The organism is uncultured Phocaeicola sp., from assembly GCF_948499155.1.
Taxonomy (GTDB): Bacteria; Bacteroidota; Bacteroidia; order Bacteroidales; family Bacteroidaceae; genus Phocaeicola; species Phocaeicola faecalis.
Genome location: NZ_CAOOSE010000028.1, coordinates 1 through 51,002 on the forward strand (window position 1 = coordinate 1; position 51,002 = coordinate 51,002).

A 51,002-nucleotide genomic window follows, 5' to 3' on the forward strand; every position below is an offset into this window, starting at 1 on the left:
GGCGAACCCTGCCCCTACAACTGACGATGGGATAGCCCGGTTTAGTTTTGACACATTCACTCCCATGCTGCAAAAAAAGACCTTGGTGTTTTCCAAAAAGACCTTGATGTTTTAAAAAAAACTCAAAGTCTTTTTAATAAAGCTCGGTATGTTTTTCATGTAGGGGCAGATGGAATCATCCCCTCACTAAGCCGGTCATTCCTTCTTTTCCGGCCATCCTTTTTTCCGTTCATCCTTACATTTTAATTAAAGCGCCCAGATAATCAATCGGTTAAGAATGACAGAACATCCCCTCATCCTCGTTTCAGCGGTGCTTACCAAGTTTTACCAATCTGCCTTCAGCATTTGCGCCATCAAAAAAAGTCTTACAGATGAAAGGAGGCTGAAAAGACAACACGGGATGTCCATTCACTATCGGAATCCCCACCAACAAGATGTTTCAGCAGCTAATGAAAGGAAGAACGGAATTTTCGGGTCAAGTCAAAAAGTATGTGGGTATAATATTTGAGAAACATTTAAAGTTTGCAATGCTAAAAACATACATCCTTCCAAAGTATTATAAATCAAGTACATCACACGAACACCTGATTGGACGTCAGCATTGTAATTCAGAGTTCATGCTTATCACCCACAGGGCTTTCAGATTGACCCGGAATTTTCGGACAGTCCCCTGATTGGGGGCTTATGGTCGGTGTTATAAAGAAAAAAAGCGTCATATCTCAACGAATATGACACTTTCCTTATTTTTTTGTACACCCTCAGGGATTCGAACCCTGGACCCACTGATTAAGAGTCAGTTGCTCTACCAACTGAGCTAAGAGTGCATTTGCAAACCATTTTTTATTTTGTACACCCTCAGGGATTCGAACCCTGGACCCACTGATTAAGAGTCAGTTGCTCTACCAACTGAGCTAAGAGTGCATTCATTTCTGATTTGCGGTTGCAAAGGTAGATGTTTTATTTTAAACTACCAAACATTTTGCTTCATTTTTTCACCTTTTTATCGAAAATTATTCAAACTCATAAAGCTCGGAAGGTGTATTTCGCTTTAAGGCAATGAGTTGCACATCTTTACCCACAAGCACTCCTTTGCTTCTCAACAGAAGTTCCACCGTTTTGTAAGCCAGTTCCGGATGATTGTTATCTTTACTCAGATGGCAAAGCCAGATATATTTTAGCCTTTCAGTGATATTCTCGGCCAAAAATTCTGCTGTCTCACGGTTGCTCATGTGACCGTTCGGACCGGCGATACGTTCCTTAAGATACTGAGGATATGGCCCCATCTTCAACATTTCTTCGTCGTAGTTAGCTTCCAAGATAAGATAATTGGCTCTGCAGATATATTCGGCTGCAGTAGATGTAATATGTCCTAAGTCGGTTAAAAAAGAAAAAATTTTGCCGTCTGCTTCTATGCAATAGCCCACATTGTCTGTTCCGTCATGGGGTACTTCAAAAGCTGTTATGCTGAGATCTTCAATCTGAATTTGCGTTCCTTTATTCAGATAGCGGACAGAGGTCGAAAGTTTTTCTGTTACACAATAACTTTTGTTGATGCCTATATGAACTTCGGGAGTGGAATAAACAGGAATACCGAATTTTTCTCCCAGATGCCCTACCGCTTTAATGTGATCGGCATGGTCATGGGTAATAAGAACAGCTCGAATTGTATCGAGTCCGATACCCAAATCTTTTAAATGTTTCTTAATAGTGCGGATTCCAATGCCGGCATCCACTAATATGCCATATGCGTCTGTTCCGATGAAATAGCAGTTGCCACTGCTGCCACTGGCCAGACTTATAAATTTAATTTTCATTGTGTTTCGTTTTCTGGTTATAGTATTGTCGCAACCATTGCGCCAAAAGAGTCGCAAATATACATAAAAAAGGTGGAAGTGCATCCCACCTTTTTCAAAATAAGCCTGTCGGATTTTGAATTTTCTTTTATTTTTTATCCTTTTGAACGGGGACTAAAACGGTTTGGGCACCTTCCACTGCCGGAGTCAGAATATCAAATATCACCTGCTTATATTCAGACAGGGCAATACTCAGCAAGAGTTCCTCTTTTCTTATTTTATCGGCCATTGCATAATTGTCTTTCAGATAAGCCTTATCCTTCATATAAAGGCGGTAAGTTGCATAATTTTCGTAAAATGCAGATACAGAACGAAATAGCCTTGTGTAGTTCTCTTCAAGATTCTGGCGGTCTTCTTGACTCAGATAATCTCCGGGAGCGGCTACAAACATGGTATCGCGGGCAGAAACTACCGGTTGCGAAACAATAGGAAGCATATCTGTACCTTCTGTCTTATCGATATAACCCAATACGGCTTTTATCGAATCCTCATTAACCAAATTTTTCAGCACTTTCAGCGAGGTATCATAATACTTCATCACTTCGTTTGCACTTTCCACGCTCATGCTGTTGCCAGCCATTTCTCTATTCTTTGTATTGCCCGAACAGGAGGACAATGAAAGGGCACCCAAAAAAATACCATATAATAATAAATTCTTTTTCATACTGCCTGCATTAAAAACTTTTAATGCATTAAACAAATATGAAGAGTGTTTTGCTCACGCGTTTCCTTTGTTTTCCTCTAAATTTTTCTTAATATTTTCCAATAGCAGAAGGCAACCTTGCATCTTCGGGTTGTTATAACAGATATATGCCTGTTCAAACAGCATGGCTACTGTATCTTTCAAATCAGGTGAATAAGCGGATGAGTTTATTTGCATGGATTGCGGGAGTGTTTGAGCATCAAACCATCTCTTCAATTCATCCACGTCCTCTATTGTATATACCTTTTTCTCTGTTTTTTTCATAAGCTATAAAATTATATGTCTAATTAAAACGGATAACCTACTGCAAAGTGGAAAGCAAAATCTCGGCTGAATCGCGGACGGGTTATCGGATAACGTCCTTTACCGGTTTCCATCGGGTTGACAGCCTTCATACCACCATCAAAACGCAGAATGAGATAGTCTAAATCAAAACGGATACCCAACCCATAGGCCACGGCAATCTGTTTATAGAATTTATTGAATTTGAACACACCGTCTTTCTGCTCTGAGTCTGAGCGTATCGTCCAAATATTACCGGCATCGATAAAAGCGGCTCCGTTTAACTTCCAAAACAGATGGGTGCGATATTCCACATTTAAGTCTAACTTGATATCTCCCGACTGTTTGATAAAGTCCATTTGTCCGTCCGAATTTCCTTTATATCCTCCGGGGCCCAGCGAACGTACCGACCAGCCGCGCACACTGTTGGCGCCGCCCGAAAAATAGCGCTTTTCAAAAGGAAGTGCCTGTGAGTTTCCATAAGGACAAGCCACTCCTACTCCCACATGGAATACGAAAGAGTTGCGTGGGTCAATCATGAAATTCTTGGCAAAGTCGAAATCTCCTTTTATATATTGGGCAAACGGAATATTGGCCAGTACGAATCCTTTGTCTCCTTTCGGGGTAGAGTGTGTCAATTTGGATGCAGCATACATCAGATTACCGGCTTCCTCCACGTTTACCCGCAAGGAATATGAACTCTTTGTCGGCGTGCGCATCATGCTATTACCTGCACTGTTGTACGTGAAACTGTATCCCATGCGTACTATCAATACGTTTTCATAACTGGCGCGCAATAGTGAGTTGTTGGCTGTCATCTTATCCAGATACTCTTGAAAATCAGGTGATTTGCTCGGCATATATACATAGTTGATATCTGCCAGGTCAAGACGGTGCTGTATACGTTTTCTATCACTCCACCGATAACTCCATGAAGCCGATGCAAGCATACGGGAGAATTCCGGACGTACTTGCGAAGTAAATTTCAGCCCCACTTCAGAGGTAGCCCTAATTTTCCTTTTAAAATCCGAAGAAAGAAAGGGAAACATAAATTCCGGAAAGTTCAGGCTGCTTTCCACACCGTATTCCGTATAGTTATCATTGACATAATCTTGTCCCAATCCGGTGATTGCTTCATAAGCACCGCGCACTTTTATGGTGAATGCTTCCGACCCCTTGAACACGTTCCTATGCTGGAAAGAAATGGAAGCAGCCGCACCCAAGTCACCTGCAGAGTTCGTGCCTTCTATCTCAAAAGATACTGATTTATTCTGTCCTTTTGACATTACTATATATGCGTCCAACTTGGTGCTGTCATTTACATTCACCTCGTTAAAACGAATATTGGAGTATTTCAGCATGCGCAAACGCCCCAATGAACTATAAGTATTCTGTACATCACGCTCACTATAAAACTCTCCGGGACGGATACGGTTGAAATCTATCAACAGTTTCGGACGTAAGAACATTTTGTCCTTATAATACATATTGTATCCTTTATAGCTCAATGAATCGAAACCGGCAAATGAGCCTTTACGGATGGGGGTCATTTCGCTGTCAGCTATAAAGTTGACACTGTTGACTAAATACTGCTTGTGTTTCTGTGGTGGATCTTCCTTTTTGCGTTGATAAGGAAGTAGTTTCAAGGTGAGGTCTACCAGATAAGTATTGCGGGTGGTATCTGCCTGATATACCAGAAAATCCTTATTGAATTTATAATATCCTTTATTCTGGAGCAGTCTGGTGATACGTTGGCGTTCGGAGTCAAGTACATTTACATCGAACGGCATTCCGGGAAAAAGCATACTTTGGGCCGAATCCTGCTGAAGATAATCACTAATGTTCAAATCGTCAATATTGTAAGCGATATGGCGTATCATATAGGGGCGCCCTGCTTCGATATGATAGAACAGTTTCAATTTGTTCTTCTTTATTTCGGTGTGCATGGCCACTTTAGCTCCCATATAGCCCATGTTGCGTACAGCCTTTTCTATCTCTTCCTGAGATTTTATGGCAACATCGGCATTGTAAATGACCGGGGCGTCTCCAATCTTTCTGAAGAAGCGGTTTACACGTTTGGTAGAATCCATACCTGATGCACCATAGATATACATGGGGATTTTAACCATGTTAAACCATTTGGCATTAGGGTTTTGGCGGAGATAAGAATTAAAAAGCGATGGCTTTACCTCTTTCGTGTCTGACACAATTTTTACCTCATCCAATAAATACTGGTTTTCAGGAATAAATTTATTGACCGAACACGAGGTGCATAGTGCTAAAATGAGTGTATATATATATGGGTGTGCGCTTTTCTTCATACAAATCCGTAACCTTCGCAAATTTACTCGCAAAGATAGATATTAATTGAAAATATCTTCTTAGCTTTGCCTCTAATATTTGTTATTTAATGGAAATAATCATGCTGAGCAAGAATAAAATTAAATATATCCGTTCGTTGGAGCTAAAAAAGAATCGTAAGGAAGAAAAAGTATTTGTTGCAGAAGGGCATAAATTAGTAGGTGATTTGATGGGGCATTTTCCCTGTCGGCTGCTGGCGGGTACTGCCGGATGGTTTTCTTCTCACCCTGATTGTCATGCCGACGAGATGATAGAGGTCGAGCAAGAAGAACTCTCACGAGCCAGTTTGCAAAAGACGCCACAAGAAGTGCTGGCTATATTTGAGCAACCGGTGTATGAATCGGATAGCAAGGTTATTTCAGAATCATTGTGTCTGGCTTTGGACAATGTACAAGATCCGGGCAATTTGGGAACCATTGTCCGCTTGGCAGATTGGTTCGGCATAGAGGATATTTTTTGCTCTGCCGGAACGGTAGACATTTTTAATCCTAAAACGGTGCAGGCTACCATGGGGGCAATAGCACGGGTAAGGGTACATTATTGTGATTTGCCGGAATTGATTTCTTCACTTAAGGGAATTCCGGTGTATGGAACATTCCTGAATGGAAACGTAATCTATTCTGAAACTCTTTCAGCCAATGGATTGATTGTAATGGGAAATGAAGGAAATGGAGTAAGCACAGAGGTGGAAGCACTTATCAATAAGCGATTGTATATTCCCAATTATCCACACGAAAGAGAGACCTCAGAGTCTTTGAATGTAGCTATTGCCACAGCTGTGGTGTGTGCTGAGTTTAGAAGAAGACTGCTTTAAAGTCGGGTAATACGGCTTTGAGAGACAAATTCTTCTCGGACAATATCAAAATCGGTAATATGCCACGCATAGCATTCCTGAATTTTGGTGTTTGTCCGGGTAACTTGAGCAAGGAAAGTTTTGAAGCTTTCATTTGGCATAATCGGTTCGGGCTCTTCTTTTGCAGAAAGTACAATCACTCCGCCTATCCATTGGGTGGCGTATATTTCTTCTTCCAAAGGATAATAACGCTGCATCTTTCCGTCATCTCCTAATTCTACCACATAACGAACAAAACATGTATCGGAAGAAAGATACAGACGGTGACAGGCAAATCGTCTCATTTTCTTTGCGGGCGAATACGTTGTGGACGGACACTTTCCTTTTCTTTCATATCGCGTGGATTCAGGCGTACGGGAGTTGCAGCTTCTTTCATCTGAACAGAATCCGTTCTCAACGAATCCGTATCTTGGCCAATAACAGACATCGGCTTTTCGGGTACACTGTCTTTTGCCACAATAGATAGGGTGTCTGTCGGTTCATGGTAGCGAGTCAATGATATTTTATCTACTATGACACCCGGAGTTTTGACAGAATCTCCCGTGAGATAGATAAAACCGTTGATGCTTTTGATTTTATAAGCAGAATCCGGCTTGATATATAATGATTGTATGCCTGATGCTGTCACTTCGGTTACTTTACCCGACACAGAATCATTATCAAACAGAATATTGAAACCCATCGTCACCTGTTGCTGCCGGTTTGAGAGGAAAATATAATCTGCCGACCACAAGAAAGCATCCTTTACCTTGAAGTTGGAGTCGGTGGGAATTTCGAAAGTAATTTTATTGGAAAGCGGTGCATCCGTCAGCCAATATAGTGTTTTATTATACCACACGTCTATTGTATCTCCCGGTTGTGACATGGAAGGTTTGTTTTCGCGCATTGCCAACAAACGTTTTATATCCTTCTTTTCTTCACGGAAGCGTTTTCCCAAATTGGTATATATCTTGGCAAGATCTTCCGTGTGACGGGTGTACCATACCATAGATGAGTCAAACTCTGCTTTGGTAATGTGATGTTTTTCATACACATACTTGCGGAGAGCTTCTTTTTTGTAGTTCTCATTATAAGAGATATTGCCGGACATGGCCGTAGTCAAATGGTAGTCATACAGAATGTTCTCCATCTTATCCGGGCGGATGACATCTTTCGGAATTTGTTTTCCGCATCCTGCCAACAAAGCCGCACTAAGCAGCAACGTCCAACTAATCTTCTTATTACGCATCTTTTTCCTGAGCTTTTTCTTCCGGGTGAATACCTTTGTTCAGATATTTACCATAAAACAACAACAATGCAATGATACCGCAACTGATAGCAGCATCAGCAAAATTAAATATCGGGCTGAAGAAAATAAAATGTTCTCCACCTATTCCCGGAATCCATTCCGGCCAGTTGGTTTCGATGATTGGAAAATAAAACATATCCACTACTTTGCCGTGAAACCATTCGGAATAACCTTCGCCTATGGGAACAAAATGTGCCACCTGACTATAAGTACTTTCATTAAAGATTACGCCATAAAGCACGCTGTCAATAATGTTACCTATAGCGCCTGCCAATATCAATGAAAGGCAGATTATAAATCCGGTTTGATAATTTCGTTTTATGAATTTCCTGAGATACCAGATTATCAGTCCCACAGCTGCGATGCGGAAAGTGGTAAGAAATAGCTTTCCGAACAATTCCATGCCGAAAGCCATACCATTATTTTCTGTAAAATAAATATAAAACCAATCTGTAATGCGGATACTTTCATGCCAGAACATATTGGTCTTTACCAATATCTTTATTATCTGGTCAATAATCAATACTCCAAAAACAATCAGAACAGAAAGTTGCCCTTTGGTGAGTAGTTTATTCATTATAATAGGTGATAATTAATAGTTGACAGGCAGCAGCCTTTTTGTCCTGCCTTCCTGTCAACTATAAAAATTCTATTTCTTTCCTTCGTTTTTAGCCTCGATGCTCAAAGTGGCATGAGGAACAGCGCGAAGTCTTTCTTTTGGAATCAGTTTACCTGTTTCACGACAAATGCCGTATGTTTTGTTTTCGATACGAATTAAGGCAGCTTGTAGCCCCTGAATGAATTTCAACTGACGTGCAGCCAGTCTTGTCGTTTCTTCCTTGGACAGTGTATTGGCTCCTTCTTCCAGCACTTTGTAGGTGGGAGAAGTATCATCCGTATCATTGCCGTCCTTGTTCATGATACTACTTTTCAAGCGGTCGTAATCACGCTCGGCCAATTCTAGTTTTTCCATGATAATGGCGCGGAACTCTTCGAGTTCCGCATCAGAGTATCTTGTCTTTTCAGCCATATTATTTAGTTTTAAAAGGTTAATGTTATTCTTTTATGACACTCACAAAGAGAGAGAAGTCATCAAAGCTTAATTCTATGCCATCCTTCACTTCATCCACTAAATTGAGGGAGTTAGCGAGAACTTGGTTACAAATATAAGTATTATATTCTTTTACCGCACCATCGGTTTGCTCATTTTTAGATAAAGATACCTTTATTTTATCGGTTATTTCAAAACCGCTGCTCTTGCGAATATTCTGAATCTTACTCACAAGTTCGCGGGCAATACCTTCACGGCGCAATTCTTCGGTTACGACAGTGTCCAGAGCTACTGTCAGTACGCCTTCGTTGGCAACCACCCATCCGGGGATATCTTCGCTGAAGATTTCCACTTCAGAGGTTTCTATTTCGGCTGGAGTACCATTTAAGTCGAGGACAATTTTTCCTTCGTTTTCGAGAATGCTGATTTGTTCCTGATTCATGGCAGTTACAGCAGCAGCCACTTGTTTCATCAATGGGCCGAACTTCTTTCCCAGAATCTTGAAGTTGCACTTCACCTTCTTTACAAGCAAATTGGACGTACCTTCTACGAAGTCTATTTCTTTGACGTTCACTTCGTTCATAATCAGTGATTTTACAGACTCCAAACGTTCTTTCATCAGTGTATCTACCGGAATCATCAACTTCTGTAACGGTTGCTTGACGATGATATTTATTTTCTTGCGCAGCGCCAATCCCATAGAAGATACTTTCTGAGCTAACTCCATGCGGGTTTCCAGTTCTTTGTCGATAATGGCCTCGTTGCAAACCGGGAAGTCGGCAAGGTGGACAGAAGCTACATGGTCGCGTCCGGTTGTCGCAATCAAGTCCATATACAACTTGTCTGCGTAGAAAGGAGCAATCGGTGCCATTAATTTAGCTACTGTTTCCAGGCACACATATAATGTCTGGTAAGCGGCCAACTTATCCTCTGTGTAGCCTGTACCCCAAAAACGTTTTCTGCACAGACGCACATACCAGTTGGACAGATTGTCATTTACGAAATCGTTAATCAGTCGTCCGGCTTTAGTCGGTTCATAGTCCGCATAGCACATATCCACATTCTTCACTAATGAGTTTAGTTCCGAAAGAATCCAACGGTCAATTTCCGGGCGTTTGCTTATAGGAACATCGGCTTCCTGATAGGTGAAACCGTCAAGGTTAGCGTATGGAGCAAAGAACTTATATGTGTTGTGCAACGTTCCGAAGAACTTGCGGGTTACTTCCATTACACCATCGGTATCAAATTTCAAGTTATCCCACGGAGAAGAATTGGTAATCATATACCAGCGCAAGGGGTCAGAGCCATATTGCTCAATGGCACCGAACGGGTCAACGGCATTACCCAAGCGCTTGGACATCTTATTTCCATTCTTGTCAAGCACCAGTCCGTTAGAGATAACATTTTTATAAGCCACGCTATCGAATACCATGGTTGCAATAGCGTGCAACGTAAAGAACCAGCCACGAGTTTGGTCTACTCCTTCTGCAATGAAGTCGGCCGGATAATAAGACCGGTTGTCTACAATATCCTTATTCTCAAACGGATAGTGCAACTGTGCGTATGGCATGGCGCCTGAGTCAAACCATACGTCAATCAGGTCGGCCTCACGTTTCATCGGTTTTCCGCTTTCAGATACGAGGATAATATCATCTACATAAGGACGGTGGAGGTCGATTTTATCATAATTGTCTCCGGTATATTCACCCGGAACAAACCCTTTTTCTTTATAAGGGTTGACAGTCATGAAACCGGCAGCAATAGATTTTTCTATCTCGTTATAGAGTTCTTCTACTGAACCGATACACAATTCCTCACCTTCTTCACTACGCCAGATAGGAAGTGGAGTACCCCAATAACGTGAACGGCTCAAGTTCCAGTCATTCAGATTTTCCAGCCATTTGCCGAAACGTCCGGTTCCGGTAGATTCTGGTTTCCAGTTAATGGTCTTGTTGAGTTCCATCATACGTTCTTTGGCAGCGGTAGATCGGATAAACCAACTGTCTAGCGGATAATAGAGTACCGGCTTGTCGGTACGCCAGCAATGTGGATAATTGTGTACGTGTTTTTCTATCTTGAATGCTTTGTTGGAAGCCTTCATTTTCATACAGATATAAATATCCAGAGTTTCGGCAGAGGCAGCAGCTTTCTCATCGTATTTACCATTGACAGTAAACTGAGGGTCGTATGCATTTTTCACCCAGCGTCCCTGATATTCTTGATATTGCTCTACGTTCACACATTCTTTTACGAATTCTTCATCCAGTTCGTCCAACAAGAAGAATTTACCTGTTAAGTCGACCATCGGGCGAGGTTCACCTTTTTTGTTGATCATAAACAATGAAGGTATGCCTGCCGCACGTGCTACAAAAGCATCGTCCGCACCGAATGTTGGAGCAATATGTACGATACCTGTACCGTCTTCCGTAGTCACATAGTCACCAAGAATTACGCGGAATGCTTGATCGGCAGCTTCTTTCCAGTTACCGTTTTCGTCTACGCTTACCGGTTTTACCCATGGGATAAGCTGTTCATATTCCATACCTACCAAATCCGGACCTTTGTACTCACCTACTACTTTAAAAGGAATCAGCTTGTCTCCCGGTTTGTAGTCTTCTAAAGGCAACCCTTCCGCTTTTTGGTTGAAATGGGTGTAAAGTAATGCTTTGGCCAGCACTACTGTCATTTTCTCACCGGTGTAACCGTTGTAGGTTTGCACAGCTACATACTCGATTTTGGGACCGACGCATAATGCAGTGTTTGAGGGCAGAGTCCATGGTGTGGTAGTCCATGCCAAGAAATAAGGAGTCCCCCATTCCGCCATTTCAGGTTTCGGGTTCTTCATCTTGAATTGTCCCACTACAGTAGTATCTTTTACATCTCGGTAACATCCCGGTTGGTTTAGTTCGTGAGAACTTAATCCTGTTCCGGCTGCCGGAGAATAAGGTTGAATGGTATATCCTTTGTATAGTAAATTCTTGCTGTAGAGTTGTTTCAGAAGCCACCATAAAGTTTCGATATAGCGGTTGTCGTAAGTGATGTATGGATTATCCAAGTCTACCCAATAACCCATTTTATGAGTAAGGTCTGTCCATTCTTTTGTAAATTTCATCACATCCTTACGACAAGCTGCGTTATATTCAGCCACAGAAATCGTTTTGCCGATGTCTTCCTTGGTAATTCCGAGTGCTTTTTCCACACCCAGTTCTACGGGCAGCCCGTGAGTATCCCATCCGGCCTTACGTTTAACAAGGAAACCTTTCATGGTTTTGTAGCGACAAAAAGTATCTTTTATAGTACGTGCCATTACGTGGTGAATACCCGGCATACCGTTGGCTGAGGGAGGTCCTTCATAAAAGACAAAAGAAGGACATCCTTCACGTTCTGTCATACTCTTGGCGAAAACATCGTTTTCATCCCACTTTTTCAGCACATCTTTATTGACCTGTGATAGGTTGAGTTGCGAGTGTTCAGCAAATTTCTTACTCATAATCTATATCGTTTTTCTTGTATTCTCTAAATCGCTAAGTTGGGTAAAGGCATAGCCTCCCGAAAATTAAGGTGCAAATTTACAAGAAAATTAATTAGATAGAAAGTTTTATAGTCTGTTTTTTTAAGAAAGTGATTCCATTCAGCTTCCTTAAATTGCAAAAACGTAATCTTCATGTAGCATTTGTTTGATTCGTTATGGCATATAGGCTGATTTGAAAGGGTTGAAAAAAAACGAATAAAAAAGAAAATCGACCAATAACTATAACAATTAGAACTTGCATCCTCCGAAAGATTAAACCATCTTTGCACAGTTTTTGTTTTTCATATAAAAGAGCTTCTAAATGCAAAAAATAAACATCAAACGATTCAATCGTTTTTCACTGACAGCAATGGCAGTGTGTCTACTCCTTCTCCCTGCTCTTCTTAAAGCACAGCCTCGGCCTGTCCACCGTAAAAAAGTGGGTGTGGTGCTGAGTGGCGGTGGTGCTAAAGGCATGGCGCACATCGGTGCTCTGAAGGTAATAGAAAAAGCCGGTATCCCTATTGATTATGTAGTGGGTACCAGCATGGGGTCTATCATCGGTGGTCTTTACTCTATCGGTTATTCTCCTGAACAACTCGACAGCATGGTGCGCCGTCAGGATTGGACTTTCCTTTTGAGCGATAAGATACCGAGAAGTGAGCAAAACCTGTCTGAACGCGATGCCTCGCAAAAGTATGTATTTTCTATTCCGTTCGGTAAAGGGGTAAAAGCCGAGGTTTTCGGGGGACTGATAAAAGGGCAGAATCTTGCTAACTTGTTCAGTGAGCTTACTATCGGTTATCACGATTCCATCAATTTTGATAAATTGCCTATTCCTTTTGCCTGTGTTTCCGAAAATATTGTCAATGGTAATGAGGTCAATTTCCATGGAGGTGTATTGGCTACTGCCATGCGTGCTAGTATGGCTATCCCCGGAGTATTCACTCCTGTCAGACTGGACAGCATGGTGTTGGTAGACGGGGGTGTGGTAAATAACTATCCTGTAAATGTGGCACGTGCTATGGGGGCAGACTTAATTATCGGCGTGGATGTTCAAAGTGAGCTTAAACCTGCCGGAGAATTAAATAGTGCCGGTGCCATATTGGGACAATTGGTGAATCTCATGGGACAGGATTTATATAAGAAGAATCTGAAAGAGACGACTGCTTATATTAAGGTAAACGTAGAAGGTTATTCTGCCGCCAGCTTCACTCCTTCTGCCATCGATACTCTGATAATGCGTGGAGAAGAAGCTGCCATGGCACAGGATAGCGCACTGATGGCTCTGAAAAGTCAACTGGGACTGGACAGTACTTATATGCCCCAACCGATTCCTTCTTATCCTTACTCGCCTGAACGAAAGGTATATGTGAAAGAAATCACTTTTGACGGCCTCGATGAGAAAGATAAAAAATGGTTGTTGAAACGATGCGACCTTAAAGAGGATTCCGAGATAAGTATCCGTCGGATAGAGGAAGCTACTGCTATCCTGTCGGCCAATCTGGGCTATTCGGGAGCGACTTATAATTTGCCTGAAGCTCCGGGAGGTGGTTATAACCTGAATTATACATTGAGCAAAAAGTATGAAAATAAGTTGAATGTCGGTATTCGTTTTGACTCGGAAGAAATAGCCAGTTTATTAATAAACGTAACTAGTAATTTCAAGGGAAAGCTGCCTAGTACTTTGTCACTCACGGGGCGTTTGGGTAAACGCTATGCAGCCGGAATCAATTATGCGTGGGAACCGGCTCCGCTGAAACGTGTCGGGCTCTCCTACCTGTTTCAATACAATGATGTCAATTTCTATCATTATGGCGACCGTACCCACAATTCTACTTTTCGTTATCATCAGGCAGAGTTTGCTTTCTCGGATGTGTGGTATAAGAACGTGCGTTTCGGGATTGGCCTTCGTTATGAATATTATGATTATGATAAATTTCTGTATCAGGAAGGAAGTACCACTCAGCAGTACTCGACGGATAATGAGCATTTCTTTGGTTATTTTGCCCAGATGGAATATGAAACATTTGACAAGGCTTATTTCCCTTCGCGGGGTATATCGGCACGCGCTTCCTATTCGCTCTATACGGACAATTTTACGCAATATAATGACCACGCTCCTTTCTCTGCCATCAAAGGTTATTGTGAAGGAGTGATGCGGCTGACCAACCGTTTCTCCATTCTTCCGTCTGTATATGGACGTTTTCTTATCGGTAGGGAAATTCCCTATTCTAAACTGAATGCCATGGGTGGAGATGTTCCGTCACGCTTCTTGCAACAGCAGTTGCCTTTCGTGGGAATAAACAATGTGGAACTGATGGATAATGCATTATTGATAGGTATGATGAAGTTCCGGCAGCGAATGGGAAGTGTGCATTATGTTACCCTGACCGCCAATTATGCGCTGAGCAGTCATAAAGTGAGCGGGTTATTGAAAGAGAAAACCATGTTCGGCTGTGGAATCGGCTATGGTTTGGATAGTATGTTTGGCCCGTTGGAAGCGTCTATCAACTATGCAAACCATGCCGATAAAGTGAGCATGTATGTCAACTTAGGATTCAAGTTTTGATTCGTCGTTGACGACTGCCATCATCCCTTCTATCTGGGCCAATGCCATCATGCGGCCGTGGAATGAATATCCCGGGTTGTATCCCTTGTCGGCATCATCGAGCATCATGCGTCCATGGTCTACACGCATGGGAACACCCGGACGTTCTTTCTCGAAGATACGAATAAGCTCGATGATATGGGCACGGCCTCCCAAATGGGATGCCTCGATGAAGTTTCCGTTGGGAAAGGCATTTGTACTGCGCAGGTGTACAAAGTGAGTGCGGCGGGCAAACATTCGTGCTAAAGCAGGTACATTGTTGTGTAGCCCTGCGCTGAGCGAACCGGCGCAAAAAGTGAGTCCGTTATGCGGATTGTCTACCGCATGCAGTATCCAGGCAATATCCTCTTCACAAGTTACGATGCGTGGCAAACCGAGGACCGGGAAAGGAGGGTCGTCGGGATGGATGCACATATTGATGCCATATTCATCGCATACAGGCATAATGGCTTGAAGAAAGTAACGTAGGTTTTCACGAAGGGCGTTACGGTCCACTCCTTTATAGAGTGCCAGCAGACGACGGAATATGTCAATAGGATTCTTGTCTCCGTCCTTGATATTCCCATTTACAAAGCCTTGAGTCTTAACAATGATGGTATCTACAAGTTCGTCTTTTTCTGCTTCGGTGATGACTTTGTGCAGTTCGTACATTTGTTTTAACTCATTTGCAGTGTAGTCTTTTTCCGCTTCCGTGCGTTGTAAAATCAGGCAGTCGAAGTATGCGAAACGTATCTTGTCAAAATAGAGTGACGACGTCCCGTCTTCCCAAAGATGTTTTAAGTCGGTACGAATCCAGTCGATGACGGGCATGAAGTTGTAGCAAATCGTTTTTACTCCTGCTTTGCCCAAATTGGCAAGGCTTTTCTTGTAATTTTCTATCAGTTCGTCACGTTCATCACCACCATATTTTATGGCTTCACTCACCGGCAGACTTTCCACCACCGACCAGCGTAGGCCGTGAGCTTCAATATATGCCTTTTGGCTGAGGATGGCCTCCAAGGGCCAAACCTCACCGTTGGGGATTTCGTGAAGGGCAGTCACAATACCTTCTACTCCTATTTGTCTCAACATGGGAAGAGTAATTTTATCATTCTTTCCAAACCATCTCCATGTCTTTTCCATTTTTCTGTTGTCGCTTTGTTCTGATTCTGTCAATGAGTAAAGAATATGCTTTATTGATGGATAATCATTGCGGAGCGTGCCGGTACAATAATTTCATCACCTGAGACTTGTCCTATTCCCGACTGCTTGATTTTTCCATCTTTACAAACTATTGTGTAACGACCGGCCGGAATGGATAATTTGGCAGGTTCTTTACGGCTGTTGAACGCCACGATAATATTCTTCCACGAGTCGCCGTTGGCATTGTCTTTCAGGATAAAAGCCATCAAATTACTGCCTTCTACAGGCAAGAACTCCATGTATTGGCGTACTTTGTCAGCATCGCCCATTCGGAAGGCCGGATGGTCTTTTCGCAATGCTATCAATTCTTTCATATAATCAAAAACATCACGATATATGGTCTTGTTTTTCCAGTTAATTGTGTTGATGCTATCGGGACTATTGTAAGAATTATGTATTCCTTTCTTGTCTCGCATCATTTCGTCTCCGGCAAAGATAAAGGGTACACCTTGTGAAGTGAAGACAAAAGTCTCGGCCAGTTTGTGCAGGGAGGCACGTTCTTCGTCCGTTGCTTCTGGCATTGTAGCTTTTAGTCTGTCGGCCAAACACATGTCGTCATGGCAACTTACATAACTTATCATTTGGGTCGGTTGTAGTGCCCACGGCTCTTTACTGTAATTCACCGAATCATTTATTACTTGTGGATGCTTGATTGCTCCTACCAAACCAAACTTGATGCTCATTTCGTGTCCCGGCAGGCCAATCAGGAAAGCACCTTTCCGGTCATCATCCCAGCCACCGCGCAGAGCGTCGCGCATTTCGTCAGAGAAGGCGGCAATGCGTGGCATCTTGTATATATTGGCTTTCATGGCAAGTTCTTCCTGATTAAGTTGGGGAGCACTGGCCGCCCATCCTTCACCATAAATAAAGATGGATGGATCTATCTTGTCTACGGCAGCACGGATTTCGTTCATCGTCTCGATGTCGTGGATGCCCATCAAGTCAAAGCGGAAGCCATCAATGTGATATTCGTTTATCCAGTAGAGTATGGACTCCACCATGTATTTACGCATCATGGCACGGTCGCTGGCTGTCTCGTTTCCGCAACCGGACCCGTTTGCCAGTTCGCCGTCCTTTGTCTGGCGGTAGAAGTAGCCGGGCACCGTACGCTCAAAGTTGCTTTCTTCGGTGTTGAAAGTATGATTATAAACCACATCGAGTACCACGCGGATACCTGCTTTGTGGAGAGCCTGTACCATCTGCTTGAATTCCTTGATTCTTACATCGGGCTTATAAGGATCGGTGGAATAAGAGCCGTCAGGCACATTGTAGTTCTGAGGATCATAGCCCCAGTTATATTGTGCCTTGTCGAGTTTGCTTTCGTCCACAGATGCATAATCGTATGAAGGCAGAATATGCACATGTGTGACACCCAGCTCTTTCAGGTGGTCGATACCGGTTTTTTCACCCAGCGAAGTAGTGGTTCCCAATTCGGTTAATGCAAGGAATTTTCCTTTATTATGAATACCCGAAACGGAGTCCAATGAGAAATCGCGGTGGTGCATTTCATATACTATGATGTCGGAATAGTCTTTTAAAGGCGGACGTGCATCATTCACCCAACCTTCAGGATCGGTAGAACGCAAGTCAATGACAGCGGCACGCTTTCCGTTTACTCCCACAGCTTTTGCCATAATGCCCGGTGTGTCTCCCAGCCATTTACCATTTACTTTTACATTAAAAGTATAGAACTTTCCTTTCAAATCTTCTTTGACGGAGATATTCCAAGTACCATCTTCTCCCATTTCGAGTGGCAGAGTGTGATAAGCAGAACCTTCGTTGCCCGAATCATATAATAATACGCGCACTTCTTCGGCTGTAGGTGCCCAAAGTGTGAACTTCGTTTCAATCGGCGAGTATTCCATTTCCGCTAATTTTCCTTCGGGAATGGGATATTCATTAAAAGATGTATACTCTTTCTTTACAGACTGACAACTGATGGTGGTTGACATTATCGATGCCCAAATAACATGTTTGACATTCATAAATTTATAGATTGTTACTTACAAATTCTTTTCTTGTTTATTTCCTTATTTTATCAGGATTCTTGCTGATAAAATCTTTCCATCCTGAATACTCTTTGGCAAGAGTAGGTCTTCCGGCTTGCAAATAATGACAATAGGCTGCGGCGAGCCCATCGGTAGCATCCATAAAAGGTAACATTTCGCTATCGGGAATATGGAGCATGCGTTTTAGCATATCTGCCACCTGTTCTTTACTGGCTTGTCCATTGCCGGTGATAGCCATTTTTATCTTTAATGGAGCATATTCAGTGATGGGAATGTCGCGGCTCAATGCGGCAGCCATTGCTACACCTTGTGCACGCCCTAATTTTAACATGGACTGTACATTTTTTCCGAAAAAGGGTGCTTCAATGGCCAGTTCATCGGGCAGGTATGCCTCAATAATGCCGATGACACGCTCAAAGATTCGACGAAGTTTAAGATAATGGTTGTCGTATTTGCGCAAATCTATCACTCCCATGGTAATGACTTGCGGTTTGGCGCCTGTTATTTTCAGCAATCCGTAGCCCATGATGGTAGTTCCGGGGTCAATACCCAGGATGATTTTTTCTTTAACCGGCTGAATCACTTGATAACCTCCATTAAGGTGGGAAATCCTATTACTTTGTCTTTGAATACTTTCATCATTTCTTCATTGAGTTTCATACCTTGCAGGGTATGCCAGTGGTGCAAAGCTGCACTGTCTTCTACTTCCCATTGCAGGGAAAAACATTCGCTGTCTTCTTCTTTATGACTGAGGATGTGAGTAAGACGTGGGGTTTGAAGCAATCCTTGCTTTTCTACTTCGGGAATATAGTATTCATTGAGCCAGATGACAAAATTGCGTGCGTCATCAATTGCTACTTGATAAGTGGTATTATATATCAGCATATTAATTTTCTATATTTACATTAATCTTTACCTCAAATAGATATGTTTTTGCAAATGTAATAAAAATACCCCGACTTCTCGCAAGCCAGGGCATCTATTATGAACAAAAAATTAAATTAATCAGATAAGTGCCACTTGTAAATAGCCCTATCTGATGAACTTCATAAACAGAATGGATGATTCTTTGTTCGTTTACGGAGAGAAAATAATATTATATGAAGGGAATCAGAAGAAAAAAAAGAGACTTTTATTTTGTATTTTGAATTTTCTATGTATCTTTGCACCACAAAACCGGGGCATTAGCTCATCTGGCTAGAGCGTTAGACTGGCAGTCTAAAGGTGGCGAGTTCGAGTCTCGCATGCTCCACAATACTCCCCCCTCCCCTTGATTCATAGACTTCTTATAAGGCAAGGGACTAAATCAGGAATTTGTGAAACTTTACCAAACGGCAATTAGGATGTATGTTGAGTGTGTCCTAATTTTCTTATATCCGTCAATACATATTCCACAAAATAATCCGGCATTTGTTATTCTTGGGGACTTAACATATCATATCACCAACAAAGGGAAGAGTAAGCCGTTTCATAGGGTCGGCTAAGGTCTTTTAAACGGAAGATTATTACAGACTCCGGCAGCGGACTGTACAATCCACTATAATAGACTATACAGTCTCCAGTAACGGACTATACAGTCCATTGCTGGAGTCTGTAGTAATCTGACTAATAGACAGGCATAATCGAAAGGACGAAAACACTTAGGCCGGCTAATGAAACGACCTAGGGAGTTCAAGACGTATGCAGAGGTTGAAAACCGGAGGAAACAACATCCGGTGACAGGTGTTAAATAATGAAGTTCAGCTTAAAGGGTGAAATTACGTGCTTTCCTTCCTATATTATTAATGAGGGTATGTCGAAACTCTCATAAACTAAAAATCACCCTCGCCACAGGTAGTTGTAGCAAGGGTGATTTCGATAAAAAGGGAGTTTTGACACCTCTCTATCTTCTTTTTCAATTATTTGCTGTTCTCAACAGTTTTCCATACGCCTGCCGCCAAAGCAGCTCCTATAAATGGAGCTACGATAAATATCCATAGCTGAGATAGTGCTTCACCCCCTTGGAAGAGTGCCGGAGCAATACTGCGGGCAGGATTGACAGAGGTTCCTGTGATGGGGATACAAACAATATGGACTAAAATAAGTGATAATCCGATAGCTAGACCGGCAAAATTACCGGCCCCCTTCTTTGCATCTGTGGTTCCTAATACAACCAACACAAATACAAAAGAAAAGATGACTTCGGCAATCAAACCACCGGCGAGACTCACTCCCGGAGCACAAGCATTAGCTCCTGTGGTTGTAGCATAATTCATGTCAATGTTGGAAGTCAGTATCCAGATAATTGTAGAGCCTATTAATGCTCCTATCACCTGAAATACCATATACATGATGCCTTCTTTAGCTTTCATACGCCCGGACAACATACACCCCAACGTAATTGCGGGATTAATATGGCAACCCGAAATCCCACCGATAGTGTAAGCCATCGCCACTACCGAAAGGCCAAATGCCATCGCTACCATTAATACTTGGGCGGGAGTTCCGCAACCGCCATTAAACACTGCACTTCCACATCCCATCAGTACAAGAATCATTGTACCAATTGTTTCTGCCATGTACTTCTTCATAATAAAAGATTTTAATTAGAAAATAAGGATTATGTTCTTATAAGCCTGAAAGCTACTTAATCATAAGTTAGCTCTACAAAGATAACTATTATTATTAAAAATTCCCATTATTTACTACTAATTTGTTACATATCCGACACATAATTTGGCAATCAGCTAATTTTGCTCTATCTTAGTCCGACAATTATGTTATAGGGCATGTTGCCCAAGATAAACCTTTAAACACATTTCACTTACATGAAAAAACTTTTTACTACGGTGTGTGTAGCCGCTACTCTCGGCTTACTTACATCATGCGGTACACAGACCGCACCGGAAAGAAGTTACAATGAAGGGATAAACATCATCCCAATGCCGGCTTCTTTGCAACAACAGGAAGGTCGCTTCCTGCTTTCTTCCAACACTTCTTTCTATGCTCCTACACCGGAGGCCAAAACTATTGCAGAGTTCTTCGCTGCCAAATTGAAAAATTCCACAGGATTTAATCTTGCAGTGGCTGATGCTGAAAAGGATGGCGGAATCTCTCTCCTCATCGATCCTGCTATGGAGATAAATGAGGAAGGCTACCGACTGGATGTTACCCCAAAAGGTGTCAAAATCCAAGCTAAGACTCCAAAAGGTGTCTTTTATGGTATGCAAAGTCTTTTGCAATTGCTGCCTGCTGAGGTGGAAAGCCCTTCAGTTGTCAAGAACATCGAATGGAGTGCACCTTGTGTAAGTATCGATGATGCTCCACGTTTTGCTTATCGTGGTATGATGCTTGATCCGTGTCGTCATTTTATTCCGGTAGAAAATGTGAAAAAACAGCTTGATGTATTGTCTTTGTTCAAAATCAATACGTTCCATTGGCATCTTACTGATGACCAGGGATGGAGAATCGAAATCAAGAAATATCCAAAGTTGACCGAAATAGGCTCTAAGCGTATTGATGGAGAGGGCACTGAATATGGCGGTTTCTACACACAAGAGGAGATAAAGGATATAGTGGCTTACGCTGCCGAACGTTTTATTACAGTTATTCCTGAGTTGGAAACTCCGGGACATGAACTGGCTGCTATCTCGGCCTATCCCGAACTTTCTTGTAAAGGTCAGCCCACCACTCCACGTATTATTTGGGGTGTGGAAGATATTGTAATGTGTCCGGGAAAAGAAGACATGTTCAAATTCCTGGAAGATGTTGTTGAGGAAATGGTTCCATTGTTCCCCGGCACTTATTTCCATATTGGCGGTGATGAATGTCCTAAAAGCAGCTGGAAGAATTGTCCGGCTTGCCAGGCACGCATCAAGGCTGAAGGCTTGAAAGCTGATAAAAATCACACGGCCGAAGAGCGTTTGCAGAGCTACGTTATCCAGCGTATGGAGAAAATGCTTGCTAAACACGGCAAAAAGATTATCGGATGGGATGAGATTTTGGAAGGTGGTTTGAGTCCTGAGGCCACTGTAATGTCATGGCGCGGAGAGTCTGGAGGTATTGCTTCTGCTTTGCAGGATCATGATGCCATTATGACTCCGGGCGGAAACGGTATGTATCTTGATACATTCCAAGGAGATTCAAAGATTGAGCCGGTAAGTATCGGTGGTTATACCTTGTTGGAAAAGGTATACAGCTACAATCCGGTGCCCGATACATTGGTTACCTTGGGTAAGGAAAAATACATAAAAGGTGTACAAGCCAACCATTGGTCGGAATATATGTATAATACCGACATTATGGAATATCGTATGTATCCGCGTATGTTGGCAGTTTCTGAAATTGCATGGACTCCATTGGATAAAAAGGACTACAAGGACTTTGAACGTCGTATCAACAATGCTTACGTCCGTTTGGATGGTCATGATGTCAATTACCATATTCCACAGCCCGAACAACCGAACGGTTCTTGTAACTTTGTGGCCTTTGTTGATTCCACTTCATTGACATTCAAGACTACACGTCCCGAAACAATGGTTTATACGCTGGATGGTACTGACCCTACACCTTCGTCTACTCAATACACAGAACCGATTAAAGTGACAGAAACCACTACATTGAAGATTCGTACCGTTCTTCCTTCCGGAAAAATGAGTCCGGTTCGTAACATCACTGTAGAAAAACAGACATTGGCTCCTGCCAAAATGGTTGAAAAAACGACTCCGGGTCTGAAGATGAAGATGGCTGACGGCACATTCTTTAAAGCAAGTGAATTGGATAAGGCTACAGACTGGAAGGAAATGACTGTGAAGTCTCTTCGTGATATACGCAGTCAGGTGCAATCTACTGAAAGTATGCGTGGCGTAAAACAATACGGTGCTGTCGCGACCGGATATGTAGACATTCCTGAAGATGGTGTGTACTACTTCACCACAAACAATGACGAGGTATGGATTGACGGTAAACTTCTTATCAGCAATGAGGGTGAAGTGAAACGTTTCTCGCGCAATGACAAGTCAGTAGCATTAGCTAAAGGTTTACACGAATTGAAAGTAGTGTTCCTTGGACACATCATCGGTGGATGGCCTTCATTGTGGGATGATGCTTCCATCTCAATTCGCAAGGCGGATCAAGAGAGATTCACTCCTATCAAACCAGAACAATTATTCTATTAATATAGATAGCACAGTTAGGCACGGATACCCACGGATTCTCTTTATTCTTTTCAATGAGATTCGTGTATTCCGTGCCTAAAATATATTCTCAATTCTTTGGAATCGGCTTAGACCACACTTCCTCTTTAGTCAATTTATCTATAACTGAAATAATTCCTCCCGGGAAGTCCTTCACATAGCCTTTTCTTTCTGCCAACATATCTTCCGCCATCCGAATGGCTTTCTCTTTGTTTTTCAAATTAAAGCCTTTATAGGCTGAGTCTTGTTCGTCTCTGAAATAAATATCGTATGTCTCCATTATTTGTTCATAGTTTTAAATTGGGGTGCAAAGATATAATTTCTAATGGATATAGAGCTGAATAAAATTATATTTTAGTTCCCCATAAACAAAAAAAGAATATCCGCTGTTCTATCCATTGTATTTGACAACTATCGTATTATGATAAAAATAAGATATTATATCCTGATAATCATTTGTTTGGCATCGCAAATAGGTGTTGCTGCGACACCTTCCGCCTTTTATTCAGCGTTAAAAAAGATATATCCTTTGGCTACCGATGTCGAGTGGTCACAACAGGGGAACTACCATACGGCTGAGTTTGTACAAAATGGGTTCGACACAAAAGTGTGGATGAATACCAATGCTCAATGGGTAATGACTAACACCGATTTGCAAACTGCCGATCAACTGCCCCCCGGTGCTTACAATGCTTTTACATTCAGTTCCTTTTCACAGTGGACGGTACAGAATGTCTTTTTTATCGAGTTTCCCAAACGCCCCGCTGTCTATGCCATACAGGTAAATATGGATAACTCTGATGCTACTTATCAGCTATTCCTAACGCCCGACGGACGAGTGTTGCAAACAAAGGACGCAAGCTATAACAATACTGCTATCACCCCTTCTGTTTTCGATTTTATGTAGAGAAAGACGAAACATGACTGAACAGATAACTAATATCCCCGACTGGGGAAATAAAAAAAAATGTAAGCAACTGATTGGGTCTTTATAGATTGGATATGGAGCTATTTCACTTATGCTCCTTCATTGCGGCTTATTATTAAGCCCCACCCTTTGACAGAGGATGAAGAAAAGAGCGAAGTTGAGTGAACGACGTTAAATTAATGTAAAAAGCTATTGTCTATTCCTATCTCATAGGCTCATTTTACTACTTTTGCGCACACTTGCCTCTAAATTGTGCAAAAGTTATCATGAAATTAGAACAAAGTTTTATCGCTCTTATAGAGCAAAGCATAAAGGCAAATTGGTATTTGAACGCTCTGACTGACTACAAAGGTGCTACGCTTCAATACCGGGATGTCGCCCGAAAGATAGAGAAGATTCACATTATGCTGGAGAATGCCGGCATCGTGCAAGGAGATAAAATAGCCATTTGCGGACGTAATAGTGCCCATTGGACTGTTACTTTCCTTGCTGTTATGACGTATGGTGGTGTGGTAGTACCCATTTTACATGAATTCAAGCCCGATCAAGTGCATAATATCGTCAACCATTCAGAAGCGCGGCTTCTTTTTGCTGGTGACCAAGTGTGGGAAAATCTGAATGAAATGGTAATGCCCCATTTAGAAGGTATCATTGAATTGAAGGATTTCGGTCTGGTAGTCTCCCGTTCGGAGAAGTTGACTTATGCCCGCGAACACCTTAACGAAATGTTCGGTCGCAAATTTCCATGCCGTTTCCGCCCCGAGAATGTGTCATACCGCAAAGAAACTTCGCCTGAAGAACTTTCAATAATCAATTATACATCTGGCACCACCGGATATTCCAAAGGAGTGATGCTCCCCTATCGCAGCATTCTTTCAAATGTATTGTATTGTACAGAAAAGATTGGAATCAAAGCAGGTGACAATGTCGTGTCCATGCTCCCATTGGGACACGTATTCGGCATGGTTTTTGATTTTCTTTACGGTTTCACTGTCGGTGCACATCTGTGGTTTCTTACTCGTATGCCGTCGCCCAAAATCATTGCAGAATCTTTTGCTGAAATTCGTCCAAGGGTCATTTCATGCGTACCGTTGATTGTAGAGAAGATATTCAAGAAAAACATTTTGCCCAAGGTGGATAATAAATTAGGCAAGCTCTTGCTTCATGTCCCCATTATCAGTGACAAAATAAAAGAGCTGATACGCCAAAAGGCAATGGAGGTATTCGGTGGAAACTTTATAGAGATAATCATTGGAGGAGCACCATTTAATGCAGAAGTCGAAGCATTTGTCCGCAGTATTAATTTTCCTTATACCATTGCATACGGCATGACAGAATGTGGCCCTATTATCTGTCATAATCATTGGACGGAATTAAAACAGGCTTCTTGTGGTACGGTGGCAGCACGTATGGAGGCTAAAGTTTTATCTCCCAACCCGACAGAGGTGCCGGGTGAACTGGTTTGCCGAGGGGCTAATGTGATGTTAGGTTATTATAAGAATGAAGAAGCCACCGGTCAGGTGATTGATAAAGACGGTTGGCTGCACACGGGAGACATGGCAGTGATTGATTCTGAAGGACACATTTATATCAAAGGTCGTTGTAAGAATCTGTTGCTCACAGCTTCCGGACAGAACATTTATCCTGAGGAGATAGAGTCAAGACTCAACAATATGCCATACGTATCGGAATCTTTGGTTATTTTACAGCAAGACAAATTAGTGGCATTGGTTTATCCTGATAATGATGATGCTTTTGCACATGGACTTAAACATGCCGACATCGAAAGAGCCATGGAGGAGAACCGCATTGAACTAAACAAGCAACTGCCTGTTTACTCACAAATTGCGCGTTGTAAGCTCTATCCGGAGGAATTTGAAAAAACAGCGAAAAAAAGTATTAAAAGATTCTTGTATCAGGATATCAAAGAATAGTTTTTCTTTCATTTTCCTTATCCGATAGAATGGGGAATATTTTCATTAGGAAGTATACGGAATTAAATGGCGGAAGAAATTGCATACTTCACTGCTTTATATTTTCTTTGCAGCAACTAAAAAAAGCAATATGAAGAATTCCCCTGAATTATTGGTCTATAAAGCCTCTGCAGGTTCGGGTAAAACCTTTACACTGGCAGTGGAATATATAAAATTATTAATACTGAATCCTCGGGCTTACCGTAATATCTTGGCAGTAACCTTCACGAATAAAGCTACTACTGAGATGAAAGAACGCATTCTGAGTCAACTGTATGGAATCTGGATAAATGATAAAAACTCCAGAGCTTATTTGGAAAAGATAACGGAAGAACTCGGTATGCCTGAAGAGCAGATTCGCACAGCAGCTGCTAAAGCTCTTCATCTGATGATACACGATTATAGTCGCTTTAGGGTAGAGACCATCGATTCATTCTTTCAATCGGTAATGCGCAATCTGGCACGCGAATTGGAGCTGGGGGCCAACCTGACTATTGAATTGAACAATATGGAGATATTGAGTGATGCGGTGGACTCGATGATTGAAAAGCTCAACCGTCAATCTCCTGTCCTTTATTGGCTATTGGAGTATATCGAAGAGCGCATTGCTGACGATAAACGTTGGAATGTATCAGGAGAAATCAAGAACTTCGGACGGAATATCTTTGATGAAGGATATATAGAAAAAGGTGACGGACTGCGCCGGAAGTTGCAAGACAAGGACTGTATCAAAAACTATCGCCGTACGCTGCAGGCAATCGAAACGGAGGCACTGGAACAGATGAAAGGTTTTGCCGACCAGTTTTTCGGGATATTGGAAAGTAATGGTCTGACTATAGACAGTTTGGCCAATAAAAGTAAAGGAATATCCGGTTATTTTAGCAAATTGCAGATGGGAAAGTTGGACGATAGTCTTCGCAATGCGACGGTGGAGAAACATCTTGCCTCTCCTGAAAACTGGTCTTCAAAAAGCTCGCCTAGCCGTAATGCTATTACCGAGCTGGCAGCTGCGGAACTTATCCCCTTATTGCAGACGGCGGAAGAGTTCCGAAGTAAGAATAATATGTTGGTCAACTCCTGCCAGCTTTCTCTACGCTATGTGAACAATGTACGATTATTGACAAATATCGATGAGGAAGTGCGCCGTTTGAATTACGAGAACAATCGCTTTCTGCTTTCGGATACCAATGCATTACTCCATAATCTGGTGCACGACGGTGACTCTTCTTTTGTGTTCGAAAAGATAGGAACTACGATTCGTAATGTAATGATTGATGAGTTTCAGGATACATCCCGAATGCAATGGGATAATTTCCGTTTATTACTGTTGGAAGGACTTTCGCAAGGAGAAAACAGCTTGATTGTAGGAGATGTGAAGCAATCTATTTACCGTTGGCGTAATGGAGATTGGGGTATCTTGAACGGACTAAAAGACCATATTGAGGCATTTCCCATTAATGTGAAGACATTGACTACCAATCGCCGGAGTGCAGGAAACATTATTGAATTCAACAATAAGGTATTTACTGCTGCCTGCCACACTTTGAACGATATTTATAAATCTGAACAAGGAGAAGAGTGTGAAGATTTGAAAGAAGCATATATTGATGTGTGCCAGGAAAAAGATAAAGACCCGGAGGGGGGATATGTCAAAGTAACTTTCCTGACGGAAAAAGAAGATGTAACTTATGCTGAGGATACTTTACAGCAGTTAGCAAATGAGGCTCAACGATTGGTGGCAACAGGTGTACGACTGAAGGATATCGCCATTTTGGTGCGAAAGAATAAAACCATTCCGTTGGTGGCTGATTATTTTGATAAAAACACACCTTACAAGATTGTATCGGATGAAGCTTTCCAGTTGAATGCGTCATTGGCCATCTGCATGATAATAGATGGGTTACGTTATCTGTCCGACCCTGAAAACCGCATTGCAAAAGCACAACTTGCTGCAGCTTATCAAAATGAAATACTGAAGAACAACATAGATTTGAACACGCTGTTGCTAAATGATATAGATGAGTATTTACCGATTTCCTTCATCAAGCAGCAGGAGAAATTGAGATTAATGCCATTGTATGAACTGATGGAAAAGTTGTTCGGTCTGTTTGAAATGTCACGCATCAAGCAACAAGATGCCTATCTTTGTGCATTCTTTGATGCCGTTGTGGAATATTTACAGAATAATTCTTCGGAGATGTCCGCCTTTATCGCTTTCTGGGAGGAGACACTCTTTCAAAAAACGATACCTTCAGGCGAAGTGGAAGGTATTCGGATTATTTCCATTCATAAGTCGAAGGGGTTGGAATATCACACAGTACTTCTCCCCTTCTGTGACTGGAACATGGAAAAGGAGCGCAGCTTGACGCACCTGATGTGGTGTGCACCCAAAGCGGCACCGTTTAACGAGCTCGATATCGTTCCTGTCAATTACTCCACAGCCATGCAGCAGTCTATTTACAGGGAAGAGTATTTGAATGAGCGATTGCAGTTGTGGGTGGATAATCTGAATTTGCTTTATGTAGCGTTTACCCGTGCCAAGAAGAATCTTATTGTTTGGGGTAGAGACGGATTGAAAGGTACTGTTTCGGAACTGCTGCAACAAGCTATGGAGCAGATGGATGTTCCGCAACAAGAACATGACAGTATCCATCAGGAAGAATCTGAAGGCGATGCCAACACTGATACTCCCGATAATGTTGTGTATGAAATGGGTGCGCTCTGTTTATCAGAAGCAAGGAGAGCGGATGACATTACCAAAAATAAGTTACTGGTAAACCCTGAGAAGATTTCCCTCCATTTGGAATCGTTGGAGAGTAACATTGAGTTTAAACAGTCCAATCGTTCTGCTGAGTTTATCCGCGGAGAAGAAGAAACCGGAGAGAAATATATTCGGCAGGGACAGTTACTGCATAATCTGTTTTCAGTGATTCGTACACAGGATGATATTCCCTCTGCCATCGAGCGGCTTCGTTTTGAAGGAATCATTGAGTCGGCTGAGCAAGAGAAGCAAATCAAGAAATTGACCGAATGGGCTTTGAATCATCCGCTAGTGAAAGAGTGGTATTCGGGCCATTGGGAACTTTATAATGAATGTGCTATTATATATAAGGAGAATGGCGAATTGCAGATGCGTCGTCCCGACCGTGTGATGATGAAAGACGGCAAGGTGGTAGTAGTGGATTTTAAGTTCGGAAAAAAGCGCACCGATTATCATAAGCAGGTACGCGACTATATGAGCTTGTTGTCTGATATGGGATATGAGAATATTCGTGGATATCTGTGGTATGTATTTGAAAATGAATTAGTGGAGGTAAAATAATCATGGAAAGCTTTTTAAAACTCGTAGCAACAGACTTATATAATCGTACTCAAGGTGACTTGGCGCATACTGCTGTGGTGTTCCCTAACAAACGTGCCGGCTTGTTTTTTAATGAACATTTGGCGGAACAGTCAGACGCACCAATTTGGTCACCGGCTTATGTGAGTATTAGTGAACTTTTCCGTAGCCTTTCTACATGGGAAGTGGGAGATTCGGTCAAGTTGGTGTGCGAACTCTATAAAGTATTCCTTCACGAAACTCAGAGCAAAGAAACTTTGGATGATTTCTATTTTTGGGGGGAGATGCTTATCAGTGATTTTGATGATGCTGATAAGAATATGGTGGACACTGATAATTTGTTCACTAACCTGCAAGACCTGAAAAACATCATGGATGATTATACCTTTCTCAATGATGAACAGGAAGAAGCTATCCAACAGTTTTTTCAGAATTTTTCTATTGAGCGCCGTACGGTATTGAAGGAGCGGTTTATCTCCATGTGGGATGCTTTGGGGAATATTTACAAAGGATTTCGTGAAGTGCTTTCATCTCAGGGAGTTGCATACGAAGGGATGCTTTACCGCCATGTAATAGAGCATCTGGATGTAGAGGCGTTGCCTTATGAAAGATATGTATTCATAGGCTTCAATGTACTGAATAAAGTAGAGCAGACCTTGTTTAAGAAGTTGCAGGAAGCGGGTAAAGCCATTTTTTATTGGGACTATGATGAGTTTTATATGAACTCCCATCCTCATGGGAATCCTGACGAACTACATCCTCATGAAGCCGGAGAATTCATTCGCCGCAATTTGCGTGATTTTCCTTCTCCCCTGCCCGCTGAGTTATTCAACACGCTGGTCCGGCCCAAAGAAATCCGTTATATTGCCGCACCTACCGAAAATGCACAAGCCCGTTATCTTCCGACATGGATACGTGAAAACCTGACAAGGCAAGAGAAAGAAACTGCTGTTGTCCTTTGTAACGAAGCGTTACTCCAACCTGTGTTACATTCGTTGCCTGATGAAGTGAAGCATGTCAATATCACGATGGGATTTCCTTTATCGCAAACCCCTGTATATAGCTTTCTTACATCATTGCTGGAGTTGCATACTCACGGATATAACCGGCATAGCGGGCGTTATACATACTTGGCGGTTGTTACTCTGCTGAAACACCCTTATACACGCCAATTGAGTTCCAATTCTGAACTGTTGGAAAAAGAACTGACCAAGCATAATCGTTTTTATCCGTTACCCAGTGAATTGCAGAAGGATGAATTTCTTACTCAATTATTTGCTCCGCTATCCGGCAGTAACCTAAGTTTGTGTCTCCGTATATCTGAAATATTGCAGCAAATAGCCAGCATTTATCAGAATAAAACAGGAGAAGATCTTTATCGTGAGTCACTTTTTAAAGCATATACCACAATCAGCAGATTCCGTACTCTGATAGAAGAAGGAGAACTGACGGTTCAGCCGGAGACATTACGGCGTTTGTTGGTTAAAGTATTGTCGGCTACCAATATACCTTTTCATGGAGAGCCGGCCATCGGAATGCAAGTAATGGGAGTACTCGAAACACGTAACTTGGATTTTCGCCATTTGGTCATGTTATCGGTTAACGAAGGTCAGCTACCCAAATTGGGAGGAGATTCTTCTTTTATCCCTTATAATTTACGTAAAGCTTTTGGCATGACTACCATTGAGCACAAGATAGCCGTTTATGCTTACTATTTCTATCGGCTTCTGCAACGTGCCGAAAAAGTTACTTTGTTATACAATACCAGTTCCGATGGACTCAATCGTGGAGAATGGAGCCGTTTTATGTTACAATTCCTGATTGAATGGCCTCACCCCATTATACGTCAATATTTGGAAACAGGACAATCACCGCAAGGTACACTTTCTATTACCATTCCCAAAACACCGGAAGTAATGAGAAAAATGCAAAGCGTGTTTGATGTCCGTGTTAACAAAAAGGCCAAATTCTCTCCTTCGGCACTTAATTATTATTTGGATTGTCCGCTGAAATTCTATTATATTTATGTAGCAGGCCTTTCAGCTCCCGAGCAAGTCAGTGCAGAAATAGACTCTGCCACTTTCGGAAGTATTTTCCATTTGGCAGCCGAGAATATTTATAAGGATTTGACGGCACATAACAATGTTATTAATAAAGAGACATTGGAGGCGCTTCTTCATAATGAGGTAAAACTGCAGGATTATGTAGATGCTGCTTTTAAAGAACTGTTCTTTAATGTACCCCAAAATGAAAAGCCTGAATACAATGGTGTACAGTTAATAAATTCTGCTGTTATCACAAGGTATTTGAAACAATTGCTGGAAAATGATTTGCGCTATACGCCCTTCACTTTCGTGGGTTCCGAGCAACCAGTGCAGGAGGATGTCGAAATTAGGACTCCGAAAGGTATTATAAAATCGCGTATTGGAGGTATTATCGACCGTTTGGACAGTAAAAACGGTACATTGCGAATTGTAGACTACAAAACCGGTGGTGATGCGGACACTCCTCCTAATGTGAAATCTCTCTTCACACCAGACAAAAAGCGCTCTAATTATGTGTTCCAAACATTTCTTTATGCTGCTATTATGTGTCGAAAACAGTCATTAAAGGTTGCTCCTTCCTTGCTTTATATTCATCGGGCAGCAACAGAAACTTATTCTCCGGTCATCCAAATGGGAGAACCTAGGAAACCAAAAGAACCTGTGGAGGATTTCAGCATATATGAAACAGAGTTCAGAGAGCGATTGCAGGTGCTGCTGGAGGATATATTTAACCCGGAAATACCTTTTACCCAAACGGAGGTCGTAGAAAAATGCACTTATTGTGATTTTAAGGCATTGTGCAAACGATAATATTAGTGATGATTGTTGGTTTGGGGGCAAAACATGGATAATGCTCTTTTAGTTTGTAGGGGCGAGGTTCGCTCGCCCGAAAACAGTTTGCTTTGTGTCTTCGGGCAGGCAAACCCTGCCCCTACAGCTGACGATTGGATAGGCCATTTTGTTTTGACACATTCCCAAACTTGAGATTAGTGTATCCGACCTGATTAGGGGGCCACATAAAGTTTTAGTGATTCATCCCAGGAAATCATTCCTGGTTTGCCCCACCAATAGAAATCATCCAGATTACAGAAATCATTGTTCTTTTTCATTTCTTCTTTTAGTAATCGTTTATATGCATTCTTTAAGAATGCATAAGCCGGCATCTCAGCAAGATTTACCATTTCCCATGGGTCTTCATTTAAGTTGAAAAGCTGTTCTTTCTTCTCTCCCTTTATATTATAAATGATATATTTCCAACCGTCTTTCACAAGACCGCGCTGAATACTGTTGTAGGCAAGAAAGAGATGGTCACGATGTGTATTTTCTTCTTTTTTCATCACCGGTAGCAATGACTTTCCTGTTACGGAAGATGATGGGCGGATGCCTATCAAATCACACAGGGTGGGATATACATCCGATAGATAACAATATACATTCCGTTGGGTCCCTTTTTCTATTCCAGGTGCGGAAATAATCAAAGGAATACGGACACTGTGATCATATAAATTCTGCTTGCCTAACAAACCGTGTTGGCCTACCGCCAAACCATTGTCGGAAGCAAATACTAGAATTGTATTGTCAAGTTGTCCGCTTTCTTGTAGTGCCTGTAATACACGGCCTATCTGAGTATCTACTTCACTAATCATGCCGTAATAATCTGCTATCTCCTTTTTTATGGCTTCTTCAGTGCGCGGAACAGGTATTAATACTTCATCCCTCACATTCATGTCTCCCGTATCAAAAGGATGGCGCGGCAGAAAGTTGATAGGCAATGCAATAGTATCTGCTTCATAATGTTTACCGTAGACAGGATGTTTCAATCGGGGGTCGTGGGGAGAAGTAAAGGCCACGTAAGCAAAAAAAGGTTGTTTGCCGTTCTTCTGTTTCTTTAGGAAATTAACGGCTGCATCGGCAAACATCTCGGAGGAAAATTTATCACCGGTAAACTTTTCCCGATATTGTCCACTTGGGTCGTAATGATTCAGACGAGGTTCTACATGGCCATTTGTTTCATAAGTGTGCATCCCTCCGAAGAATATATTTTCTCCGTCAGAAAAAGAGCGGTTGAAGGATGCGAAATCTGAGTGCCATTTTCCGGTTTCGAAAGTAGTATATCCATGTTGGCGCAGCAGTTCGGGTAATGTGATGTGTTGCTCAGGAATCACCTGACCATCCTTTACTATCTGAAAAACTCCCCTGCCAGTCATAATCATGGCACGACTGGGCATAGAGAGCGCACCTCCCAGCGAGCCGTTGGTATAGGCAGACTGGAACGAGATGCCATTTTGGTAAATGCGGTCTATATTGGGTGTACTTACTTGCTCACAACCATTGTGATGAATGCAAGTACGTTGCATATCATCCACTAAAAGAAATAAAATGTTGGGCAACTCCTTTTTCGATGCTCCCATACAGGTAACGGTATATAATAATGCTCCTACGGAAAACAGTAACTTTCTCATAGATAATAGATTTTATTTCATGTTTTAAGATTATATCAGTTAAGCAAAGATTTCTTTCTGATGATTATACTAACGAATGGGAACGGCAGGATGATAGTCTTGAATAGCATTTAAAATGGCGTTGACATCAACAGTATGCCCTTTAATTTCAAAAAAGTTGTGATGCATTTTACCGTCGGAATATCTTACTATAATAGATCTTATCTCCGCATTCTTTGCCATTTTTCTCTCTATCTCTGTGATATTGGTCAAGGGGAATTTTCTTGTTTTTCCTAATCCGGGCTTGTAGATAAAACTGTTCGGTGTAATGGTGTAAGTGAAGTGCCCGGCCAAGAATGTAATGATAGCATAAATCAGCCACATAATTCCTAATTCATATTTCTTTGTCATGCCGACATATACTGTTGCAAATATGAGGATGAACGATATCGGTATCCATACCCATAAAGGTTGCTTGGTTCTGAATTCGTATTTTTCCATTTTATTTCGTATTTGATTTATACAAAAATAGGGAGATTAGGTTAAATAACCAAACCTCCCCATAGGAATTTATGAACGATTTCTAACAATTAATCAAATTAGAGAATGGCTTTTACAGTTTCCAGCATACCTTTTTCTTGGATTGAATCAAGATTGGCTTTGACAGCCTTTGTAAGTCCCGGAATCTTATTCAGGTTTTCACCCCAAATGGAAGTTGCTTCCAATACACCTTCGGCAACCTTTCCTGTGTCACCGGTAGCCCAGAGCTCTTTTAAGAGTTTCATAATTTCAGGAGCATCATTGGGAGTGATTTCTGCACCGTCCATACGAACGCCACCCTTATAATAAGTGATGATGGCGGCTAATCCCAAAACTAAACCTTGCGGCAATTCACCTTTGCGGTCAAGGTATACTTTCAATCCAGGCAAATCGCGAGTTTGATATTTAGGGAATGAATTTAGCATAATAGAAGTTACCTGATGATCAACGAACGGATTATTAAAGCGCTCCAACACATCTTCGGCAAACTTTTTCAGTTCTTCTTTCGGTAAATTTAATGTTTCCATTAACTCATCAAACATAACCTTGTGAATATATTTGCCGATTATTTCATGCTGGCAAGCGTCACGCACAATGTTGATGCCTGACAAATATGCTACGGGAGATAACACTGTATGCGGGCCGTTGAGCAAAGTCACTTTTCTTTCATGGTAAGGAGCTTCGGAAGGAACGAACAACACATTTAATCCGGCCTTATCAGCTGGGAATTCTTTTGCGACTTCTTGAGGGGCTTCAATCACCCACAAATGGAAAATCTCTGCTTGAACAACCAGATTGTCATCATATTGCAGTTTTTCTTTGATGGCGGCGATGTCTTTACGAGGGAATCCCGGAACGATGCGGTCTACCAAAGTGGCATATACCCCACACGCTTCTTCAAACCATTTCTTAAAGTCTTCACCCAAATTCCACAATTCAATGTATTGGTAGATGGTCTCTTTCAGTTTATGACCATTCAGAAAAATCAGTTCACAGGGGAATATAATCAGCCCTTTACTCTTGTCACCGTTAAATGTCTTATAACGATGATATAATAATTGTGTCAGTTTGCCGGGATAAGAAGAAGCAGGAGCATCTTCCAATTTACAAGCCGGATCGAAAGCAATACCGGCTTCTGTCGTATTCGAGATAACGAAACGCATTTCCGGTTGCTCTGCCAATTTCATGAATTCATTATTCTGAGCATAAGGGTTTAATGCCCGGCTGATTACATCAATCTTTGTAAGGCTGTTCACTACTTGCCCTTTATCCAAACCTTGTAGGTTGACATGATAGAGACAGTCTTGTGCATTTAGCATATCAACCATGCCCTTGTCTATGGGTTGCACCACTACTACACTACTATTAAAGTCTGCTTTTTCGTTCATATTGTAGATAATCCAATCTACGAATGCACGAAGAAAATTACCTTCACCAAATTGAATAATTCTTTCGGGGCGTTGTGCCTTGACGGATGTTTCCTTGTTTAATGCTTTCATACGATACTAATTATTAGATGTGTTTATTTATACCCTGTGGAGATTATAGAGATTTATGGTATACTCATAGTATTATAGAATAGCATCAAATGGTAATATTTATTTAATTTATCATTTGCCATTCGGAAAGTAAGCATTTAAAATCTTTAAATCTTCGCTGCAAATATACGAATTATTTTGTTATTCCAAATAAAATTTCTACTTTCGTGTTCGATAACGGTTAATAAATCTAAATGAACGTTTTTGGATACTCTTTCAAAAGCCGGGCTTAGATATAGGTTAAAATAGACAACAATTATATAGACATTAAAAAGACTGCTTATGAAAAACTTTATGGATGAAAACTTCTTGCTTCAGACAGAGACAGCACAGAAGTTATATCACGAACATGCGGCAAAAATGCCCATTATTGACTATCACTGTCATCTTATTCCTCAGATGGTAGCCGATGATTATCAGTTTAAGTCACTGACTGAAATTTGGCTGGGAGGCGACCATTATAAATGGCGTGCCATGCGCACCAACGGAGTGGACGAACGTTATTGTACCGGTAAGGATACCTCTGATTGGGAGAAGTTTGAGAAATGGGCCGAAACAGTTCCATATACTTTCCGTAACCCGCTGTATCATTGGACTCATTTGGAATTAAAAACAGCTTTCGGCATTGATAAAGTATTAAACCCGAAAACTGCACGCGAAATTTATGAGGAATGTAATGAGAAGCTGCAACAGCCGGAATATTCAGCGCGTGGCATGATGCGCCGTTATCACGTAGAGACGGTTTGTACAACTGATGACCCTATCGACTCTTTGGAATATCATATTAAGACACGTGAAAGCGGTTTTGAAATAAAAATGCTTCCTACATGGCGTCCCGACAAAGCTATGGCTGTAGAGCTTCCTGCCGATTTTCGTACATATATGGAAAAACTATCAGCTGTGAGTGGTATTAGCATTTCTTCTTATGATGATATGGTATCGGCTTTACACAAACGCCATGACTTTTTTGCAGAACAAGGTTGCAAATTATCAGACCATGGTATTGAAGAATTCTATGCAGAGGATTATACTGATGCTGAAATCAAAGCTATCTTTAATAAAGTTTATGGCGGAACTGCGTTGACGAAAGAAGAAATATTGAAATTCAAATCGGCTATGCTGGTTGTGTTTGGCGAAATGGATTGGGAGAAAGGTTGGACTCAGCAGTTTCACTATGGTGCTATCCGTAACAATAACACCAAGATGTTCAAACTTCTTGGCCCTGATACCGGTTTCGACTCTATCGGTGAATTTACTACAGCTAAAGCAATGGCAAAATTCCTTGACCGCTTGAATACGGAAGGAAAACTAACTAAGACCATTCTTTATAATTTGAATCCTTGCGCTAACGAAGTTATTGCCACTATGTTGGGGAATTTCCAAGATGGAACTATTCCAGGCAAGATTCAGTTTGGTTCTGGCTGGTGGTTTCTAGATCAGAAAGATGGTATGGAAAAGCAAATGAACGCATTATCATTATTAGGACTATTAAGTCGTTTTGTAGGTATGCTGACTGATTCACGTTCTTTCCTGTCCTACCCGCGTCATGAATATTTCCGTCGGACTTTATGCAACTTGTTAGGCAATGATGTAGAAAACGGTGAAATTCCTGTATGTGAAATGGAACGCGTCAATCAGATGGTAGAAGACATTGCGTATAATAACGCAAAGAAATTCTTCCAATTTTGATAAAGAAAGAAATCTTTGAGGAGTCACTGATATTTTCTGTTGCCATCAGTGGCTCTTTTGTTTATGAGAGACTCACTCTACACTTGGTATATGTGGAATTATTCTACAGTTTTGTAGAGTTGCAAACCATCTTTCTACACTTTCTTCAAATCTTCATTGTCCTATTAACTATTTTATTATCAGTATTTTCCTAATTATTCCGCGATTTTGGCACGTAACTTGCTTATACATCGGAAACAAATTAATTTAAAAACGAGAAATGATGAAAAAGGTATTAGTTTTATTAGCAGTGATATTAGGGTTAGGTACTTCAGTTGTATGTGCAGAAGGTGTAAAAGATGCAAAGAAGGAACAAACAGTAAAGACAAAGAAATCTCCCGATTTTATTGAAATCTATATGAATGATGTTCCCGAAACGATAATGGATACTTTGGCATGCGAAGGATCCATGATAAAACAAGCATTTTTATCCTATGATGTCAATGGAAGCAGAATCTATAAAGTGATTGTTTTAACCAGTAGTTTGGAAGAAACTACTAAATATTTCAGTGAAGATGGAAAAGTGATAAGATAATTTTTTAGTTAGTATGTAGAATGATGATGGTTTCGGCTTGTGATAAGCCGGAACCTTTTTTATGATATATACCAAATTAGTTATATAGTATGATATATCCATTCAGATACGTAGCAAGCAGTAGCCATAACGTATAAGGAATAAACAACAAAGAACTAATCTTCTTTACAGGATAACTTTCTATCATATAATATATTATAAATATATCAAGAAGTAGTATATCTATAAATCCCAGTAACGGACTTTGGAAATAGAAAAAACAAATACTCCAAGTAAAATTGAGTAATAGTTGGCAGCTAAAAAGCCACCTCAAGGTTTTTCTTTTTGTATGTTGAGTGTTCCATATTAGTCCTATCGATATCCCCATACAGAGATAAAGGAGACTCCATACAATAGGAAATATAAAATTGGGAGGAGTTAATGATGGTTTATTTAAGAACGGATACCACGTTTGAATGGCATCAGCCTGAAAGTATGCGGCGGTGAATCCCACACTAAAACAAATTATTACTGCCACACATATTGATATGATTTTATTCATTATTGATTATTTTGTTAATGTTCATCTTATGTAGTAACAAAAGATATTCTGTTTTGCTTAATAAAGATGGATGAAATTTTGATATGATGACTCATTCTCTCTATAAATAATATCATAAAACGAACAATGATGAAATGTAAAAGAAACGAATGTTAAATTACAACGTTATTTAAAGGAAGTTTATATATAAAATTAGCTTCTAATATGATAAAATGCTATTTTTACAGCAAATAACTAAGCATTCTATTATTAACCTCTTTAATAAAAGTTCAAATGGATAAGAATCAAATAGGCTTAAATGCCGGAAAAGTTTGGAAGCTTCTGAATAATAATCAACGATGGAGTTATTGTGAGCTAAAGGAAGCAGTCGGGCTGTCTGATAGAGATTTAAATGCTGCTATTGGTTGGTTGGCTCGTGAAGATAAAATTGATTTTGAAACCGAAGATGGAAATGACCGATTGTTTTTATGTGTGAACGTGTATATCGGATGATAAAGTAAAGAGGATGGATACTGCAATGATGGTACCATCCTCTTTTAATTTCAATTTAATTTCTTAATGACTTTGGCCGGATTACCTACAGCTGTAGAATCATCCGGAATATCTTTTGTAACAACACTACCGGCTCCGATGATGCATCGGTTTCCAATAGTTACTCCCGGACAGATAATAGCTCCTCCTCCTATCCAACAGTCTTCACCGATTGTTATAGGATAGGCATATTCCTTAGTTCCTCTTCTTGCAATATAATCAATAGGATGGTGGGGAGTATATAGTTGTACATTGGGGCCGATAAGTGTATGGGCACCGACAGTTATATATCCTCCATCCAGAAAAGTACAATTGGCATTGACAAATACATGCTCCCCTAATTTGATACCGGTACCATGATCACAATAAAAAGGTGGACAAATGATAGAAGTGGCAGGGATATTCGGCACCAAATCTTCTAATGTCTGGCGAAAATCTTCATCATAAGTACTCATTGTTCTCATCTTGGCCAATAATTTCTTGGCGTGGGCGAAACTAGCCTGTATTTCCGGTTTTTCCATATCAGCCAATTCGCAATTACGCATTTTATCTATTTCATTCATATACTTTGGTTTTTGTGCTAAATGTAAAAGATATTTTTCTTTCTGCCAAATATACGCCACATAATATAAGAAAACAGCCGGATAATGCTATTACAGTAATCTTTTCGTCTATAATTATGGCTGAGGTAAGTAATGTTACCAATGGAACTATATAGATGTAGTTGGTACTTTGCACGGCACCCAGTTCTTTGACGCAAGCATTCCAAGAGATGAAACAAAGCATGGAAGCAATGATACCCAAGAATAATAGATTCCCCCAAACGACAGGTTGTAGCATCAAGGAAGTATCCCAGTGTAACGGACGAAATAGAAAGACAGGTAATGTGGTCATTATTCCATAAAAGAAGACTTTTCGAGTAATAAAGACTGTAGAATACCGGCTGTCTAACTGTTTGAGAATAAGACAGTAAAAAGCCCACATTAGAGCTGCTGTTAAAGAAAGAAAGTCTCCCAATGGATTTATCTTGAGGATAAAACTGCCATTAAATACCACTAGTCCTACTCCTATTAATGCCATAAATGATCCATAAAGCAAATGTCGTGTAAAGGGTTCCTTTCTTTTAAAAAGGTATGACAAGAAAGTTGTCAGAATGGGTGACGTGCAAACAATTAATGATACATTGGAGGCAAGCGTGATACCCAATGCTGTATTTTCAGTTAGAAAATAAATTGTTCCTCCACACAGCCCGGCAAGAAATAATAGAAGTTCATCCTTAATTCTATTGGCAAAAAGCTTCTTGCGGGAAATGCTCCACATACAGATATAAGCCAAAACAAAACGGTAAAAGAATATCTCTGAAGGAGTCAAACCGTGTTGGATGAGAATCTTGGTGGAAACAAAAGTCGTTCCCCAAATAGCTACGGTTGCAATAGCTATAAGATGAAAAATCAGTTTCGATTTAGTTGCATTCATGTTTCATATCATATTTTAATCACGCAAAGATACAGATAAAAAGAATTCGTTTTAATGTATATTGCATTAAAAAAATATTCTTATTACTTATCTGTTCAGAAAGAGCCATGTTAATAAAAGAATTAACGTTTTGGTATCCAGGAGTCTACTAAACTTTGATGTTCTTTTACCCACTTTTCTGCCCCTTCTTTCTCATTGTATTCATTCTGCGAGACATCATTCAGCAAACTGCTGATTTCATCTGTGGTCATGTGCATATTGCCTATTAACTCTGCCACAAACGGATGTTGTTTGCCGAAGCCTTTCCGGGCAATGGCAGTAATTATCTCCGCCTTTCCGAAAATGCCTTTCGGATCTTCCAGAAATTTGAGTTTAAAGCGGGTAAACATCCAGTGGGGAGTCCATCCGGTCACTACGATCCATTGGTGCTCGTCGATGGCACGCTTCAGGACAGCAGTCATGGCAGGGCCGCTTGATTCTAACAATTTATAGTCGAGCTTATACTTCTCTATCGCCAAATCGGTGGCATGCATAATGCCTGCCCCTGCATCAATGCCGATAATCTCCCCTTTGAATTTCTCACGGTTGGCATTCAATTGTTCAATGGAATTTACAGGTACATAATCCGGCACTACCAACCCGATGCGTGCATCAGGATAAATCCCGCCGAGGATTTCCAGATTCTTGCCATACTGTTTCATATAATCCGCTTGCGTGGCAGGCAGCCATGCATCCATCAGCAAATCCACTTTGCCACGCGCCATGGTAGCATAGATAGGTGCAGGATCGGCGTTTTTCAGTATCACCCGGTAACCCTGTTGCTCCAAAATCACTTCTACCAAGTGGGTTAAAGCGATGCCGTCATCCCAGTTTATATATCCTATGCTGATTGTTTTATTGTCTTTCTTTCCGCTACACGATGTGAGCAGCAAGAGGAAAGATAAAAAATAAAGTATTCTTTTCATGCTTATTTCCCTTTCTTTTGTTTTCCAAGCCCTTGCGTGATGCGATCCAAAATAATTGCAAGGATAACTACTGCGATACCTCCTTCAAAGCCTAAACCGATTTTCATTTGCGTGATACCTTTTAATACGATTTCCCCTAAACCACCGGCAGCAATCATCGCTGCGATTACTACCATTGAAAGCGACATCAAGATGGTTTGGTTAATGCCTGTCATGATGGTGGGTAATGCCAAAGGCAATTGTACTTTGAATAATAGCTGTGTGGGGGTTGCTCCGAAAGAACGGGATGCTTCTACCACATTTTTAGGAACCTGCTTAATGCCCAGACTGGTTAAACGTACCACCGGAGGCATGGCGAAGATGATGGTTGCAAATGCACCGGGCACACTTCCCAACCCGAAAAAGAGAACGGCCGGTATCAGATAGACAAAAGCAGGCATCGTCTGCATCAAGTCGAGGATGGGATGCAGAATTTTATCACACCGCTTGCTGTTGGCGCTCCATATTCCAAGGGGAAGCCCGATCATCAGGGCAATTATGGTAGACGACAGCACCAGAGCCAATGTCTGCATCGTCTCATTCCAAAATCCCATTCCCCAAATGAGTAATAAACCCAAGGCGGTGAATACCCCTACCCCTTTTCCTGATTTATACCAGGCGAGAAGGGTCAGCAGGGCAATAGTCACATAAAAAGGAATCCACATCAATACATTTTGGAATCCGTCTATGAAGCCCCCTATTCCGACATTAACCGCATCAAAAAAAGGTGCGAAGTTTTCTGTCAGCCAATTGATGGCTATTTCTATATATTTTCCGATATTTATCATAATTCGATTGCGTTTTGAATAAGTTCGTTAATTTCGTTTTTATCTTTTCCGGTCATCTCTACTACAATGGATGAAAGGGGAATCAATCCTTTTAATTCACGTTCCTCATCAACCACATAGATGGGTGAATTGGTCTTGGTAATCAATGGAAGCAAATCTTCTATTTTAGTATCCTCCGTAACAGAATGCACTTCACTCAGTATGGCGGTCTTGATAGACTTAATCCCTTTGTGGCGGAGAATGGCAGCATCTTCCAGTGTGATTTCTCCAATCAATTTATCATTTTCGTCTATCACGGGAAGTACGGTAATATCTCTTTCTTTCATTTTTCTAATTAGCACCTCAGGGCCTTCTTTACGCAAACGGGCGACTGCCGGATGGGTAATCATAATGCTACCAGCCGTGACAATCTTGCTTCGGTCTACATTCTCGACAAAACGTGCCACGTAATCATTGGCAGGTTCGGTCAGGATTTCTTCGGAAGTTCCCACTTGTACGATTTCCCCATCCCTCATGATGGCGATGCGGTCACCCAATTTGATGGCTTCATTCAAATCGTGGGTAATGAAAATAATCGTTTTCTTCATTTTGGACTGTATAGCCAGCATTTCATCCTGCATCTGGACACGTATTAACGGATCGAGTGCAGAAAAGGCTTCATCCATTAATAACACCTCGGGATTGTTTGCCAAGGCGCGGGCCAGTCCCACCCGTTGTTGCATACCTCCGGACAATTGGCTCACCATTTGATTCTGATAACCTTTCAGTCCGACGATTTCCATGCTTTTCATGGCCTTCTTTTCGCGTTCCTGTTTGGGAACGCCTTGCAACTCCAATCCGAAGGCAATGTTGCTCAACACACTACGGTGAGGAAGCAAACCAAAATTTTGAAACACCATCGAAATCTCGTGGCGGCGCATATCCAGCAATTCCTTATCGGATGCGGTAGTGATATCCTTGCCATTGATTAAGATTTGTCCTTTTGTGGGTTTTATCAACCGGTTGATGCAGCGGAGCAAGGTTGATTTTCCACTGCCCGATAATCCCATGATGACGAAAAACTCACCTTCGTGGATATCCAGATTCGCATCTTTCACGGCGACGGTGCAACCGGTGGCTTTTAATATTTCATTTTTGCTTTTTCCTTCTTTCAGCATTCGGAGAGCCTTTTGTTTCTCCGAACCGAAAATAAGATATAGGTCTTTAATTTCTATTTTATTCATCGTTTATATAGGGTTTAAATTAATAAGAATAGGGGAAGTGAAGGGGCATGAAGAAGCTGCTTCCGTTTTATTTAACGAAAGAAAATATAAAATGGTTCATCGGACAAATCTTTTAATTATCCGAAAAAATATTGATTTAACAGTATTCTGCCATTTACTCCCGTAGGGAGTGGAGAGAAAGATATGGGCGGTGATTATTTCTCATAAAATTCGATGGGCAAATCATCCGGGTCTTTAAAGAATATGAATTTCTTTCCGGTATATTCATCTATTCTGACCATTTCGTGAGGAATGTTTTTTGCATCCAGTTCTTGAAGGGCAGTTTCTATATTGTCTACTTCAAAAGCGATATGCCGTAATCCGGTAGCTTCGGGATAGGATAACCGATGGGGAGGATTGGGAAAAGAGAATAACTCGATGGTATAAGTCCCGTTTAAAGACAGATCCGTTTTATAGGAATTTCTTTCACTTCTGAAATATTCATTCTTTACTTCAAATCCTAAATTCTGATAAAAAGCTTTAGACTTTTCATAGTCGGAGCAAATAATGGCAATATGATGTACGGCATTCAGTTTCATAAACTTATCTGATTAAAAGAAGTCTTGTTTTGTAATGGCAAAGATAATAAGAATTCGTTTTTTAGAAAATAGAAGGCGGCTAATCTTTTGTGGAATGCTATTTTGTTCTATCTTTGTGAAACAAATAAGATGAATATGGATAGCATTTTGATAATTGATGACGAACCGCAGATACGCAAACTTCTTTCGCGTATGATGGAACTGGAAGGCTACGAGGTTTTCCAAGCGACTGATTGCCAATCTACTTTAAAACAATTAAAACAGCACACTCCCCAGGTGGCATTGTGCGATGTCTTTCTGCCCGATGGCAATGGAGTCGATTTGGTTGTCACCATGAAAAAGCTCTATCCCGAACTCGAAATTATTTTATTGACGGCTCACGGCAACATCCCCGACGGGGTACAGGCTATTAAGAACGGGGCTTTCGACTATATCACCAAAGGAGACGATAACAACAAGATTATCCCTGTCATTAGCCGCGCCATGGAGCAAGCTAAAAAGAATATAGGAGAAAAAGCAAAACCGGAAGAAGCACATACCTATTCTTTTGAAACCATCAAAGGCAAGTCGGCCTGCATGCAACAAACGGTCGCTTTGGCCCGGAAAGTGGCAGCAACCGATGTCACAGTGTTGCTTACCGGCGAAACAGGAACAGGAAAAGAAGTCTTCGCACAAGCCATCCATCGTAACAGTCTTCGTAAAGAGAACGCTTTTGTAGCGGTAAACTGTTCCGCCTTTAGTAAAGATTTGCTTGAAAGCGAGATATTCGGTCATAAAGCCGGTTCGTTTACCGGAGCGATGAAAGACAAGAAGGGCTTGTTCGAGGTGGCCGACAACGGAACGATCTTTCTGGATGAAATCGGTGAGATGGCATTCGAACTGCAAGCCAAATTGCTCCGTGTGCTCGAAGCCGGAGAATATATAAAGATAGGCGACACGAAACCGACGAAAGTGAATGTCCGCATCATCTCGGCCACCAACCGTGATTTGAAAAAAGAAATAGAACAGGGTCATTTCCGCGAAGACCTTTATTATCGCCTATCCGTTTTCCAGATACACCTCCCTCCTCTTCGCGAGCGTAAAGAAGACATCGAGCTTTTAGCGGAAACCTTTATCCGGCTCTTTTCAAAGAAACTAGGGAAACAAGTGGAAGGAATGACACCGGAGTTTCTGACCGCTTTGAAAGCTGCCGATTGGAGAGGAAATATCCGTGAATTGCGTAATGTGATAGAACGCAGCATGATTGTCTGCGACAGACAGCTCACCTTGCAGGACCTTCCTATCGAAATACAGAACGCCCGGCTGGAAGACAATGCCGGCAGTAATTATTCGGAATTTGAACTGGCCGCTATGGAGAAACGTCATATTGCTAAAGTGCTGCAATACACCAAAGGAAATAAGACCGAAGCCTCACGTTTATTGAAAATAGGTTTGACTACACTTTATCGTAAAATAGAAGAATATGGGATAACCCTTTAATGAAAAACACTTAAAATTATTATGATATGAAGTTATTCAGTTACACTTTAGGCCTGATGGCAAGCGCATCTTTGCCAACAGTTGCAATGGCTGCCAACTTGCAACCCCAACAAGAACAGAAAGATAAACAGCCCAATGTTATTTTGATCGTTGCCGACGATTTGGGATATGGTGATTTAAGCTGCTATGGAGCTCACCGCATTCAGACTCCCGGAATGGATCGCATTGCCAATGAAGGCATTCGCTTCACACAAGGATTTTGTACAGCGGCAACTTCTACTCCCAGCCGTTATTCGGTTATGACCGGTAAATATCCCTGGAGTAATGTCGATGCCAAAATCCTTCCCGGAAATGCCGCTTTAATTATTGACACCCAAAAAATAACGCTTCCCAAACTGATGAAGCAAGCTGGTTATGCTACGGGGTCGGTAGGTAAATGGCATATCGGATTGGGAGATGGAAATGTAGATTGGAATAAAGAGGTCAATCCTGGTGCAGCAGAGATAGGATATGACTATTCCTTTATTCAAGCAGCGACTAATGATCGCGTACCCTGTGTTTTCCTTGAAAATGGGAAAGTCGTGGGATTAGACCCTAACGATCCTCTTTATGTCGATTATCGGAAGAATTTTCCCGGTGAACCTACCGGAAAGAATAATCCTGAGTTGCTCCGTATGCATCCCAGCGTAGGTCATGCGGGCTCTATCGTCAATGGAGTGCCTCGCATCGGCTTTCAAAAAGGGGGAAAAGCTGCTCAGTGGAAAGATGAAGAGATGGCGGAACTGTTCTTGAACAAAGCCAAGCAATTTGTGGATGATAATAAAGATAAACCTTTCTTTTTATATTATGGTCTTCACCAACCGCACGTGCCTCGTGTTCCCAACGAACGTTTTGCAGGGAAATCGGGCATGGGCCCTCGCGGAGATGTTATTCTGGAGGCTGACTGGTGTGTAAGTGAGTTTTTGAAAGAATTGGATAAGCTGGGATTGACGGAAAATACGATTGTGATTTTTACCAGCGATAATGGTCCGGTACTTGATGACGGATACAAAGATCAGGCAGAAGAATTGGTAGGCGATCACAAGATTGCAGGCCCATTACGTGGCGGTAAAACCAGTATGTTTGACGGTGGAACACGAATACCGTTTATGTTGCGTTGGCCGGCTCAGGTAAAACCGCAAGTTTCCGATGCTTTTGTTTGCCAAATGGACCTGTTGGCTTCGTTTGCAGCGTTGCTGGGACAGACTTATCCCGACCAGGTGGATAGTGAGAACACATTAGATGCTTTCTTGGGCAAAAGCAAGGAAGGACGCAAGGAACTGGTTATTGAAGGGATGTTTAATTATGCATACCGCCAAGGCGATTGGGCATTGATTCCTCCTTATTATAATCCGTACAGCAAGGAAGATGGTGAATTTATCGGTTTGGGATACGGATATAAATTGTATAATCTGAAAGAGGATATCGGTCAGCAAAATAATTTGGCCGAGAAATATCCGGAATTATTGGGCAAGTTAATCAATCGTTTTGAGTATTTGAAAGGACATACGGATAAAGTAACACGTTATTAAATCCCTTCCCTTTGCATTAAAATATAGTTTTTGCCCTGATGTGTTTATCATCCCATTACTGTGAGGGGATAAATATCATTGGGGCAAAAACTTTTCTTCATCCTTCTATTCCTTCACTTCATCCCCTGAATTTGTTATTCCGTCAGAGTCAAATTGTAAGACACGTGTATTTTTACAAAAAATACAGGGCCAGTTATTATTCTTGGGGATTTAATATATCAAGCATACACTTGTCACCGGATGTTATCTCTTCCGTTTTCTTTACTCTGCATACGTCTTGAACTCCCTAGGTCGTTTCATTAGCCGGCCTAAGCGTTTTCGTCCTTTCGATTATGCCTGTCTATTAGTCGAATTACTACAGTCTCCCACAATGGACTGTATAGTCCGTTGCCGTAGACTGTATAGTCTATTACAGTGGACTGTACAGTCCACTGCCGGAGTCTGTAATAATCTTCCGTTTAAAAGACCTTGGTTGACCCTAAGAAACGGCTTACTCTTCCCTTTATTGCCTGAAATCAGGAGCACCTATCTTTCGATACACTTCGGCATCCTTTTCCGAGAAACAACACACCGTCACCTCACCCTCATAGCCGTGTGCCATCTCTTCCCCGATAACGTTCAATGCGATACGTGCCGCCTCTTCCTTGGGATAACGGTACACCCCGGTACTGATACAGGGAAAGGCAATGCTCTGGATGCCGTTCTCCTTGGCCAACGCAAAACTGGTGCGATAGCATGAGGCTAGCTTCTCGGCTTCTCCATGAGTTCCCCCATACCATACGGGCCCTACGGTGTGAATTACTTTCTTACAAGGCAGGTTGTATGCATCGGTTATCTTGCTCTCACCGGTGGGGCAACCGCCCAATGTCCTGCATTCCGCCAGCAATGCAGGTCCGGCAGCCCGGTGGATAGCTCCGTCCACACCGCCGCCACCCAGTAGCGAACTGTTGGCCGCATTCACAATGGCATCCACTTTTAACGTAGTGATGTCGGCTACGATAACATTTATTTTCTTCATGTCTTCTTCCTGTTTTTTCTGTATTAAATCCTTCGTACAAAGCTATACAATTAATTAAAAAACGAAGGCATTCCGCTGCAAATAAATCCTTCATTCTCCTGTTTTGATATTCTTCCCTTTTCATTTTGAAAAGGTCTTCCTCTCCCCTCTTTTCCCCCTTGTTGCTATATGTTCATATAAATCAACCACTTACATTCTTGTTCTCGATAATGGCATACTATTGGCATCTTAGCAGGGCAAGTAAACAATAGTATTAATTAAAAAATGAAATTATGGATTTATTTTCAATCGGATTTGCAGTTTGCACCCTGAGCGGCATAGCTTGCTTCGGGCTATTCTTTAAATGTATAGACTGGTTCGAGAAAATCTAAAAACAGAAAGGAGAAACAAGTTATGTACACGGCATTATTTGTAGTTAGTGTGATTATGTTCGGCTATATGATGTATGTCCTCATCAAGCCGGAGAAATTTTAAAAAAGCAAGAAGGTTATGAATACTGAAATTTTAGGTGTTATAGCGCAAATCGTTCTGATGGTGACTTTAAGTTACCCGATCGGAAAATATATCGCTAAGGTTTATAAAGGTGAAAAGACTTGGTCGGATTTTATGAAACCCGTTGAACGGATGATGTTCAAGCTGAGTGGCATTAACCCTCATGAGGAAATGAACTGGAAACAGTTCTTGAGGGCATTGTTGGTGGTGAACCTCTTCTGGTTCCTTTGGGGGATGGTGCTGCTGGTTACTCAAGGTGTGTTGCCGCTTAATCCGGATGGAAACATCGGGCAGACCGCACACCAGGCCTTTAATACTTGCATCAGTTTTATGGTAAACTGCAACTTGCAGCATTATAGCGGTGAAAGCGGGCTGACTTATTTCACACAATTGTTTGTTATCATGTTGTTCCAGTTTATTACGGCTGCAACGGGTATGGCTGCCATGGCAGGTGTAATGAAAGCGTTGGCGGCAAAGACCACACAGACCATCGGCAATTTTTGGAACTTCATGGTATTGAGCTGCACACGTATTTTGCTGCCGCTTTCGCTGATTGTCGGCTTTATGCTGATTATCCAAGGAACCCCGATGGGATTTGACGGCAAAATGGAAGTGACCACTTTGGAAGGAGCGAAGCAATATGTATCACAAGGCCCGACGGCGGCCATTGTCCCTATCAAGCAACTGGGAACCAATGGCGGCGGTTATTTCGGTGTGAATTCTTCCCATCCGCTGGAAAATCCCACTTACCTTACTAATATGGTAGAGTGCTGGGCTATTCTTGTCCTTCCTATGGCGATGGCATTCGCTTTCGGGTTCTATCTGAAACGTAAGAAGTTGGGGTACAGCATCTATGGTGTGATGCTTGTCGCTTTCCTTATCGGTGTGTTTGTTAATGTTTATCAGGAGACAGGCGGAAACCCAAGGATTGACGCCCTGGGTATCGCTCAGGATAACGGCGCCGTGGAAGGCAAGGAAGTGCGCATAGGTGCTGCCGGCACAGCTCTGTGGAGCGTCGTTACTACGGTCACTTCCAATGGTTCGGTAAATGGTATGCACGATTCTACCATGCCGCTATCGGGTATGGTTGAAATGCTGAATATGCAGATTAACACGTGGTTTGGCGGTGTGGGTGTAGGTTGGATGAATTATTTCACCTTTATTATAATCGCTGTATTTATCAGTGGACTGATGGTAGGACGTACCCCCGAATTTCTGGGAAAGAAGGTGGAAGCGCGGGAAATGAAAATAGCTTCTATCGTGGCCTTGCTTCATCCGTTTATTATCCTGGTCGGTACGGCTCTTGCCGCTTACTTATTCGTTCACGCCCCCCAGTTTGTAGAAAGTGAAGGCGGCTGGTTGAATAATCCCGGTTATCATGGACTGAGTGAAATGTTTTATGAATATACATCCTGTGCGGCCAATAACGGTTCGGGCTTTGAAGGCTTGGGAGATAATACCTGGTTCTGGAACTATTCTTGCGGTTTGGTTTTGATTCTTGGCCGTTTTCTTCCCATCATCGGGCAAGTGGCTATCGCAGGCTTGCTGGCCAAGAAGAAATATATCCCCGAAAGTGCCGGAACGCTGAAAACAGATACCGTGACATTCGGAATCATGACTTTTGTTGTCATCTTTATCGTTGCCGCCTTGTCGTTCTTCCCTGCACATGCGTTAAGCACTATTGCCGAACACTTAAGTTTATAATAAAACAAGTTTATACAAGATGAAAAATAATAAATCAGCTTCTTTATTTCAAAAGGAGCAAGTTATGGACAGTATCAAGCAATCATTCGTGAAACTGAATCCGCGAGTGATGATAAAGAATCCTATCATGTTTACGGTAGAAGTCTGTACGGCCATCATGTTTACGGTCATGCTCTACTCCATCGTGAACGATTCACAAGGTTCCTTTATGTACAATTTGTGGGTCTTCGTTATCCTGTTTATCACCTTGCTGTTCGCCAACTTTGCCGAAGCCATTGCCGAAGCGCGTGGCAAAGCACAAGCCGACACTCTGCGCAAGACCCGTGAAGAAACTCCGGCCAAAAAAATTCTGAACGGGAAATTAATAACCGTCAGCAGTTCCCAACTAAAGAAAGGAGATATTTTTGTGTGTGAAGCCGGAGATGTAATTCCTGCCGATGGCGAAATCATCGAAGGGCTCGCCTCTATCGACGAAAGTGCCATTACAGGCGAATCCGCTCCGGTCATTCGTGAGGCAGGCGGTGATAAAAGTTCTGTAACAGGCGGAACAAAAGTCTTGTCCGACCAGATAAAAGTAATGGTAAGCACCCAGCCGGGTGAAAGTTTCCTGGATAAGATGATTGCATTGGTGGAAGGCGCATCCCGCCAGAA

Annotated in this window: 41 protein-coding genes and 3 tRNA genes; 16 read left to right on the forward strand and 28 right to left on the reverse strand. The window is 41.7% G+C overall.

Annotated features, from left to right (window positions below; translation table 11 throughout):
• Positions 1 to 751: 751 nt before the first annotated feature.
• The 6 genes from QYT14_RS15665 to QYT14_RS15690 all read right to left on the reverse strand — a co-directional run bounded on the left by QYT14_RS15665 (position 752) and on the right by QYT14_RS15690 (position 5,159).
• Positions 752 to 824, reverse strand: a tRNA-Lys gene (locus QYT14_RS15665).
• A 24-nt stretch (positions 825 to 848) separates the two neighbouring features.
• Positions 849 to 921 (reverse strand) — tRNA-Lys (locus QYT14_RS15670).
• An 89-nt stretch (positions 922 to 1,010) separates the two neighbouring features.
• Complete coding sequence (locus QYT14_RS15675) at positions 1,011 to 1,814, reverse strand: MBL fold metallo-hydrolase (protein ID WP_288325862.1); 804 nt, start codon at positions 1,812 to 1,814, stop codon at positions 1,011 to 1,013.
• Positions 1,815 to 1,941: 127 nt separating this feature from the next.
• Positions 1,942 to 2,517: a hypothetical protein gene (locus QYT14_RS15680; RefSeq protein WP_288325860.1), complete on the reverse strand. Its 576-nt coding sequence runs from the start codon at positions 2,515 to 2,517 to the stop codon at positions 1,942 to 1,944.
• Between the two features lie 54 nt (positions 2,518 to 2,571).
• Complete coding sequence (locus tag QYT14_RS15685) at positions 2,572 to 2,820, reverse strand: hypothetical protein (RefSeq protein ID WP_288325858.1); 249 nt, start codon at positions 2,818 to 2,820, stop codon at positions 2,572 to 2,574.
• A gap of 23 nt (positions 2,821 to 2,843) precedes the next feature.
• Entirely contained in the window at positions 2,844 to 5,159 is a 2,316-nt protein-coding gene (locus QYT14_RS15690; protein ID WP_288325857.1) for a BamA/TamA family outer membrane protein, read from the reverse strand.
• A 101-nt stretch (positions 5,160 to 5,260) separates the two neighbouring features.
• Here QYT14_RS15690 and QYT14_RS15695 point away from each other — a divergent pair, with 101 nt between their 5' ends.
• Positions 5,261 to 6,013, forward strand: a complete 753-nt coding sequence (locus QYT14_RS15695) for an RNA methyltransferase (RefSeq protein WP_237038397.1) — start codon at positions 5,261 to 5,263, stop codon at positions 6,011 to 6,013.
• Here the strand turns inward: QYT14_RS15695 and QYT14_RS15700 are convergent.
• From QYT14_RS15700 to ileS, 5 genes are all read right to left on the reverse strand, one after another.
• Positions 6,010 to 6,336 carry a hypothetical protein gene (locus tag QYT14_RS15700; protein WP_288325855.1) on the reverse strand — a complete coding sequence of 109 codons (327 nt, stop codon included), beginning with the start codon at positions 6,334 to 6,336 and terminating at the stop codon, positions 6,010 to 6,012. The two genes, QYT14_RS15695 and QYT14_RS15700, sit on opposite strands and share 4 nt — an antisense overlap.
• Complete coding sequence (locus QYT14_RS15705) at positions 6,333 to 7,280, reverse strand: DUF4296 domain-containing protein (RefSeq protein ID WP_288325854.1); 948 nt, start codon at positions 7,278 to 7,280, stop codon at positions 6,333 to 6,335. Before QYT14_RS15705 ends, QYT14_RS15700 begins: the two co-directional genes overlap by 4 nt.
• Positions 7,273 to 7,917, reverse strand: coding sequence for a lipoprotein signal peptidase (locus QYT14_RS15710; protein ID WP_237037670.1), 645 nt, complete (start codon positions 7,915 to 7,917; stop codon positions 7,273 to 7,275). The genes QYT14_RS15705 and QYT14_RS15710 overlap by 8 nt, the downstream gene beginning before the upstream one ends.
• Positions 7,918 to 7,989: 72 nt before the next feature.
• Positions 7,990 to 8,370 carry a TraR/DksA C4-type zinc finger protein gene (locus tag QYT14_RS15715; protein WP_237037671.1) on the reverse strand — a complete coding sequence of 127 codons (381 nt, stop codon included), beginning with the start codon at positions 8,368 to 8,370 and terminating at the stop codon, positions 7,990 to 7,992.
• Positions 8,371 to 8,395: 25 nt separating this feature from the next.
• On the reverse strand, positions 8,396 to 11,881 hold the full coding sequence (gene ileS / locus QYT14_RS15720) for an isoleucine--tRNA ligase (protein WP_288325853.1): 3,486 nt from the start codon (positions 11,879 to 11,881) through the stop codon (positions 8,396 to 8,398).
• Between the two features lie 391 nt (positions 11,882 to 12,272).
• Between ileS and QYT14_RS15725 the strand changes: the two genes are divergently transcribed.
• A complete protein-coding gene (locus tag QYT14_RS15725) occupies positions 12,273 to 14,474 on the forward strand; it encodes a patatin-like phospholipase family protein (protein ID WP_288325868.1) in 2,202 nt (733 codons plus the stop codon).
• Here QYT14_RS15725 and uxuA read toward each other — a convergent pair.
• From uxuA to QYT14_RS15745, 4 genes are read right to left on the reverse strand one after another with little or no spacing between them, the layout of a single operon-like run.
• A complete protein-coding gene (uxuA, locus tag QYT14_RS15730) occupies positions 14,457 to 15,635 on the reverse strand; it encodes a mannonate dehydratase (protein ID WP_288325852.1) in 1,179 nt (392 codons plus the stop codon). The two genes, QYT14_RS15725 and uxuA, sit on opposite strands and share 18 nt — an antisense overlap.
• A gap of 50 nt (positions 15,636 to 15,685) precedes the next feature.
• Positions 15,686 to 17,680: a type I pullulanase gene (gene pulA, locus QYT14_RS15735; protein WP_288325851.1), complete on the reverse strand. Its 1,995-nt coding sequence runs from the start codon at positions 17,678 to 17,680 to the stop codon at positions 15,686 to 15,688.
• 37 nt (positions 17,681 to 17,717) lie between these two features.
• Complete coding sequence (gene ruvC, locus QYT14_RS15740; protein WP_237037675.1) at positions 17,718 to 18,287, reverse strand: crossover junction endodeoxyribonuclease RuvC; 570 nt, start codon at positions 18,285 to 18,287, stop codon at positions 17,718 to 17,720.
• The gene (locus tag QYT14_RS15745) at positions 18,284 to 18,589 is read right to left on the reverse strand and encodes a DUF4286 family protein (RefSeq protein ID WP_237037676.1); all 306 of its coding nucleotides are present in this window, start codon (positions 18,587 to 18,589) and stop codon (positions 18,284 to 18,286) included. Before QYT14_RS15745 ends, ruvC begins: the two co-directional genes overlap by 4 nt.
• Positions 18,590 to 18,882: 293 nt before the next feature.
• On the opposite strand from QYT14_RS15745, the gene QYT14_RS15750 reads away from it, so the two are divergent.
• Positions 18,883 to 18,956: transfer RNA gene (locus QYT14_RS15750), tRNA-Ala, on the forward strand.
• Positions 18,957 to 19,602: 646 nt separating this feature from the next.
• On the opposite strand, the gene QYT14_RS15755 is transcribed toward QYT14_RS15750, so the two are convergent.
• Complete coding sequence (locus QYT14_RS15755) at positions 19,603 to 20,274, reverse strand: MIP family channel protein (protein WP_288325850.1); 672 nt, start codon at positions 20,272 to 20,274, stop codon at positions 19,603 to 19,605.
• Between the two features lie 237 nt (positions 20,275 to 20,511).
• Between QYT14_RS15755 and QYT14_RS15760 the strand changes: the two genes are divergently transcribed.
• Complete coding sequence (locus tag QYT14_RS15760; RefSeq protein ID WP_288325849.1) at positions 20,512 to 22,860, forward strand: family 20 glycosylhydrolase; 2,349 nt, start codon at positions 20,512 to 20,514, stop codon at positions 22,858 to 22,860.
• A gap of 88 nt (positions 22,861 to 22,948) precedes the next feature.
• Here the strand turns inward: QYT14_RS15760 and QYT14_RS15765 are convergent, their stop codons facing one another.
• Positions 22,949 to 23,158: a hypothetical protein gene (locus tag QYT14_RS15765; RefSeq protein ID WP_237037679.1), complete on the reverse strand. Its 210-nt coding sequence runs from the start codon at positions 23,156 to 23,158 to the stop codon at positions 22,949 to 22,951.
• Positions 23,159 to 23,299: 141 nt separating this feature from the next.
• Here QYT14_RS15765 and QYT14_RS15770 point away from each other — a divergent pair, with 141 nt between their 5' ends.
• From QYT14_RS15770 to QYT14_RS15785, 4 genes are all read left to right on the forward strand, one after another.
• On the forward strand, positions 23,300 to 23,785 hold the full coding sequence (locus tag QYT14_RS15770) for a PepSY-like domain-containing protein (protein WP_288325848.1): 486 nt from the start codon (positions 23,300 to 23,302) through the stop codon (positions 23,783 to 23,785).
• A gap of 287 nt (positions 23,786 to 24,072) precedes the next feature.
• Positions 24,073 to 25,740 carry an AMP-binding protein gene (locus QYT14_RS15775; protein WP_237037682.1) on the forward strand — a complete coding sequence of 556 codons (1,668 nt, stop codon included), beginning with the start codon at positions 24,073 to 24,075 and terminating at the stop codon, positions 25,738 to 25,740.
• Positions 25,741 to 25,870: 130 nt separating this feature from the next.
• The gene (locus QYT14_RS15780) at positions 25,871 to 29,101 is read left to right on the forward strand and encodes a UvrD-helicase domain-containing protein (protein WP_288325847.1); all 3,231 of its coding nucleotides are present in this window, start codon (positions 25,871 to 25,873) and stop codon (positions 29,099 to 29,101) included.
• 2 nt (positions 29,102 to 29,103) lie between these two features.
• Positions 29,104 to 31,974 (forward strand): PD-(D/E)XK nuclease family protein, encoded by a 2,871-nt coding sequence (locus tag QYT14_RS15785; protein ID WP_288325845.1) that lies wholly within the window; start codon positions 29,104 to 29,106, stop codon positions 31,972 to 31,974.
• Between the two features lie 194 nt (positions 31,975 to 32,168).
• On the opposite strand, the gene QYT14_RS15790 is transcribed toward QYT14_RS15785, so the two are convergent.
• The 3 genes from QYT14_RS15790 to QYT14_RS15800 all read right to left on the reverse strand — a co-directional run bounded on the left by QYT14_RS15790 (position 32,169) and on the right by QYT14_RS15800 (position 35,644).
• Complete coding sequence (locus tag QYT14_RS15790) at positions 32,169 to 33,626, reverse strand: sulfatase-like hydrolase/transferase (protein ID WP_288325844.1); 1,458 nt, start codon at positions 33,624 to 33,626, stop codon at positions 32,169 to 32,171.
• A 69-nt stretch (positions 33,627 to 33,695) separates the two neighbouring features.
• The gene (locus QYT14_RS15795) at positions 33,696 to 34,106 is read right to left on the reverse strand and encodes a hypothetical protein (RefSeq protein WP_288325843.1); all 411 of its coding nucleotides are present in this window, start codon (positions 34,104 to 34,106) and stop codon (positions 33,696 to 33,698) included.
• A gap of 98 nt (positions 34,107 to 34,204) precedes the next feature.
• A complete protein-coding gene (locus QYT14_RS15800; RefSeq protein WP_288325842.1) occupies positions 34,205 to 35,644 on the reverse strand; it encodes a tagaturonate reductase in 1,440 nt (479 codons plus the stop codon).
• A 321-nt stretch (positions 35,645 to 35,965) separates the two neighbouring features.
• Between QYT14_RS15800 and uxaC the strand changes: the two genes are divergently transcribed.
• Together uxaC and QYT14_RS15810 are read left to right on the forward strand one after the other, a co-directional pair.
• Positions 35,966 to 37,372, forward strand: coding sequence for a glucuronate isomerase (gene uxaC / locus QYT14_RS15805; protein WP_237037688.1), 1,407 nt, complete (start codon positions 35,966 to 35,968; stop codon positions 37,370 to 37,372).
• A gap of 259 nt (positions 37,373 to 37,631) precedes the next feature.
• On the forward strand, positions 37,632 to 37,946 hold the full coding sequence (locus tag QYT14_RS15810; protein WP_288325841.1) for a hypothetical protein: 315 nt from the start codon (positions 37,632 to 37,634) through the stop codon (positions 37,944 to 37,946).
• A gap of 76 nt (positions 37,947 to 38,022) precedes the next feature.
• Here QYT14_RS15810 and QYT14_RS15815 read toward each other — a convergent pair whose 3' ends face one another.
• On the reverse strand, positions 38,023 to 38,487 hold the full coding sequence (locus tag QYT14_RS15815; protein ID WP_237037690.1) for a TspO/MBR family protein: 465 nt from the start codon (positions 38,485 to 38,487) through the stop codon (positions 38,023 to 38,025).
• A 273-nt stretch (positions 38,488 to 38,760) separates the two neighbouring features.
• Between QYT14_RS15815 and QYT14_RS15820 the strand changes: the two genes are divergently transcribed.
• Positions 38,761 to 38,979 (forward strand): winged helix-turn-helix domain-containing protein, encoded by a 219-nt coding sequence (locus tag QYT14_RS15820; protein ID WP_237037691.1) that lies wholly within the window; start codon positions 38,761 to 38,763, stop codon positions 38,977 to 38,979.
• A 50-nt stretch (positions 38,980 to 39,029) separates the two neighbouring features.
• On the opposite strand, the gene QYT14_RS15825 is transcribed toward QYT14_RS15820, so the two are convergent.
• From QYT14_RS15825 to QYT14_RS15850, 6 genes are all read right to left on the reverse strand, one after another.
• The gene (locus QYT14_RS15825; RefSeq protein WP_237037692.1) at positions 39,030 to 39,581 is read right to left on the reverse strand and encodes a sugar O-acetyltransferase; all 552 of its coding nucleotides are present in this window, start codon (positions 39,579 to 39,581) and stop codon (positions 39,030 to 39,032) included.
• Positions 39,574 to 40,494, reverse strand: coding sequence for a DMT family transporter (locus QYT14_RS15830; RefSeq protein ID WP_237037693.1), 921 nt, complete (start codon positions 40,492 to 40,494; stop codon positions 39,574 to 39,576). The genes QYT14_RS15825 and QYT14_RS15830 overlap by 8 nt, the downstream gene beginning before the upstream one ends.
• A 122-nt stretch (positions 40,495 to 40,616) precedes the next feature.
• Positions 40,617 to 41,459 (reverse strand): glycine betaine ABC transporter substrate-binding protein, encoded by an 843-nt coding sequence (locus QYT14_RS15835; RefSeq protein ID WP_288325840.1) that lies wholly within the window; start codon positions 41,457 to 41,459, stop codon positions 40,617 to 40,619.
• A 2-nt stretch (positions 41,460 to 41,461) separates the two neighbouring features.
• Positions 41,462 to 42,286, reverse strand: a complete 825-nt coding sequence (locus QYT14_RS15840) for a proline/glycine betaine ABC transporter permease (RefSeq protein ID WP_288325839.1) — start codon at positions 42,284 to 42,286, stop codon at positions 41,462 to 41,464.
• On the reverse strand, positions 42,283 to 43,509 hold the full coding sequence (locus tag QYT14_RS15845; RefSeq protein ID WP_288325838.1) for a glycine betaine/L-proline ABC transporter ATP-binding protein: 1,227 nt from the start codon (positions 43,507 to 43,509) through the stop codon (positions 42,283 to 42,285). Before QYT14_RS15845 ends, QYT14_RS15840 begins: the two co-directional genes overlap by 4 nt.
• 194 nt (positions 43,510 to 43,703) lie before the next feature.
• Positions 43,704 to 44,087: a VOC family protein gene (locus QYT14_RS15850; protein WP_288325837.1), complete on the reverse strand. Its 384-nt coding sequence runs from the start codon at positions 44,085 to 44,087 to the stop codon at positions 43,704 to 43,706.
• Between the two features lie 135 nt (positions 44,088 to 44,222).
• Here QYT14_RS15850 and QYT14_RS15855 point away from each other — a divergent pair, with 135 nt between their 5' ends.
• Entirely contained in the window at positions 44,223 to 45,566 is a 1,344-nt protein-coding gene (locus QYT14_RS15855; protein ID WP_288325835.1) for a sigma-54 dependent transcriptional regulator, read from the forward strand.
• A gap of 26 nt (positions 45,567 to 45,592) precedes the next feature.
• Positions 45,593 to 47,137 carry an arylsulfatase gene (locus QYT14_RS15860; RefSeq protein WP_237037701.1) on the forward strand — a complete coding sequence of 515 codons (1,545 nt, stop codon included), beginning with the start codon at positions 45,593 to 45,595 and terminating at the stop codon, positions 47,135 to 47,137.
• A 502-nt stretch (positions 47,138 to 47,639) separates the two neighbouring features.
• On the opposite strand, the gene QYT14_RS15865 is transcribed toward QYT14_RS15860, so the two are convergent.
• Entirely contained in the window at positions 47,640 to 48,155 is a 516-nt protein-coding gene (locus tag QYT14_RS15865; RefSeq protein ID WP_288325834.1) for an O-acetyl-ADP-ribose deacetylase, read from the reverse strand.
• 393 nt (positions 48,156 to 48,548) lie between these two features.
• Here QYT14_RS15865 and QYT14_RS18905 point away from each other — a divergent pair, with 393 nt between their 5' ends.
• The 3 genes from QYT14_RS18905 to QYT14_RS15875 all read left to right on the forward strand — a co-directional run.
• A complete protein-coding gene (locus QYT14_RS18905; protein WP_178796663.1) occupies positions 48,549 to 48,629 on the forward strand; it encodes a potassium-transporting ATPase subunit F in 81 nt (26 codons plus the stop codon).
• A 15-nt stretch (positions 48,630 to 48,644) separates the two neighbouring features.
• Positions 48,645 to 50,351: a potassium-transporting ATPase subunit KdpA gene (kdpA, locus tag QYT14_RS15870; RefSeq protein WP_288325833.1), complete on the forward strand. Its 1,707-nt coding sequence runs from the start codon at positions 48,645 to 48,647 to the stop codon at positions 50,349 to 50,351.
• A 19-nt stretch (positions 50,352 to 50,370) separates the two neighbouring features.
• On the forward strand, positions 50,371 to 51,002 hold a 632-nt coding region (locus QYT14_RS15875; protein WP_289826391.1), incomplete at its 3' end, for an HAD-IC family P-type ATPase.

Bases quoted from the DNA above. Each gene is read 5' to 3' on its own strand.
- QYT14_RS15745 (WP_237037676.1), bottom strand. From the start codon at position 18,589: ATGCTGATATATAATACCACTTATCAAGTAGCAATTGATGACGCACGC.
- QYT14_RS15765 (WP_237037679.1), bottom strand. From the start codon at position 23,158: ATGGAGACATACGATATTTATTTCAGAGACGAACAAGACTCAGCCTAT.
- QYT14_RS18905 (WP_178796663.1), top strand. From the start codon at position 48,549: ATGTACACGGCATTATTTGTAGTTAGTGTGATTATGTTCGGCTATATG.
- QYT14_RS15855 (WP_288325835.1), top strand. From the start codon at position 44,223: ATGGATAGCATTTTGATAATTGATGACGAACCGCAGATACGCAAACTT.
- QYT14_RS15685 (WP_288325858.1), bottom strand. From the start codon at position 2,820: ATGAAAAAAACAGAGAAAAAGGTATATACAATAGAGGACGTGGATGAA.
- QYT14_RS15710 (WP_237037670.1), bottom strand. From the start codon at position 7,917: ATGAATAAACTACTCACCAAAGGGCAACTTTCTGTTCTGATTGTTTTT.
- QYT14_RS15690 (WP_288325857.1), bottom strand. From the start codon at position 5,159: ATGAAGAAAAGCGCACACCCATATATATATACACTCATTTTAGCACTA.
- QYT14_RS15780 (WP_288325847.1), top strand. From the start codon at position 25,871: ATGAAGAATTCCCCTGAATTATTGGTCTATAAAGCCTCTGCAGGTTCG.
- QYT14_RS15820 (WP_237037691.1), top strand. From the start codon at position 38,761: ATGGATAAGAATCAAATAGGCTTAAATGCCGGAAAAGTTTGGAAGCTT.
- QYT14_RS15840 (WP_288325839.1), bottom strand. From the start codon at position 42,286: ATGATAAATATCGGAAAATATATAGAAATAGCCATCAATTGGCTGACA.
- QYT14_RS15835 (WP_288325840.1), bottom strand. From the start codon at position 41,459: ATGAAAAGAATACTTTATTTTTTATCTTTCCTCTTGCTGCTCACATCG.
- QYT14_RS15800 (WP_288325842.1), bottom strand. From the start codon at position 35,644: ATGAAAGCATTAAACAAGGAAACATCCGTCAAGGCACAACGCCCCGAA.
- QYT14_RS15785 (WP_288325845.1), top strand. From the start codon at position 29,104: ATGGAAAGCTTTTTAAAACTCGTAGCAACAGACTTATATAATCGTACT.
- QYT14_RS15825 (WP_237037692.1), bottom strand. From the start codon at position 39,581: ATGAATGAAATAGATAAAATGCGTAATTGCGAATTGGCTGATATGGAA.
- uxaC (WP_237037688.1), top strand. From the start codon at position 35,966: ATGAAAAACTTTATGGATGAAAACTTCTTGCTTCAGACAGAGACAGCA.
- QYT14_RS15770 (WP_288325848.1), top strand. From the start codon at position 23,300: ATGATAAAAATAAGATATTATATCCTGATAATCATTTGTTTGGCATCG.
- QYT14_RS15755 (WP_288325850.1), bottom strand. From the start codon at position 20,274: ATGAAGAAGTACATGGCAGAAACAATTGGTACAATGATTCTTGTACTG.
- QYT14_RS15865 (WP_288325834.1), bottom strand. From the start codon at position 48,155: ATGAAGAAAATAAATGTTATCGTAGCCGACATCACTACGTTAAAAGTG.
- pulA (WP_288325851.1), bottom strand. From the start codon at position 17,680: ATGAATGTCAAACATGTTATTTGGGCATCGATAATGTCAACCACCATC.
- QYT14_RS15715 (WP_237037671.1), bottom strand. From the start codon at position 8,370: ATGGCTGAAAAGACAAGATACTCTGATGCGGAACTCGAAGAGTTCCGC.
- QYT14_RS15810 (WP_288325841.1), top strand. From the start codon at position 37,632: ATGATGAAAAAGGTATTAGTTTTATTAGCAGTGATATTAGGGTTAGGT.
- QYT14_RS15860 (WP_237037701.1), top strand. From the start codon at position 45,593: ATGAAGTTATTCAGTTACACTTTAGGCCTGATGGCAAGCGCATCTTTG.
- kdpA (WP_288325833.1), top strand. From the start codon at position 48,645: ATGAATACTGAAATTTTAGGTGTTATAGCGCAAATCGTTCTGATGGTG.
- QYT14_RS15845 (WP_288325838.1), bottom strand. From the start codon at position 43,509: ATGAATAAAATAGAAATTAAAGACCTATATCTTATTTTCGGTTCGGAG.
- QYT14_RS15815 (WP_237037690.1), bottom strand. From the start codon at position 38,487: ATGAATAAAATCATATCAATATGTGTGGCAGTAATAATTTGTTTTAGT.
- QYT14_RS15760 (WP_288325849.1), top strand. From the start codon at position 20,512: ATGAAAAAACTTTTTACTACGGTGTGTGTAGCCGCTACTCTCGGCTTA.
- QYT14_RS15795 (WP_288325843.1), bottom strand. From the start codon at position 34,106: ATGGAAAAATACGAATTCAGAACCAAGCAACCTTTATGGGTATGGATA.
- QYT14_RS15775 (WP_237037682.1), top strand. From the start codon at position 24,073: ATGAAATTAGAACAAAGTTTTATCGCTCTTATAGAGCAAAGCATAAAG.
- uxuA (WP_288325852.1), bottom strand. From the start codon at position 15,635: ATGGAAAAGACATGGAGATGGTTTGGAAAGAATGATAAAATTACTCTT.
- QYT14_RS15725 (WP_288325868.1), top strand. From the start codon at position 12,273: ATGGCAGTGTGTCTACTCCTTCTCCCTGCTCTTCTTAAAGCACAGCCT.
- QYT14_RS15695 (WP_237038397.1), top strand. From the start codon at position 5,261: ATGCTGAGCAAGAATAAAATTAAATATATCCGTTCGTTGGAGCTAAAA.
- ileS (WP_288325853.1), bottom strand. From the start codon at position 11,881: ATGAGTAAGAAATTTGCTGAACACTCGCAACTCAACCTATCACAGGTC.
- QYT14_RS15700 (WP_288325855.1), bottom strand. From the start codon at position 6,336: ATGAGACGATTTGCCTGTCACCGTCTGTATCTTTCTTCCGATACATGT.
- QYT14_RS15850 (WP_288325837.1), bottom strand. From the start codon at position 44,087: ATGAAACTGAATGCCGTACATCATATTGCCATTATTTGCTCCGACTAT.
- QYT14_RS15790 (WP_288325844.1), bottom strand. From the start codon at position 33,626: ATGAGAAAGTTACTGTTTTCCGTAGGAGCATTATTATATACCGTTACC.
- QYT14_RS15680 (WP_288325860.1), bottom strand. From the start codon at position 2,517: ATGAAAAAGAATTTATTATTATATGGTATTTTTTTGGGTGCCCTTTCA.
- QYT14_RS15705 (WP_288325854.1), bottom strand. From the start codon at position 7,280: ATGCGTAATAAGAAGATTAGTTGGACGTTGCTGCTTAGTGCGGCTTTG.
- QYT14_RS15830 (WP_237037693.1), bottom strand. From the start codon at position 40,494: ATGAATGCAACTAAATCGAAACTGATTTTTCATCTTATAGCTATTGCA.
- QYT14_RS15675 (WP_288325862.1), bottom strand. From the start codon at position 1,814: ATGAAAATTAAATTTATAAGTCTGGCCAGTGGCAGCAGTGGCAACTGC.